Origin of the sequence: Streptomyces sp. NPDC090045, from assembly GCF_044747975.1 — a bacterium.
Lineage (GTDB): Bacteria > Actinomycetota > Actinomycetes > Streptomycetales > Streptomycetaceae > Streptomyces.
Map to the genome: position 1 here is coordinate 678,340 of NZ_JBIVFA010000002.1, position 57,671 is coordinate 736,010.

General features: G+C 70.7%; 48 protein-coding genes (2 of these 48 only partly in view). 32 read left to right on the forward strand and 16 right to left on the reverse strand.

All coding sequences use genetic code 11. The features are described 5' to 3' along the window. Both ACIPYQ_RS08140 and ACIPYQ_RS08145 read left to right on the forward strand, forming a co-directional pair. On the forward strand, positions 1 to 936 hold the 3' portion of the coding sequence (locus ACIPYQ_RS08140; protein WP_401247366.1) for an acyl-CoA dehydrogenase family protein. The gene continues 231 nt to the left of window position 1, outside the view; 936 of the gene's 1,167 nt are visible here — the last part of the coding sequence; its start codon lies beyond the left edge, outside the window; it ends in the stop codon at positions 934 to 936. Between the two features lie 71 nt (positions 937 to 1,007). Then, positions 1,008 to 2,462, forward strand: coding sequence for a cation:proton antiporter (locus ACIPYQ_RS08145; RefSeq protein ID WP_401247368.1), 1,455 nt, complete (start codon positions 1,008 to 1,010; stop codon positions 2,460 to 2,462). Between the two features lie 135 nt (positions 2,463 to 2,597). On the opposite strand, the gene ACIPYQ_RS08150 is transcribed toward ACIPYQ_RS08145, so the two are convergent. The 3 genes from ACIPYQ_RS08150 to ACIPYQ_RS08160 form a co-directional block, all read right to left on the reverse strand. Further along, complete coding sequence (locus tag ACIPYQ_RS08150; protein ID WP_401247371.1) at positions 2,598 to 5,351, reverse strand: AAA family ATPase; 2,754 nt, start codon at positions 5,349 to 5,351, stop codon at positions 2,598 to 2,600. An 88-nt stretch (positions 5,352 to 5,439) separates the two neighbouring features. Then, positions 5,440 to 5,700 (reverse strand): MbtH family protein, encoded by a 261-nt coding sequence (locus ACIPYQ_RS08155; protein ID WP_401247374.1) that lies wholly within the window; start codon positions 5,698 to 5,700, stop codon positions 5,440 to 5,442. 462 nt (positions 5,701 to 6,162) lie between these two features. After that, positions 6,163 to 7,158 (reverse strand): SMP-30/gluconolactonase/LRE family protein, encoded by a 996-nt coding sequence (locus ACIPYQ_RS08160; protein WP_401247377.1) that lies wholly within the window; start codon positions 7,156 to 7,158, stop codon positions 6,163 to 6,165. An 80-nt stretch (positions 7,159 to 7,238) separates the two neighbouring features. Here ACIPYQ_RS08160 and ACIPYQ_RS08165 point away from each other — a divergent pair, with 80 nt between their 5' ends. The 4 genes from ACIPYQ_RS08165 to ACIPYQ_RS08180 all read left to right on the forward strand — a co-directional run bounded on the left by ACIPYQ_RS08165 (position 7,239) and on the right by ACIPYQ_RS08180 (position 11,175). Beyond that, complete coding sequence (locus tag ACIPYQ_RS08165; protein WP_362233685.1) at positions 7,239 to 7,676, forward strand: MarR family transcriptional regulator; 438 nt, start codon at positions 7,239 to 7,241, stop codon at positions 7,674 to 7,676. Positions 7,677 to 7,811: 135 nt separating this feature from the next. Beyond that, positions 7,812 to 9,083, forward strand: coding sequence for an alpha/beta hydrolase (locus ACIPYQ_RS08170; protein WP_401247380.1), 1,272 nt, complete (start codon positions 7,812 to 7,814; stop codon positions 9,081 to 9,083). Positions 9,084 to 9,304: 221 nt separating this feature from the next. After that, complete coding sequence (locus tag ACIPYQ_RS08175; RefSeq protein ID WP_401247383.1) at positions 9,305 to 10,387, forward strand: alpha/beta hydrolase; 1,083 nt, start codon at positions 9,305 to 9,307, stop codon at positions 10,385 to 10,387. After that, entirely contained in the window at positions 10,384 to 11,175 is a 792-nt protein-coding gene (locus tag ACIPYQ_RS08180; RefSeq protein ID WP_401247386.1) for a trypsin-like serine peptidase, read from the forward strand. Before ACIPYQ_RS08175 ends, ACIPYQ_RS08180 begins: the two co-directional genes overlap by 4 nt. An 18-nt stretch (positions 11,176 to 11,193) precedes the next feature. On the opposite strand, the gene ACIPYQ_RS08185 is transcribed toward ACIPYQ_RS08180, so the two are convergent. The 3 genes from ACIPYQ_RS08185 to ACIPYQ_RS08195 form a co-directional block, all read right to left on the reverse strand. Beyond that, on the reverse strand, positions 11,194 to 12,129 hold the full coding sequence (locus ACIPYQ_RS08185) for an EamA family transporter (protein WP_361760366.1): 936 nt from the start codon (positions 12,127 to 12,129) through the stop codon (positions 11,194 to 11,196). A 44-nt stretch (positions 12,130 to 12,173) separates the two neighbouring features. Next, complete coding sequence (locus ACIPYQ_RS08190) at positions 12,174 to 12,995, reverse strand: isocitrate lyase/phosphoenolpyruvate mutase family protein (protein ID WP_401247389.1); 822 nt, start codon at positions 12,993 to 12,995, stop codon at positions 12,174 to 12,176. Between the two features lie 253 nt (positions 12,996 to 13,248). After that, positions 13,249 to 14,361, reverse strand: a complete 1,113-nt coding sequence (locus ACIPYQ_RS08195) for a threonine synthase (protein ID WP_401247392.1) — start codon at positions 14,359 to 14,361, stop codon at positions 13,249 to 13,251. A gap of 201 nt (positions 14,362 to 14,562) precedes the next feature. On the opposite strand from ACIPYQ_RS08195, the gene ACIPYQ_RS08200 reads away from it, so the two are divergent. From ACIPYQ_RS08200 to ACIPYQ_RS08235, 8 genes are all read left to right on the forward strand, one after another. After that, positions 14,563 to 16,134, forward strand: a complete 1,572-nt coding sequence (locus tag ACIPYQ_RS08200) for a S8 family peptidase (protein WP_401247394.1) — start codon at positions 14,563 to 14,565, stop codon at positions 16,132 to 16,134. Between the two features lie 194 nt (positions 16,135 to 16,328). Continuing rightward, positions 16,329 to 17,504: a DUF4190 domain-containing protein gene (locus tag ACIPYQ_RS08205; protein WP_401247397.1), complete on the forward strand. Its 1,176-nt coding sequence runs from the start codon at positions 16,329 to 16,331 to the stop codon at positions 17,502 to 17,504. Between the two features lie 137 nt (positions 17,505 to 17,641). Beyond that, the gene (locus ACIPYQ_RS08210) at positions 17,642 to 18,394 is read left to right on the forward strand and encodes a GntR family transcriptional regulator (RefSeq protein ID WP_362232802.1); all 753 of its coding nucleotides are present in this window, start codon (positions 17,642 to 17,644) and stop codon (positions 18,392 to 18,394) included. A gap of 347 nt (positions 18,395 to 18,741) precedes the next feature. Further along, positions 18,742 to 20,427, forward strand: coding sequence for a purine-cytosine permease family protein (locus ACIPYQ_RS08215; RefSeq protein ID WP_401247400.1), 1,686 nt, complete (start codon positions 18,742 to 18,744; stop codon positions 20,425 to 20,427). 160 nt (positions 20,428 to 20,587) lie between these two features. After that, on the forward strand, positions 20,588 to 20,773 hold the full coding sequence (locus tag ACIPYQ_RS08220; RefSeq protein ID WP_319723421.1) for an SPOR domain-containing protein: 186 nt from the start codon (positions 20,588 to 20,590) through the stop codon (positions 20,771 to 20,773). Positions 20,774 to 20,801: 28 nt separating this feature from the next. After that, positions 20,802 to 21,200 (forward strand): (deoxy)nucleoside triphosphate pyrophosphohydrolase, encoded by a 399-nt coding sequence (locus ACIPYQ_RS08225; protein WP_351297853.1) that lies wholly within the window; start codon positions 20,802 to 20,804, stop codon positions 21,198 to 21,200. Between the two features lie 153 nt (positions 21,201 to 21,353). After that, a complete protein-coding gene (locus ACIPYQ_RS08230; protein ID WP_361769179.1) occupies positions 21,354 to 21,782 on the forward strand; it encodes an ATP-binding protein in 429 nt (142 codons plus the stop codon). 209 nt (positions 21,783 to 21,991) lie between these two features. Beyond that, entirely contained in the window at positions 21,992 to 24,601 is a 2,610-nt protein-coding gene (locus ACIPYQ_RS08235) for a SpoIIE family protein phosphatase (protein WP_362232824.1), read from the forward strand. Between the two features lie 51 nt (positions 24,602 to 24,652). Here the strand turns inward: ACIPYQ_RS08235 and ACIPYQ_RS08240 are convergent, their stop codons facing one another. The 5 genes from ACIPYQ_RS08240 to ACIPYQ_RS08260 all read right to left on the reverse strand — a co-directional run bounded on the left by ACIPYQ_RS08240 (position 24,653) and on the right by ACIPYQ_RS08260 (position 30,507). After that, positions 24,653 to 25,117, reverse strand: a complete 465-nt coding sequence (locus tag ACIPYQ_RS08240) for a hypothetical protein (RefSeq protein WP_319723426.1) — start codon at positions 25,115 to 25,117, stop codon at positions 24,653 to 24,655. Between the two features lie 77 nt (positions 25,118 to 25,194). Continuing rightward, complete coding sequence (locus ACIPYQ_RS08245; protein ID WP_319723428.1) at positions 25,195 to 27,078, reverse strand: alpha/beta hydrolase; 1,884 nt, start codon at positions 27,076 to 27,078, stop codon at positions 25,195 to 25,197. 8 nt (positions 27,079 to 27,086) lie between these two features. Beyond that, the gene (locus tag ACIPYQ_RS08250) at positions 27,087 to 27,536 is read right to left on the reverse strand and encodes a hypothetical protein (RefSeq protein WP_401247405.1); all 450 of its coding nucleotides are present in this window, start codon (positions 27,534 to 27,536) and stop codon (positions 27,087 to 27,089) included. Positions 27,537 to 27,702: 166 nt separating this feature from the next. Beyond that, on the reverse strand, positions 27,703 to 28,422 hold the full coding sequence (locus ACIPYQ_RS08255) for a PspA/IM30 family protein (RefSeq protein ID WP_401247408.1): 720 nt from the start codon (positions 28,420 to 28,422) through the stop codon (positions 27,703 to 27,705). 42 nt (positions 28,423 to 28,464) lie between these two features. Next, positions 28,465 to 30,507: a TPM domain-containing protein gene (locus ACIPYQ_RS08260; RefSeq protein ID WP_401247720.1), complete on the reverse strand. Its 2,043-nt coding sequence runs from the start codon at positions 30,505 to 30,507 to the stop codon at positions 28,465 to 28,467. Between the two features lie 165 nt (positions 30,508 to 30,672). On the opposite strand from ACIPYQ_RS08260, the gene ACIPYQ_RS08265 reads away from it, so the two are divergent. After that, positions 30,673 to 30,912, forward strand: a complete 240-nt coding sequence (locus ACIPYQ_RS08265) for a hypothetical protein (RefSeq protein WP_361769170.1) — start codon at positions 30,673 to 30,675, stop codon at positions 30,910 to 30,912. A 48-nt stretch (positions 30,913 to 30,960) separates the two neighbouring features. Here the strand turns inward: ACIPYQ_RS08265 and ACIPYQ_RS08270 are convergent, their stop codons facing one another. The 4 genes from ACIPYQ_RS08270 to ACIPYQ_RS08285 all read right to left on the reverse strand — a co-directional run bounded on the left by ACIPYQ_RS08270 (position 30,961) and on the right by ACIPYQ_RS08285 (position 34,791). Beyond that, the gene (locus ACIPYQ_RS08270) at positions 30,961 to 31,731 is read right to left on the reverse strand and encodes a succinate dehydrogenase/fumarate reductase iron-sulfur subunit (RefSeq protein ID WP_361769168.1); all 771 of its coding nucleotides are present in this window, start codon (positions 31,729 to 31,731) and stop codon (positions 30,961 to 30,963) included. Further along, positions 31,728 to 33,629 (reverse strand): fumarate reductase/succinate dehydrogenase flavoprotein subunit, encoded by a 1,902-nt coding sequence (locus tag ACIPYQ_RS08275; RefSeq protein ID WP_401247412.1) that lies wholly within the window; start codon positions 33,627 to 33,629, stop codon positions 31,728 to 31,730. The genes ACIPYQ_RS08270 and ACIPYQ_RS08275 overlap by 4 nt, the downstream gene beginning before the upstream one ends. 1 nt (position 33,630) lies before the next feature. Then, entirely contained in the window at positions 33,631 to 34,455 is an 825-nt protein-coding gene (locus ACIPYQ_RS08280; RefSeq protein WP_401247415.1) for a hypothetical protein, read from the reverse strand. 105 nt (positions 34,456 to 34,560) lie between these two features. Then, the gene (locus tag ACIPYQ_RS08285) at positions 34,561 to 34,791 is read right to left on the reverse strand and encodes a hypothetical protein (RefSeq protein ID WP_361769162.1); all 231 of its coding nucleotides are present in this window, start codon (positions 34,789 to 34,791) and stop codon (positions 34,561 to 34,563) included. A gap of 348 nt (positions 34,792 to 35,139) precedes the next feature. On the opposite strand from ACIPYQ_RS08285, the gene ACIPYQ_RS08290 reads away from it, so the two are divergent. The 17 genes from ACIPYQ_RS08290 to ACIPYQ_RS08370 all read left to right on the forward strand — a co-directional run bounded on the left by ACIPYQ_RS08290 (position 35,140) and on the right by ACIPYQ_RS08370 (position 56,956). Then, positions 35,140 to 37,479: an ABC transporter family substrate-binding protein gene (locus ACIPYQ_RS08290; RefSeq protein WP_401247418.1), complete on the forward strand. Its 2,340-nt coding sequence runs from the start codon at positions 35,140 to 35,142 to the stop codon at positions 37,477 to 37,479. A gap of 347 nt (positions 37,480 to 37,826) precedes the next feature. Continuing rightward, complete coding sequence (gene typA, locus ACIPYQ_RS08295) at positions 37,827 to 39,731, forward strand: translational GTPase TypA (protein ID WP_361769158.1); 1,905 nt, start codon at positions 37,827 to 37,829, stop codon at positions 39,729 to 39,731. A 476-nt stretch (positions 39,732 to 40,207) separates the two neighbouring features. Then, positions 40,208 to 41,860 carry an ABC transporter substrate-binding protein gene (locus tag ACIPYQ_RS08300; protein WP_401247421.1) on the forward strand — a complete coding sequence of 551 codons (1,653 nt, stop codon included), beginning with the start codon at positions 40,208 to 40,210 and terminating at the stop codon, positions 41,858 to 41,860. Between the two features lie 197 nt (positions 41,861 to 42,057). After that, on the forward strand, positions 42,058 to 42,984 hold the full coding sequence (locus ACIPYQ_RS08305; RefSeq protein ID WP_362232814.1) for an ABC transporter permease: 927 nt from the start codon (positions 42,058 to 42,060) through the stop codon (positions 42,982 to 42,984). 23 nt (positions 42,985 to 43,007) lie between these two features. Beyond that, entirely contained in the window at positions 43,008 to 43,931 is a 924-nt protein-coding gene (locus tag ACIPYQ_RS08310; RefSeq protein WP_401247424.1) for an ABC transporter permease, read from the forward strand. 9 nt (positions 43,932 to 43,940) lie between these two features. Further along, positions 43,941 to 45,032, forward strand: coding sequence for an ABC transporter ATP-binding protein (locus ACIPYQ_RS08315; RefSeq protein ID WP_401247427.1), 1,092 nt, complete (start codon positions 43,941 to 43,943; stop codon positions 45,030 to 45,032). Then, positions 45,025 to 46,077, forward strand: coding sequence for an ABC transporter ATP-binding protein (locus ACIPYQ_RS08320; protein ID WP_401247430.1), 1,053 nt, complete (start codon positions 45,025 to 45,027; stop codon positions 46,075 to 46,077). Before ACIPYQ_RS08315 ends, ACIPYQ_RS08320 begins: the two co-directional genes overlap by 8 nt. 123 nt (positions 46,078 to 46,200) lie before the next feature. Further along, entirely contained in the window at positions 46,201 to 47,127 is a 927-nt protein-coding gene (locus ACIPYQ_RS08325) for a GNAT family N-acetyltransferase (protein ID WP_401247433.1), read from the forward strand. A 106-nt stretch (positions 47,128 to 47,233) separates the two neighbouring features. Beyond that, positions 47,234 to 48,865, forward strand: a complete 1,632-nt coding sequence (locus tag ACIPYQ_RS08330; RefSeq protein WP_401247435.1) for an ABC transporter substrate-binding protein — start codon at positions 47,234 to 47,236, stop codon at positions 48,863 to 48,865. Positions 48,866 to 48,896: 31 nt separating this feature from the next. Continuing rightward, on the forward strand, positions 48,897 to 49,820 hold the full coding sequence (locus tag ACIPYQ_RS08335) for an ABC transporter permease (protein ID WP_361770363.1): 924 nt from the start codon (positions 48,897 to 48,899) through the stop codon (positions 49,818 to 49,820). Beyond that, positions 49,813 to 50,844 carry an ABC transporter permease gene (locus ACIPYQ_RS08340; protein WP_401247438.1) on the forward strand — a complete coding sequence of 344 codons (1,032 nt, stop codon included), beginning with the start codon at positions 49,813 to 49,815 and terminating at the stop codon, positions 50,842 to 50,844. Before ACIPYQ_RS08335 ends, ACIPYQ_RS08340 begins: the two co-directional genes overlap by 8 nt. Before the next feature lie 12 nt (positions 50,845 to 50,856). Then, complete coding sequence (locus ACIPYQ_RS08345) at positions 50,857 to 51,831, forward strand: ABC transporter ATP-binding protein (protein ID WP_361770366.1); 975 nt, start codon at positions 50,857 to 50,859, stop codon at positions 51,829 to 51,831. Next, positions 51,824 to 52,867 (forward strand): dipeptide ABC transporter ATP-binding protein, encoded by a 1,044-nt coding sequence (locus ACIPYQ_RS08350; RefSeq protein WP_361770369.1) that lies wholly within the window; start codon positions 51,824 to 51,826, stop codon positions 52,865 to 52,867. The genes ACIPYQ_RS08345 and ACIPYQ_RS08350 overlap by 8 nt, the downstream gene beginning before the upstream one ends. Positions 52,868 to 53,261: 394 nt before the next feature. Next, a complete protein-coding gene (locus ACIPYQ_RS08355) occupies positions 53,262 to 53,456 on the forward strand; it encodes a hypothetical protein (protein WP_361770372.1) in 195 nt (64 codons plus the stop codon). Positions 53,457 to 53,479: 23 nt separating this feature from the next. Further along, complete coding sequence (gene mshB, locus ACIPYQ_RS08360; RefSeq protein ID WP_361770375.1) at positions 53,480 to 54,376, forward strand: N-acetyl-1-D-myo-inositol-2-amino-2-deoxy-alpha-D-glucopyranoside deacetylase; 897 nt, start codon at positions 53,480 to 53,482, stop codon at positions 54,374 to 54,376. Next, positions 54,373 to 54,756, forward strand: a complete 384-nt coding sequence (locus tag ACIPYQ_RS08365) for a DUF6113 family protein (RefSeq protein ID WP_401247443.1) — start codon at positions 54,373 to 54,375, stop codon at positions 54,754 to 54,756. Before mshB ends, ACIPYQ_RS08365 begins: the two co-directional genes overlap by 4 nt. Positions 54,757 to 55,114: 358 nt before the next feature. Then, on the forward strand, positions 55,115 to 56,956 hold the full coding sequence (locus tag ACIPYQ_RS08370; RefSeq protein WP_401247445.1) for a hypothetical protein: 1,842 nt from the start codon (positions 55,115 to 55,117) through the stop codon (positions 56,954 to 56,956). A gap of 205 nt (positions 56,957 to 57,161) precedes the next feature. On the opposite strand, the gene ACIPYQ_RS08375 is transcribed toward ACIPYQ_RS08370, so the two are convergent. Further along, on the reverse strand, positions 57,162 to 57,671 hold the 3' portion of the coding sequence (locus ACIPYQ_RS08375; RefSeq protein WP_401247448.1) for a transglutaminase-like domain-containing protein. The gene runs 285 nt beyond the window's last position; the window shows 510 of its 795 coding nt (coding positions 286-795); its start codon lies beyond the right edge, outside the window; the stop codon is at positions 57,162 to 57,164.

Sequence of the window (57,671 nt, forward strand, 5' to 3'; positions counted from 1 at the left end):
GAGCTGGGCCGCACCGGATACGCCGGTGTCCGGGCGGCCGTCGGGGTGCACGCCTACATGGCCGCGTCCTATCTGGAGCTGTTCGGCACCGCCGAGCAGAAGGCCGGGTACCTGCCGCAGATCCGCAGCGGGGAGCTCGTCGTCGCGCTGGCGATCAGCGAGGACAAGGCGGGCTCGGATCTGAGCAGACTCGCCACGGAGGCCCTGACGGCCGACGAGTCGGGCCGCTACGTCAACGGCTGCAAGCGGCCGGTGGCGAACGGCTCCCAGGCCGACTTGATCGTCACGCTGGTCAGGACCCGTCAGGCCACTTCGGAAAGAGGCCTGACGGGGGCCAGCCTGGTCCTCGTCGACGCCCACAGCCCCGGGGTGACCCGCCGGCCCGAGCCGATGCTCGGCATGCGCAGCGCGGATGTGTGCCGCATCGACTTCGACCAGGTCAAAGTGGGCCACGATCAGTTGCTGGGCCGCCAGGACCGCGCGCTGATGCACCTGATGAAGGCCTTGGACTTCGAGCGGCTGGTCGCCGGAATCCTCGCTGTGGGCGGCGTCCACTCCTGCCTCGCGCTGCTCGGCGCGTTCGTCCGCGAGCACCGGGTGGGAGGCGCGCCGCTCGCCGCCAAGCAGGCGGTCAAGCACCGGCTGGCGGATCTGGTGGCGGAGTTCGAGCTGGTACGGCACTTCGCCTACCGGGCGGCGTGGCGTCACAGCCAAGGCGACCTGGACAGCCAGACCGCCTCGATCCTCAAACTCAAGGCGACGGAACTGGCGGTCGAGACGGCCCAGGTCTGTGTCCAGTACCACGGTGCTCGGGGCTATGCCGAGGGTTCGGCGGCGGCCCGCCACTACCGCGACGCGATGGCGGGGACGATCGCCGCGGGCGCCAGCGAGCTGATGCGCGACATGATCTTCGAGGGCATGTCGTACGAACTCTGAGACGCCATCCGACCCTCGGCTTGGCGATCTACACAGGAAGGTCGACAGTGGGTAGGGGAGTCATGGCGTGGTTGCCTCGTTCGGATGACGAGAAGAAGCAGCGCCCCTGGGGGGCGTTACTGGTGGGGGGTGTCCTGCCCCTCGCGGTGATCGGAGTGATCGCCGCGGTGGTCTGGGGTGACGAGGCCGAAGGCGCCTCGGGCAAGACGAGCAGCCATGGTCTGGATATATCCGGACACTTCCTGCTCGCCACGGCGGTGATTCTGGCCGTGGCCCGCCTGGGCGGTCTCCTGGCCGAGTGGCTGCGTCAGCCCCGGGTCATCGGTGAGATCTGCGCGGGTCTGGCCCTGGGCCCCTCGCTGTTCGGCAGGTTCGCTCCGGATGCGGCCGAATGGCTGTTCCCGCACTCGGCGCAGCAACTGCTGAACGGGCTGGCCCAACTGGGCCTCGTACTCTTCATGTTCGGCGTGGGCCGGGAACTGTCGGGGATGCGTCTTCGCGGAGCGGCGGCGCAGCCCCTCCTGATCAGCCAGGCATCGATGCTCGTGCCCTTCGCCATGGGTACGGCGGCAGCGGTCCTGCTCCTCGGCTACGCCAAGGAAGGCGTGCACCCCCTCGCGTTCGTGCTCTTCGTGGGCTGCGCCCTGAGCATCACGGCCTTCCCCGTACTGGCGCGCATCCTCACCGACCTGGGGATCATGCGCACCCCGGTGGGGCGGCTCAGTCTCTTCGCGTCGGCGGTGGGCGACGGCGGAAGCTGGCTGTTCCTCGCGGCGATCCTGGCCGGCGCCCACGGTTCGAGCCCGGCCGGCCTGCTGCTCAACGGCCTCGCCGCGGTCGTCATCACCGTGCTCTACCTCGGCCCGCTGCGCCGGCTCCTCGTCAAGTGGCCGACGATGGAGAAGGACCGGGACGGCAGCAACACGATGGTGCTCCTGGTCGTACTGATCGCCGGAACGGCCGCGCTGACCGCGAGCATCGGACTGCACCAGCTGATCGGCGCGCTCCTCGTCGGCGTGGCCTGGCCCAAGGGCAACCGTACGGCCGTGGTGGCCGCCGAACGTCTGGTGAGTACGGCCGCGTCCGTGCTGCTGCCGTTCTTCTTCTTCGGCTTCGGGCTCACCCTCGACCTCGGCGCTCTGGAGTGGGGTGCCTCGTCGCTGCTCACCCTGGCGGGTCTCCTCGCCCTGGCCATCATCGGCAAGGTGCTCGGGCCCGGTCTGGTGGCGCGGATGACGGGAATGGCCTGGCGGCCCGCCTTCACTCTCGGGGTGCTGCTCAACGCCCGCGGTCTGACCGAACTCGTGGTCATCCAGATCGGCTACCAGGCGGGGATCATCGACCAGCGGCTCCTGGCGATCCTCACGCTCGTCGCCCTGATCACCACCGCCATGACGAGTCCGTTGCTCAGCCTGTTCGGCCTCAAGCCGGATCCGGTCCCCTCGGACGCGAAGGACGGTCCCGAGGCGTCGGAGCGCGCCGCGGAGCTGGAGCCGGCGGGTTCCGGTTCCACCGAGCGGAGCTGACTGCCGGGGCGCCGGCTCCGTCGGTGACGGTCTCGGCGCTGTGGCGGGCCAGGTCCCGCCCGCCCGGATCCTCCCGCCCCCAGGGTGGGAGGATCCGGGCTCGGCGCGTACTCCGGCACCGGTGCGGGCGAGCCGCTACGCGGTCCGGTCCGGGCCGCCGCTCACCGCCGGCCGGTCGGAGAACTGCGAGTCCGTGATCCTGGTCGACCGGCCGATCGAGGTGGCGACCTGGGCCCGCGAAACGACTTTGAGCTTCTTGAAGATCCGGCCGAGATGCGTCTCCACCGTTTTGTGACTGAGCTGGAGCGCGCGGGCGATCTGCTGATTGGTGTAGCCGTCGCTGACCAGCACTGAGATCTCCCGTTCCCGGCCACTCAGCCGGGTCAGCCGGTCGTCGACCGACTGACGGGGCCCGCTCGGGGCCAGGCCGGCCGTGCGTTCCAGATAGCCGTGTGCCCCGCATCCGTCCAGCAAGAGCCGTGCTTCGTTGAGCTGGCTGTGTGCCACCGCAGGGTCGACTACGGTCCAGGCCGCCGCAGCGGCCAGGTGTGCGCGGGCCACGTCGAGCAGCCGCCCCGCCCTGGTCAGCGTGACCACCGCACTGGACGCGAAGGCGGCGGCCGTGAGCGGATCAGCGCTCCGCTGGTGGTGCGCGCGGGCCAGCAGCGCCAGTCCGGTCGCACCCGGCAGTTGCAGTCGGCCGGCAGCCTCTTCGGCCACCGTCGCCCAGCGCCCCGCCTCTGCGTCCGAGCCACTCCACTGTGACTCCAGCCGGGCGAGGACCTCACCGACGGCCGGGACCAGCGTGATGATCGGGAACGTGGCGGCGCGCCGCACGGTCCCGAAGGACACGAGCCCCTTGCACAGTTCCTGGTCACCCGTGTCGAACGACATCTCGAGCAGCGACAGGCGCACTCGGTCCGCCCACGGCTCCCGCCACGCCTCCGCCTGCTCCGCGGCCCTGCGCGCCGTGGATCGGGCGGTCGCCTGGTCGCCGCTGATCCACAAGGCCCGGGCGAGCCCGGCACCGGCCTCGGCCATGAGGCAGTCACCCCCGATCCGGTCCGCAGCGCGTATCGCCTGGCGTCCCGACTCGATCGCGAGGTCGACTCGCCCGAGACGCAGGCAGACCTCGGCGAGCCCGGTGGCGAACTGGGGGATCAGGTACTCGAGTTCATACGCCGCTGCGATGCCGAGCCCCCGCTCGAAGTGGCGTACGGCCTCGGTGTTCCGCTCCAGTCGCGCCTCGGCCCTGGCCAGCCAGTACAGCGCGTCGAGCCGTCCGACGAGGGTGATGTCCTCCAGACCGTCGAGCAGGTCGGCCACCTCGAGGAGCCGGCCGGCAGCCTGGCCGGTGCGGCCCGAGTCCGCCTCCTGGGCGCCGAGCAGTGCCCAGGTGTACGCACGGGCCAGCGGGTCGCGCTGTCCGTCGGCCCACCGCAGCGCCGGTGGTTCACTGTCGGGCAGGTTCCCCCGTTCCAGCACGACCGCGAGCCGCGCCAGCTCCACCAGCGCCAGTGCCTCGGGTTCGTCGGCCACCTCTGCCCGCACCGTCTCGAGCAGCGACTCGGCGAGGGCGTGCCTGCCCAGCAGACGCTGGGCCCAGGCCCGCCACTCGGCCGCCTCCGCGCGAACGATGAGCGGAACATCGGTGCCGGGCCGCGAGGTCCGATCGAGTATGTCGAGAGCCTCCCTCGGCCGTCCTGCGACGACCAGGGCCTTACCCGTGCGGACACGCTGCCCGTAATGCCGGGTCTCGTCGGCAAGAAAATGGCCGGATTCTCTCGGCAGAAGTCTTGAACGGACCTGGTCGGCCACAGATGTCCGGGACGGCATTGGTTCGAGCGCCGGATAGGTGGACGGGGCAGGCAGCCGCATGAGCTGGGTGGCCGCGGAATGAGCGGCCAGCCGCCATTCGTCACCGGTGGTGTGGTAAACCGTCTCCCGCAGTATGGGATGGCGGAAGCGGTAGGCGTCCACGTCCGCTTTCCCACAAATCCGGATAATGTCCTCGCGCAGAAGCTCTGTTATGGCACTCACAAGACGTTCGGTGGGCAGCGCGGCCACGGACCGCATCTCCTGCAGAGTGAACTTGTCGCCCAGGATGGCGGCGGACTGTGCGGCGAGCCAGCCGTCGTCGGACACGGCGCGGAACTCGTCCAGGAGGCGGGTGAAGGGCGCGGGTCCCGAACCGTCCGGTGCGGTTCCCTCATAGGAGCCGGGGGAATCCGACAGGGCCAGTAGCAGTCCCGGATTGCCGCCCGCACGGGCGAGGAGGGTCTTGCGCAGAGGTCGGGCCATCCCCTTCGGTAAAAGCGCGGCGAGTTCGTGCTCGGGCAAGGGGCCGAGTCCGACCCTGTGTGATCCGGGTACGGATGCCAGTAGTCCGCGTAGGCGGAGCGACGACTGCCGGTTCCGATGGGCGACCAGGATGAGCAGGCGGACATTGGGCGGCCTGCGCACGAGGCTCTCCAGCAGGTCCAGTGAGGCCGGGTCCGCCCAGTGGATGTCGTCCAGCGCCAGCACCAGGCCGTTCGGCCCGGCCAGTTCGCGTAACGCCTGACGCAGCGCCGATCCCACGGCTCCCGCGGGTACGGTCGGCGGGGAAGGCGCGGTGCCGGGCTGGGACTTCCGCTCCAGGGCGGGGAACACCAGGCCGAGGACACGCTGGTGGGCGACCGGTACGGCCTCGAGCACGGCTTCGGCCCGTTCGGACAGGATCTCCTCGAAGGCGTCGGAGAAGAGCTGGTAGGGCGAAGAGCTCGCCGTGGGGCCCGCCGCGGCGTGGGCGACGGCCCAGCCTTGCAGTCTCGCCGTCTCGAGGACCTGCTGCAGCAGCCGGGTCTTGCCGATCCAGGGCTCGCCGTGAATCTCCACGGTTGCGGGCACGGCGCGCTTCGGATCAAGTAGGCGTATCACGTCCTCTGCTGTCAGCACGGTGCGTTCGGCTGCTGCGTTCTGCGGAGGTGAGTCGCGATCAATCATGAACGGCGGGCTCGCCCTGAATCGAGCTCTCGGCCATAACCGGAATGGTTTCTTCGGCAACCATCGCGCGGCGCAGACTCAAAGGCCGCATGTCGGTCCAGTGCGTTTCTATGTATTCCAAGCACTGCTCTTTGGGCGCCGGTTCCTGCACGGCTCGCCAGCCGGTCGGGAGTTCCCTTCCCTCGGGCCAGATTGAGTACTGCTCCTCCTCGTTGACGACAACGAGATGGCGCTCGGATCTGTCGGCGGACATACTTCCTCCTCCAATGAGCTGCAACTACGGGTAAGGGGTTGTCGGTCATCTGTACGGCGACTCAATCTAACTGAGCTCGTTCCAACTTGAAAGGGCCTTTTTGCCGGTCAGAGCCTTACTTGCTGTGCGATGGCCATCTGTCCCGTGCGACTTCCCTCCGGTTCGGTACGGGCAGCGCCGGGCTTTATGAGGGTGCGTCAGTTATTGAGGTCGGCGAAGCCTTGATCGTCCGCCACTCGCTTGCGGCTGACCACTCGGTTCGCTCCGTCCGGGCGGGTGCGGGCGGATGGCCGCGGGTCGTCCGCTTACCGGTCACGGCTGTTTTAAGAAGGCAAATGGGCCGGATTTCGACCGTCACGCAAATCCGCGGAAAGCGCACGGTGTCGAACGCGCGGGTGCGCGCGGCCGGCCGCAGCAACCGGGTGCTGCGCAGCGCCGGCCGCGCCGTCGTCGCCGCCGGGCTCAGAGGCCGCGGACCGCGGCGATCGTGAACGTGGTCGGGGTGCCCGAGCCGGGGGACATCGGACCGCCCTTGTCGAACTGGGAACGGACCACCAGCGTGCGGCCCGGGGTGTGGGCCAGGGTGGTGGGGATCTGCAGCGACGGGTCCGTGATCGTACGGGTCAGCCGGGCGCGGGTGCCGTTCGCGGAGAGCTGCCAGCGGGTCAGCGTATTGGTGGTGTTGTGCGCCACGCGCAGGGTGCCGTCGGGGGAGAGGTCGAGACCGTCGGCGGCCTTCAGGTCCCCGCCGGTGAGGGCGACCCGGCGGACGGCGCCCGTGCGCAGGTCGATCCGGAAGAGCTCGCCCTCCACCATGTCGACGGTGAGGAGGTAGCGGCCGGTCCGGTCGGAGACGATGCCGTTGAGGCTGAACCCGCCCGCCGGCCGGGGGCGCAGGACCGGGGCGAGGTCGTAGGCCTCGGTCAGGACGCCGCTGCCGGCGGCCAGCTGCTGCGGGGTCACGCGGTAGACCACGCCGCGGATGCTGTCGGTCAGGTACGCGGTGCCGTCCGGGGTGACGGCCAGGTCGTTGACGAAGCGGGCGGAGCTCCCCGCGGCCACCTCGAAGTGGGCGATCCGCGCCCCGGTGGCGGTGTCGTAGACCGCCACGCCCGCGGTGGAGTCCGTCACCCACAGGCGGCCGCGGGCGTCGACCCGCAGGCCGTTCGCCGTGTGCCGGCCGTCGGTGCCGGCGGGCAGGAACACCTCCGCCTCGGCCCGGCCGGGGCGGGCCCGGTAGACGGTGCCGTCCGCGTACGAGCCGACGTAGACGGTGCGGGTGCGGGGGTCCGTGGCGATGCCCTCGGGGTAGACCTTCGCGCCGGGCAGGGCGAAGGCCGTGGATATCCGGCCGTCGGTCGCCTGCGCGGGTGCCGCGCCCACGGTGAGGGCCGCGGCCAGAGCGGTGGTGAGCGCCAGGACCGTGGTGGGCAGGAACTTCTTCTGCGGTGCACGCATGAACAGGTGTCCTCTTCTCGATGTGTGAGATCGAAGATAAGTTAGAGCTCTAATGCATGCAAGGGCCGTAGGATGCGGGCATGACCTCCATGCCCCCCGAGGAGCGCATCGGTGCGCACATCAAGCGCGCCGAGCAGGCACTCCTCGCGGCGAAGAACGTTGCGTGCAAGCCGGCCGCAGTAACGGTTCCGCAGTACGGCGCGCTGCTCTGGCTGGCCGAGAAGCCCGGCATCTCAGCGGCCGCGCTCGCCCGGCTGTGCGGGGTGACGCCGCCGACCATGAACACCGTCCTGAAGAACCTCCAGGAGCGCGGGCTCATCGAGCGGACCCCGCACGAATGGCACCGCAACGTGCTGGAGACCCGGCTCACCGACGAAGGGCGCGCGGTGATGGAGCTGGCGGACTCCGGCGCCGTACGGGTGGAGCGGGCGCTCGCGGCCGCATTCAGTCCGCAGGAGCGGGAGTTGCTCGTCGAGCTGCTCGGGCGGTGCGCGGACGTGCTCGACGCCCAGCGCTGACGGCCCGCGGTCCACCGAGATCCCCGTCATTTTTTGCTCGGATTTGGAACTGTGCGGAGGTTCCGCGCATCAGCACTAGGGGATGCCCAGCCGTTCTGCCCCCGGGGGCAGTCAAGACCGTTCGGAGCGAAGTTCGTGCACCAGTACCCGCAACGCCCGCGGCCTGATGACCAGCCGTCGTACGAGGAGTACCCGCCCCGGGGACAGGGACAGGGACGCTACGAGCAGCCGCAGCACCAGGGGTACCAGGAGCAGCAGCCGCACACGCAGCACCACCACCCGCACCCGCACCCGCACCCGCACCCGCAGTACGGCGAGCAGCCCCCCGCCGAAGGGCCCCCGCGGCCCGGGCGCTCCCGGCGCCGAATATGGATCGGCGCGGTGGTCGCCCTCGCGCTCCTGCTCGGCGGCGGCGGTTTCGCCGCGTGGAAGCTCGACTGGTTCTCGGGCAACGGCGAGGCGGTGAGCTTCGGCAAGACCCCGCCCCCGGCCCCGGAGAAGAGCGAGCCAGGATCCCCGGCCACCCCGGCCAAGCCCTCCGGCGACCCGGACGTGCTCATGCCGACCGGCCCGAAGTCCGACTTCAAGCAGACGACCAAGCTCGACGACGGCACGATCATCGCCAAGACCCGCCTCGCGGGCGCGAAGTCCGGCTTCGAGGGCGACGTATGGGTGTGGGCGCCCAAGGAGTACGACGACCCGAAGTACGCCAAGAGCGGCTTCCCGGTGCTCATCGCGCTCCCCGGGGGCAACGGCTTCCCGGCCAACTACTGGTCCGACCGCAGCCTCGGCCTCCAGAAGGCCATCAGCGACGGCGTCCAGGCCGGCACCAGCCTGCCGTTCATCGTGATCATGCCGGTGCTCAACCCGGACGCCAAGTACTACTACGACGGCTCCGACATCCCCGGCCAGGCCAAGATGGGCACCTGGATGGCCGAGGACGTCCCGGACTTCGCCAAGGCCAACTTCCGTACGTACAAGTCCCGTGACGGCTGGGCCTTCATGGGCTCCTCCTCCGGCGCCTTCGTCGGCATGAAGACGGTCCTGCAGCACCCGGACAAGTTCAAGGCCGTGATCGCCAGCGGCGGCGAGATCGTCCCGGACTCCCCGCTGTGGAAGGGCCACCAGGCGGAGATGGACGCGAACAACCCCGAGAAGCTCGCGAAGAAGCTGATCGACACCAACGGCCCCGAGGTCTACATCAACTTCCAGATCGGCACCAAGGAGACCGGGAAGGAGCGGATGACGAAATTCGTGCAGCAGTACGGCAAGGGCCCCGTCAAGACCACCATCCGCGACATCCAGAACGGCGAGCACAACGGCTGGCACTACGTCCGGGGCATGAAGGAAGGCTCCCTGGAGTGGGTCAGCAAGGTGCTGAAGGGCCCGAAGCCCGAAGCCGGCTGAACCCCGCGCCGGCCCCGCGCCGGCCCCAGTGTCGGACCCTGCGCCGACCCCCGCGCGGGCACCGCGTGGCCGCCGTCCGGCCGCCACGTGGTGCTCACCACGTCCCGCCCGTCCCAGGCAACCCATCCGGTCGTTCATACCTCTGTAAAGGGTGTAAGGGGGACCGATCGGTCCGGCCCGCGCTCCGAGGTGAGCGCCGGAGAAGGAACGGGACAAAAACCGTGCAGCATGACCAGCAAGGCGACGGCAGCCCCATGACCAAGGGCAGCCGTCGCCCCCACCGCCTGCGCCTGATTCTGATCAGCGGCGGCCTCGCCCTCACCCTCGCCGGGGGCGGAGCGGCCGCCTACAAGTTCGGCCTCTTCTCCGACATAGGGGATCCGGTCTCCTTCGGGAAGGTCCAGGAGAAGGCCGCCGTCGCGGCCGACGTTCCGCCCGAGGTGCTCATGCCCACCGGGCCGGCGGCCCGGTTCGTCCGCACCAACCGGCTGCCGGACGGCACGCAGATCGGCCGGACCACCCTCACCGGCAAGAAGTCCGGCTTCACGGGCGACGTGTGGGTGTGGGTGCCCAAGGAGTACGACGACCCGAAGTACGCCAAGAGCGGCTTCCCGGTCCTGATCTCCCTGCCCGGCGGCCGGGGCTACCCCACGAACTACTGGGGGACCGGCCCCGGCCTCGGCCTGCAGAAGGCCGTGAGCGACGGGGCCAAGGCCGGCACCAGCCTGCCCTTCATCCTCGTCATGCCGGTGCACAACGCCGACACCAAGCACCACTTCGACGCCTCGGACATCCCCGGAGAGCCCAGGATGGGCACCTGGATGGTCGAAGACGTCCCGGATTTCGCGAAGGCCAATTTCCGGACCTTCACCTCCCGCGACGGCTGGGCCTACATGGGCTCCTCCGCCGGCGGGTTCGGCGCCTTCAAGCACGTCCTGAAGTACCCCGACCGGTTCAAGGCCGCCATCGCGAGCGGGGTCGACATCGTCCCCGATTCCCCGCTGTGGAAGGGGAACACGCAGGCCATGGACGAGAACAACCCCGAGAAGCTCGCCGAGAAGCTGATCAAGGCGGGCGGGCCGGACGTCTACATCAACTTCCAGATCGGCACCGCGGAGAGCGGCCGCGACAAGGCCGAGAAGTTCATGAGCGACTACGGGAGGGGCCCCGTGCACACCTCGCTGCAGGTGATCCAGGATGGTGAGCACAACGGAAAGTCGTACGTGCGCGGTATGAGGGAGGGCTCCCTGGAGTGGATCAGCAAGGTGATGAAGGGACCGACACCCGATCCCGCCGTGCGATGAGCACGGTGGTGAAGGGGGCCTCCGCGGCTGCCGCCGCGGGGATCGCCGCGGTGTGCGCCGTCGCGTTCCTGGAGGCGCCCGGCGACCACCCCGTGCTGCCCTTCCCCAGCGTCGGCGTCCTCATGGCGGGCGGCGAGCACTGGTGCACGGCGAGTGTCGTCGACAGCCCGAAGGGCAACGTCGTCGCCACCGCCGCGCACTGCGTGGCCCCCGCCGGCGAGGACGGCCGGCCGGGCGAGGTGGCCCACGACGGCCTCGCCATCGGCGAGCTCTCCTTCGCCCCCGCCTTCTCCGGCGAGGGCGCCGGCACCCAGCCGCTGGGGGTGTGGAAGGTCCGCTCGATCCACGTGGACGACCGCTGGACGAAGTGGGGCGAGGACACCGCCGACTTCGCCTTCCTCACCATCGCTCCGGACGAGGACGGGCGCAGCGTCCAGGACGCCGTCGGCGGCCGCGCCGAGGCCCCGAAGCCCGAATGGACCTCCGGGTACGACCGGGACGTGACCGTCGTCGGCTATCCGGAGTCCGAGCACAATCCGCAGAACAAGCCCGTCTCCTGCACGACGCAGACCCGCCACGACGACGAGGACCCCGACATGCTCTACATGAGCTGCGCCGGGTTCTGGACGGGCACCAGCGGCAGCCCCTGGATCGCCGACCGGGGCGGGGCCGACCACGCGGGACGGCTGATCGGGGTGCTGAGCGGCGGGGACACGGACGTGGACTCCACGGCCGCGCTGTTCGACGAGCACGCGAAGGCCCTCTACGAGAAGGCCGCGCGGGGCTGAGCCCGCGCCCCGTACCCGCTACTTCTTGCGCTCCGTACTGACGATCACGCCCACCGCCGCCACGACGATCGCACCGCCGACCACGATCGGCCAGGTCAGGGCCTCGCCGAGGATCAGCGCGCCGAGCGCGACGGCCACGACCGGATTGACGTACGCGTACGTGGCCACCAGCGACAGCGGCGCGGCCTGGAGCAGCCACACGTACGCGGTGAAGGCGACGAGCGAGCCGAAGAGCACCAGGTAGCCCAGGGCCAGCCAGGAGGCGGTGGAGAAGGCCGCCGGGTCCAGGCCGCGGTGCTCACCGCGCAGCAGGCCGACGACCACCCCGCCCACTCCGCCGGCGAGCATCTGGTACGCGCTGCCCGCGAACGGATTGCCCGGCAGCGGCAGCTTCGACGCCGAGAACGAGCCCAGCGACCACAGGACGGACGCCACCAGGACCAGCAGCACCCCCGACAGCCGCACCGTCCCGCTGAGGCCCGGACTGGTCAGCACCGTGAGCCCGGCCAGGCCGACGAGCACCCCGCCCAGGGTGCGCAGCGGAGGCCGGTCGCCGGTGCTCGCCCGCAGCACCACCAGCCACATCGGCACCGCCGCGACCAGCAGCGCGGCCAGGCCGGACGGGATGGAGGTCTCGGCGAGCACCACCAGGCCGTTGCCGCCGAGGATCAGCAGCAGACCCACCAGCACCGCCGAGCCCAGCTGCGCACGGGTGGCCTTGAGCGCGGCCGGACCGTACCGCCAGGCGACGGCCGCGACGAGCAGCAGGCCGGCGGTGATGAAGCGGGCTCCGGCGGAGAGGAAGGGCGGCATGGTCTCGACGACGACCCGGATGCCGAGGTAGGTCGAGCCCCAGACGACGTAGACCAGGGCGAGGGCGATCCAGACCGCGCCGGTGATCCTGCCGCGCGACGCGGACGCCGCCTTGTCCTCCACCGGAGCTGATGTGCGCATGACCGGATCCTATGGTCGTTGCCCCATGCAGGCTTCTTGATATCTCAGCCCTTGAGAAGGGCGTTCAGATCGCCGTAGGGGAGGGAGTGGGCGAGGGCTCCGTACGTGCCGTCGGAGAGCAGCTCCTCGGTGGCGCGGCGGACCACGGCGTACGCGGCTTCGGCCACCCAGGAGCCGAGGCTGACGCGGGACACGCCGAGGGCGCCGAGGGCGGCGACGGTCGGGGCGTCGGGGCCGAGGAGGATGTTGAGGGGGGCGTCGATGCCCTTGGCGAGCTCGGCGACGGTGGCCGGGTCGAGCACGCCGGGCACGAAGACGCCGGTGGCTCCGGCGCGGAGGTAGGCGGCGGCGCGGGCCAGGGTCTCGTCGAGGCGGGTGGCCGGGTCGCCGAGGCCCCTGAGGTACGTGTCGACGCGGGCGTTGATGTAGAGCGGGACCCCGGCGGCGTCGGCCGCGGCCCGGGCGGCGGCCAGGCGCTCGGCCATCTCCGCGGGGGCGCGGTGGGGGCCGTCCTCGATGTTGATGCCGACCGCGCCGGCGGCGAGCACCCCGGCGACGGTCTCGCCCACGGCGGCGGGGTCGGCGCCGAAGCCGCCCTCGATGTCGGCGGTGACGGGGACGGAGACGGCGGAGACCACGCGGGCGACGAGGTCGAGGGCCCGGTCCCGGGCGAGCGCGTCGCCGTCGGGCGAGCCGAGGGACCACGCGACGCCGGCGCTGGTCGTGGCGACGGCGGGGGCGCCGGTGGCCTCGACGACGCGGGCGCTGGCGACGTCCCAGGCGTTCGCGAGGGCGAGGGGGTGCGCGGGGGTGTGCAGGGCCGCGAACGCGGTGGCCTTGGCGGCGAGGTCAGAATTCGTGGTCATGACCCCACTCCACCAGACCGGACGCGCCCGGACTCGCGGTTTTCCGACATCAAGGCCGGGCCCAAGGGAACGGGGCTCCGCCCCGGACCCCGCGCCTCAAACGCCGGCGAGGCTGGAAAATCCAGCCTCGCCGGCGTTTGAGGCGCGGGTCTGGGCGGAGCCCAGGAGGGCGGCCCGCAGGGGCTTACGGTGCTGGGCTGCCCATTCAGCCTCGCCGGCGTTTGAGGCGCCGGTTCGGGCGGAGGCCGGCGGGCTACGGGGCCAGGCCCGATTTGGTGCCGGCGCCGCAGAGGGGGATTACCGCGGTGCGGCCCTGCAAGGGGTCGGCGGGGGCGCCCGGCCCCACCGCCGCCCAGCACGCCGCCGCCGTCGGTTCGACGAAGAGCCCGCGCCGGGCCAGGTCCCGCTGGGCCTCGCGCAGCCGGGAGTCCGGGACCGTCAGGAAGGTGCCGCCGGACTTGCGGACCGCCGCCAGGATCTGCCGGGCGCGCGGCGGCGCGGGGATCGCGATCCCCTCGGCCAGGGTCGGCAGCTGCGGAACCGGATCCGCGTCCTCGGCGCCGGCCGCGAAGGCCGTGGCCAGCGGAGCCACCGCCTCCGACTGCACCGCGATCAGCGCCGGCGGCCGCACCCCGCGCCGCGCCAGCTCCTCCACGGCCAGCGCGGCCCCCAGCAGCAGGGTCCCGTTGCCCACCGGCACGACCAGCACCTCCGGCAGCCGACCGCCCAGTTCCTCCCACACCTCGTACACGTACGTCTTGGTCCCGTGCAGGAAGTACGGGTTGAAGACGTGGCTCGCGTAGAAGACCCCGGGCGCGTCCGCCTCCGTACGGGCGGCCTGCGCCGCGGCCTCGCGCCCGCCCGGGACCACCCGCACGAGCGCCCCGTGCGCCCGCATCTGTTCCGTTTTCTTCTCCGATGTGCCCTCGGGCACATAGATTTCACAATCGAGCCCGGCCCGGGCGCAGTACGCCGCGATCGAGGTCCCCGCGTTGCCGCTGCTGTCCGCCACGACCCGTTCCGGAGCCAGCCGCCGGGCCAGCTCCACGAGCATCACCGCGCCCCGGTCCTTGAACGACAGCGTCGGCATCAGGAAGTCGAGCTTGGCGTGAACCCGCTCCGCCAGCGGAACCAGCGGAGTGTGACCCTCCGCCAGTGACAGCGAGAACGCCCCCGGCAGCGGCAGCGCCGACCCGTACCGCCACAGCGAATTCGGCCCGGCGGCCGGCTCCAGCGGCGCGGCCGGATCCGGCGTGAAATCGAGGTCCCAGGGCCCGCCGCAGACCGGGCACCCCCAAGGCGCAGTCCGGACGTCCGCGCGTGTACCGTCCTCTGAGCAGACGTAACCGGGGGTTGCGTGCGTCATGTGCGGATCGCCTTCGCTCGATCATGGCCGCTGTATGGCACGGATGTTACGCGTCCGCTGTCCTCGCGTGGGTCGCGCCGGGGCTGGGCCAACCTTTCGAAGGCGGCAGCCCGTTGGGCCATCTGCTTTGTCATGGCCACGCTTGCGCGGTACCGCTCCACCCCCCCCCGCAGTGCACCACCTATGAGGAGGACCCGTCACATGCCCGTGATGCGTCACAGGAGCCGGAAAATCGCCGGCATCAGCGCGACCGCGGTCGTGGCCCTCGCGCTCGGCTCGGCCGCCGCGCTGCCCGCCTCGGCAGCAGACATCGGCGTACGGGGCGTGATCCAGAACGCCGGAGCCCCCGGCTCGGTGCCCGGCAGCTACATCGTGACCCTGAACGACACCGCCGCCCGCTCGACCGCCCCGAGCGGCAAGGCCGTCGCCAAGCGCTACGGCGCGAAGATCGACAAGACCTACAGCGCGGCCCTCAACGGCTACTCCGTCGAGGTCTCCGAGGCGCAGGCCAAGAAGCTCGCCGCCGACCCGGCGGTCAAGTCGGTCGTGCAGAACCGGACCTTCACGGTCAGCGCCACCCAGCCCAACCCGCCGTCCTGGGGCCTGGACCGCGTCGACCAGCGCGCGCTCCCGCTCAACCAGAGCTACACGTACCCGGACCAGGCGGGCGAGGGCGTCACCGCGTACGTCATCGACACCGGTGTCCGCATCACGCACCAGGACTTCGGCGGCCGCGCCTCCTACGGCTACGACGCCATCGACAACGACAACACCGCCCAGGACGGCAACGGCCACGGCACGCACGTCGCCGGCACCGTCGCGGGCGGCGCGTACGGCGTGGCCAAGAAGGCCAAGATCGTCGGCGTGCGCGTGCTCGACAACAGCGGCTCCGGTACGACGGCCCAGGTCGTCGCGGGCATCGACTGGGTGACCCAGCACGCCGTCAAGCCGGCCGTGGCCAACATGTCGCTCGGCGGCGGCGCGGACTCCGCGCTCGACGCGGCCGTCCGCAACTCCATAGCCTCCGGCATCACCTACGCCGTGGCCGCGGGCAACGAGTCGAGCAACGCCTCCACCAAGTCCCCGGCGCGCGTCACCGAGGCCATCACGGTCGGCGCCACCACCAGCGCGGACGCCAAGGCGAGCTACTCCAACTACGGCACCGTCCTCGACATCTTCGCGCCGGGCTCCTCCATCACCTCCGCGTGGGGTACGGGCGACACCGCCGCCAACACGATCAACGGCACGTCGATGGCCACCCCGCACGTCGCGGGCGCCGCCGCCGTCTACCTCTCGCAGAACCCGGCCAGCACCCCGGCCCAGGTGGCCACGGCCCTGGTCAACTCGGCCACCCCGGACGTCGTGACCGGCCCGGGCACCGGTTCCCCGAACCGCCTGCTCCACGTCGGCGCCCAGGGCCCCGTCCCGCCGGGCAAGCGCTTCGAGAACACCGCGGACTACGCGATCAACGACCACGCGACCGTCGAGTCCCCGATCACCGTCAGCGGTGTCACCGGCAACGCCCCGTCGACGCTGAAGGTTCCGCTCGACATCAAGCACACGTACATCGGTGACCTCAAGGTGGACCTGGTGGCGCCCGACGGCACCGTCTACGTCCTGCACAACCGTGCCAACGGCGGTGCCGACAACATCGTCAGGACCTTCACCGTGAACGCCTCGGCGGAGACGGCGAACGGCGTCTGGAAGCTCCGCGTGAACGACAACGCGAGCGCCGACACCGGGAAGATCGACTCCTGGGCGCTCCAGTTCTGAGCAGCCGGGACGCCGGGCGCGTGACCCGGCCGTGAGCAACAGCGGGGGCGACCGACTTGTCGGTCGCCCCCGCTGCGTACTATTTCGCGCATTCGTTCGCGCATGCGTTCGCACCCTCCGGGGGTGGCGCCCGTGACGTCCCGCGACGCGCCTGCGATGTCCCTGCGACGCCCGATGCGATGGAGTCCGACCCCGTGAGCACCCCGCCGAGTCCTCCTTCCGGACCGGGCCACTCCTGGCCCCCGCCGTCCCCGCCGCCGGCCTGGGGACCGCCGCCCGGATACGGGCTGCAACAGCCGCCGCCGCTCAACGGTTTCGCCCTCGCCTCGTTCCTGTCCGGGCTGCTGTGCTTCGCGCCGCTCGGCATCGCCTTCGGCATCGCGGCCCTCGTGCAGATCTCGAAGAACCGAGAGCGGGGGAAGGTCCTGGCGATCGCCGGCCTGGTGCTGTCCGTGGTGATGACCGGAGGACTCTTCTTCGCCGCCGACCGGATCTCCTCGGCGGTCGGCGACCGCTTCGACGGGCTGAGCGAGTACACCGAGGTCGAGGGCGTGCTCACGGACGTCGACGAACTGCGGGCCGGCGACTGCTTCAACGTCGAGGACGGTGAACTGCTCGACGAGCACCCCCTCATGTACAAGATCGACTGCGGGGAGAAGCACCACGGCGAGGTCACCGCGGCGAAGCGGCTCGACGGGGTGGTGGACACCCCCGACTCGGACGCGGCCCGCCGCGCGTCCGAGGACGCGTGCTGGCAGGCCCAGGACGAGTACGCGATGGACACGTGGGCGCTGCCCGAGCACGCGGAGATGTTCTACTACGCGCCCTCCCGCCAGTCCTGGGGCCAGGGGGACCGGCTGCTGCTCTGCGTGATCGGCACGACCTCGACGGAGCTGCGGGGCAGCCTGCGCCAGGACACCGCAATGCTCAAGCCCGAGCAGGTGGCCTTCCTGCGGGCCGCCAACGCCGTCGAGTTCGTCATGAGCCGGCCGCCCGAGGAGGAGGTCGACGAGGCGCTGGGGAAGCACCAGGCGTGGGCGCGCCGGGTGCACGGGGCGCTGGGCGAGGAGATGAAGGTGCTCCAGGGGCACGCGGGCCGGCCGGGGCTGGAGAAGAAGGTCCCGGCGCAGCTCAAGGCGATCGATGCGGCCCGCGCGGAGTGGCTGCGCGCCTCCCAGGCGAAGACCCCGGGGGAGTTCGACAAGCAGTGGGACCGGGCCCTGGCCGCGATGTCCGTGGAGACGGAGCAGGCGCTGCGCGGTGCGTACGGGCTTTCGATGGCGATCCCGGAGTGGCTGGAGGAAGGCCAGGAGGACTCGGAGGACGCGGACGGCGGACCCGGCCGGGGGCCCTCGCGGGAGGCGGTCTGACGTCGACGGGGTAACGCGCGGTAACGGGTTTGAGTGACCTGGCTTCATCACTTCGGGTGAAACTCTGGCCCTTGCTTGCGGTCTTCAACCGTCGGTTGCCAGGGTGTGGCTGTCTGTCAACCTGATGGGAGTGGCCAGTGACTTTCGGTGAGCAGCCGGCCTATCTGCGCGTGGCCGGGGATCTTCGACGGAAGATCGTCGACGGTTCTCTGCCCCCGCACGCCCGGCTCCCCTCCCAGGCCCGCATCCGCGAGGAGTACGGGGTCTCCGACACCGTGGCCCTGGAGGCGCGCAAGGTCCTCATGGCGGAGGGGCTGGTCGAAGGCCGGTCCGGGTCCGGTACGTACGTACGGGAGCAGCCGGTCCCGCGGCGCGTGGCCCGCTCCGGCTACCGCACGGGCGGCGCGTCGACGCCGTTCCGGCAGGAGCAGGCGGACGCGGGGGCGCGCGGCACGTGGGAGTCGAACAGCGAGCAGGCGGCCGCGCCCGCCGACATCGCGAAGCGGCTCGGCATCGAGCCGGGCGAACGGGTGATGCGGACGCGGTACGTATTCCGCGACGCGGGGGAGGCGATGATGCTGTCGACCTCCTGGGAGCCGCTCGCCGTGACCGGCCGGACCCCGGTGATGCTGCCGGAGGAGGGGCCGCTGGGCGGCTCCGGGGTGGTGGACCGGATGGCCGCGATCGACGTCGTCGTGGACAACGTGGTGGAGGAGGTCGGCGCGCGGCCGGGCCTGGCGGAGGAGCTCGTGCAGCTGGGCGGGGTGCCGGGGCACGTGGTGCTGGTGATCGGCCGTACGTACTTCGCCTCCGGGCGCGCGGTGGAAACGGCCGACGTGGTGGTCCCGGCCGACCGCTACCGCCTCTCCTACCACCTCCCGGTCCGCTAACCGCCACCCCCGGGGCTCCGCCCCGAACCCCCTACGGCGCTCCGCGCCCGCGCCTCAAACGCCGGCGAGGCTGAAAGACCGGGGCTCCGCCCCGAACCCCGCGCCTCAAACGCCGGCGAGGCTGGATTTGGCCCGGCCTGTGTCCGCCGGCGAGGCTGGATCTTTCAGCCCCTCCGGCGTTTGAGGAGCGGGGGCTCGGGGGCTGGCCCCCGCAGCGGTGGCGCGCCGGAAAGCGGACAGTGGGGCACAGGGTGTAACCCTGTCGTGACGAGGGGGCCGGGGGTGTAACCGCCGGGCAACGGCCAAGAGTGACGGGGCGTCACATGGGGGATCTACCGTCCGGCGGTATGACCGATACCGCCACCACCCCCGCAACGGCGGCGCCGCCGACCCGTACCTACGCGAAGCTCGCCGCGGACGAGAGCCGCGAGGACTACTCGCTCAGATACGCGCCCCACTCCTTCCGCCGCTGGGGCCCCGGCACCGTAGCCGGCACCGCCCTCGGCGGCATCGCCTACCTCGCCGACTTCGCCATCGGCGCCTCCATCGTCTTCGCCTACGGATTCACCAGCGGCGCCGCCGCGATCCTGGCCGCCGCCGTCGTCATCTTCCTGACCGGCATCCCGATCGCGCGCGCGTGCGCCACGTACGGCCTGGACATGGACCTGGTGACGCGGGGCGCGGGCTTCGGGTACTTCGGCTCCACCCTGACCTCGCTCATCTACGCCTCCTTCACCTTCATCTTCTTCGCGCTCGAAGGCTCGATCATGGCCCAGGCCATGCACCAGGCCTTCGGCCTGCCGGTCGAGGCCGGCTACCTCGTCACCACCCTCATCGTGATCCCCATCGTCTTCCGCGGCATGGGCGCCCTCGCCAAGGTGCAGGCCTGGACCCAGCCCGTCTGGCTGATCGGACTGGTGCTGCCCTTCGTGGTGCTCGCCTTCCACGCCCCCGGCGCATGGGGCGCCTTCGCCGGCTTCGGCGGGACCGAGGGCGCCGGGTCCGGGTTCTCGTGGATCGGCTTCGGGTTCGGGACCGGCATCGCGCTCTCGCTGATCGCGCAGATCGGGGAGCAGGCCGACTACCTGCGGTTCATGCCCGCCAAGACCCCGGCCAACAGCCGCAGGTGGAACCTCGCGGTGCTCGCCGCCGGCCCCGGCTGGGTGCTCATCGGCGCGGCCAAGCAGCTCGGCGGCGCCTTCCTGGCCTTCGTCGCCCTGGAGGCGGTGGGCCGCACGCACGCCCTGGAGCCGATCGCCCCGCAGGTCGAGGCCCTGCGCCCGTGGCTCGGCGGCTTCGCGCTGCCCGCCGCGGCGCTCTTCGTGATCGTGTCCCAGATCAAGATCAACGTCACCAACGCGTACAGCGGATCGCTGTCCTGGTCGAACTTCTTCTCCCGGGTCACCCACCGCCACCCCGGCCGGGTCTGGTACATCTTCCTCAACCTCGCCATCGCGCTGACGCTGATGGAGCTGAACATGTTCGCCATGCTCGGCAAGCTGCTGGGCTTCTACTCCAACGTCGGCATCGCCTGGATCGCCGCGGTCGCCGCCGACCTCGTGATCAACAAGCGGCTCGGACTCAGCCCGCCCTACATCGAGTTCAAGCGCGCCTACCTCTACGCCGTCAATCCGGCGGGTTTCGGCTCGATGGTGATCGCCTCGACCGTTTCGATCCTCGCCTTCTTCGGGCTGTTCGGCACCTACGCGGAGGCCTTCTCCACCTTCATCGCCGCCGGACTCGCCCTCCTGCTGTGCCCGTTGATCGCCTGGATGACCAGGGGGAAGTACTACCTGGCCCGGCCCAATACGGTGACCGGCCCGGGCGTCGCCGTCGAGGACGTCACCGCCACCCACGTGTGCGCGGTCTGCGAGGCCGCGTACGAACTCCCCGACATCGCCGACTGCCCTGTCCGATCGGGGCCGATCTGTTCCCTGTGCTGCTCACTCGACGCGACCTGCGGGGACGTCTGCCGCAAGGGGGCGCAGGGGGGCGCGGTGATCCTGCCGATGCCGTCCGTGCGCCCCGTCTGAACCGGCGCGCACGGCCCACTCGTACGCGTGGCCGGATGCGTACGCCTGCGAGGTACCTCTTCGTGAAAAACCGTATCCGCTGCGTAAAGGTCGGGCGTAAGGTCGGGCATATGCGCAATGCGGTTTCCCGGGCAGGTACGTCGGCGGAGGGTGAAACGCGATGAACGACAGCGGTGCCCTGCTCCCGTGGCTGGTCATACGTCAGGACGACAACGGCAACCGCTACCGGGTGGGCCGGTACTCCACCCGGGCCGAGGCCCAGAAGGTCGTCGACAGCCTCGACGACCGAGGACACAAGCAGCTCTACTGGGTCGAGCGGATCGGTCAGACCGCCACGATGAACTGAGCATCCAGTGTTGACATAGGCTCCGCCCATGACTGTACGAGTGGTCGTGGGCGGAGCCCTTTGTCATGAGGGGCGCCTGCTGGCCGCCCGCCGCAGCGCACCGCCGGAGCTCGCCGGACGCTGGGAGCTGCCGGGCGGGAAGGCCGAACCGGGTGAGTCCGTCCCCGAGGCTCTGGTGCGCGAACTGCGCGAGGAGCTCGGCGTGGAGACCGAGCCGCTGGAGCGGATCCCGGGGGAGTGGCCGCTCAAGCCCGGTCTCGTCCTGCACGTGTGGACCGCCCGGCTGCTGTCGGGGGTGCCCGCGCCGCTGGAGGACCACGACGAGTTGCGCTGGCTCGGGCCGGAGGAGCTGGAGTCGGTGGACTGGCTCGACCAGGACCGGCCCGCGGTCGCCGAGGCCGGGCGCCGGCTGCGAGGGGGCGCGTGACGCTCGCGCGGTAGGCCGTCTGTGCCACAGTGCGCCGGTGGGCGGGGGATCGGGTGGTACGCGCCTCGAATATCGGGTATGTCGCTATTAATCCCTATCTCGTCCCTCTTTCGTACCAGACGAACCGGACTGGGGTCGCTGCTGGCCCGGGAAGTGATCGGCGTGATCGACACAGACGGTGAATGCGCCGAGTGGGCCTTTCCCGCCGAGCCCGGTGCCGTCCGCACCGCCCGCCACGCCGTGCGCGGAGCCCTGCACGCCTGGGGCCTGGAGGCCGTCGGCGATGTGACCGTCCTGCTGGTCAGCGAGCTGGTCACCAACTCCCTGAGGTACGCCTCCGGCCCCATCGGCGTCCGTCTGGAACGGCGCAATCCAGCCGCCGGCAGCCCCGCGAGCGGCTCCGCGCTGCTCGTGGAGGTTTCGGATCCGCTTCCGGATCCGCCCCGCGAACGGGTCGCCGAGCCGGACGACGAAGGGGGCCGTGGCCTGCACCTCGTCGCCGTCTCCTCGCAGCGCTGGGGGACCCGCCACGGGAAGTCGGGCAAGACAGTGTGGTTCGAATTGGCTCTTCCTGGTGAGTAACAAGGTGAACGGTGGCGGGGGATCCCCCGGCGGAACCTCCCGGTGACCACGGGGAGGAGGAGCCCGGGGGAGATCGCGCGAGATGGCTCGAAATCATCGAGACCGTGCTGTGATCGTGAACGCCGTGCCGTCCGGGGCCGTGGTGCTGAATACTGCGGTCATGGCCGGTCCGGTTGCGGTGAGCTGGAGGGGACGGTCGCGTGAGCGAAATACCTGCGCAGGCACATCAGGCCAATGTGCCTCGGGAGACATGGCACGACGCCCTGTGGCACAGCAGTCCGCCTGGCTCGATATATGACTACATAAAGGTCGCATCGTTCTCGATCGGACCCGACGGGTACATCGACCAGTGGAGTCTGCGCGCCGAGGAACTCTTCGGCCTGACCGCCGCCCAGACCGTCGGCCGCGACCCGGTCGACGCCTTCATGCCGCCCGAGCTGCGCCCCGACGCACACCGCAAGGTCGCGGAGATCCTCGACGGCAAGGAGTGGACCGGCCTGATCCCCTTCCGGATCCCGGGCGGGGACGGCGCGCACGGAGTGGCCGAGATCTATGTGATGCCCACACAGACCGAGACCGCCGAGCGGGCCGCGCTGTGCGTCGTCGTCGACGTCCGCGCGCTGCGGCGCATCGAGTCCGACCTGGCGGCCTCACAGGCCATATTCGGCCAATCTCCCTTCGGCTTCCTGCTCTTCGGCACGGACCTCACCGTGCAGCGGGCCAACCGCCGCTTCGCCACCGTCTTCGGAGGCAGCGCCGAGGAGCACCGCGGCCGCACCGTGCACGACTACCTGCCGGCGCACGAGGCCGACCGGATGGCCGAGGCCCTGCGCAGAGTGCTGGACACCGGGGACTCGGTCACCGACCTGCGGATCACCGGCGCCGCCCCCGGCAGCCGGGACAACCGCCACTGGTCCATCAACCTCTACCGCGTGCACGGCGGCACCGGCCGGCCCATCGGCGTCGCCGGCATCGGCACCGACGTCACCCGCCGCCACCTCGCCGCCCGCGAGGCCGCCGGGGTCCGGCGCAACCTCGCCCTGCTCAACGAGGCCGGGCACCGCATAGGGAACTCCCTCGACCTGGAGACCACCGCCCGGGAACTCCTCGACGTCACCGTGCCGGGCTTCTGCGACCTGGCCGCCGTCGACCTCTACCAGGGGCTGCTGCTCGGCGACGACGACCGGCCCGCCCGGCCGCAGGGCCCGGGCGTGCCCAGCCTGCCCGGCCAGGGTCCGGCCCGGACCCCGTCCGCCGCGCTGCGCCGGGTGGCCTTCGCCTCCGCCGTCTCGGACGCGCCGCTGTCCGGTCCGGGCGCGCTGGTCTCCGTAGGCGACGTCCACCGCTACCCGGCGGCGTCGCCGGGCGCGCTCGCCCTGCGCACGGCGCGGCCGCGGCTGATCGAGGGCGGCGGACCGGAGGACCTCGTGCAGTCCACACTGGTCGTGCCGATGGTCGCCCACGACACCGTGGTCGGGCTCGCGCAGTTCTCCCGTACGAAGGGCAGCGAACCCTTCGGGGAACGCGACCGGGCGGTGGCCGTGGAACTCGCCGCCCGGGCCGCCGTGTGCATCGACAACGCGCGGCTCTACCGGCGCGAGCACGAGCGGGCGTTGATACTGCAGCGGAGCCTGCTGCCCCCCGGCGACCCGGAGGCCGCGGGCCTGGACATCGCCTGCCGGTACCTGCCGGGCAACGCGGCGACGGAGGTCGGCGGCGACTGGTTCGACGTGATCGAACTGCCCGGGCACCGCACGGCGCTGGTCGTCGGCGACGTCATGGGCCGGGGGCTGCGGGCCGCCGTCGCGATGGGCGAACTGCGCACCGCCGTACGGACCCTCGCCCTGCTGGACCTCGAACCGGCGGAGGTGCTGACCGCGCTCGACGAGATCGCCCGGGGCCTCGGCGCGCCCGGCGGCTCACAGCAGGCCTCGCGGGCGGCCCTGCACTCGCGGGACGCCGACCGCTCCGAGGTCTACCTCGCCACCTGCGTCTACGCCGTCTACGACCCGGTGACGCGGCGCTGCACGATCGCCAACGCGGGCCACATGCCGCCCGTGCTGGTGGAACCGCCGGACGAGCGCGGGAAGCCGAGGCCCGCACTGCTCCTGGAGGTGCCGCCCGGGATGCCGCTGGGCGTGGGCGGCGAGCCGTTCGAGGAGGTCGAGGTCGAACTCCCCGAGGGCGCCCTGCTGGCCCTCTACACCGACGGGCTCGTGGAGTCCCGCGACCATCCGCTGGAGGAGGGCCTGCGCGGCCTGCGGGCGGCCCTCGCGGACCCGGTCCGCCCGCTGGAGGACGTCTGCGACCACGTGCTGAACACGCTGGACACCCGGCACGGAGAGGACGACATCGCCCTGCTGATGGCACGCGTGCAGGGGCTGCCGGTGGACGCGGTGGGCGACTGGCAGCTGCCGCGCGAGGCCCGGTCCGTGGGACGGGCGCGGGAACTGGCCCGGGCCAAGCTCCCGGCGTGGGGCCTGGAGGGCCTGCTGGACACCACCGAACTGCTGGTCAGCGAACTCGTCACCAACGCGCTGCGCTACGGGGAGGGCGAGATCAGGCTGCGGCTGCTGCTGGACCGGACCCTGGTCTGCGAGGTGTGGGACGCCAACCTGGTGCAGCCGCGCCGGCGGCGGGCCCGCGACACCGACGAGGGCGGCCGGGGCCTCCAGCTCGTGGGCCTGCTGTCCGCCGGCTGGGGCACCCGCCGGACCCACCGCGGCAAGACGGTCTGGTTCGAGCTCCCGCTGCCGGGAGCGGCGGCCGAGGCCGTCGCCGAGCTGTCGGCGGAGCAGCTGCTGAGCATGTACGGCTGAGTGGGGCGGCGGGCTCCTGCCCCCGGACCCGCCAGGTCCGGGGGCCTGAGCTCATTTCGGGTCGGTGTCCTTGAAGCACCGGGAGTACACGGCGAAGGAGATCAGCGGCTCGCTTCCGCTGGCGCCTTTGAGCCACGTGGCCTCAAGCTGGGTGTGCGTCGTCTCGTGTGCGGCGAAGACCTCGATCCGCTTGCTCTCAGTATTGGTGTTCGGGCCGTTCTTCACGACCTTCCAGCCGTTCTCCGGCAGCTGCGCGCCCAGACTCTGTATGCCCTTGTCGAGGGTGTCGTTGTCCACGCCGTAAACGGACCAGACATGCCGTACATAGCGGAGACCCTTTTTCTTCTCCTCGCTCGTGCCGCAGGGATAGGTCACCGGTCCCATGTCCGTCACCTTCCCCTTGACCTGGGTCAGGTCAAGGGCCCTGCTCGACAGAGCGCCGACCTCCGCCTCCACCTCCTGGTGACTGCGGGTCTGGGGGGTGTACTTGCGCTGTGTGGAGGTCTCGTCGTCCATAAAAGAGCATCCTGCTGTGAGGGTCAGGGCGCTCAGGAGCGCCAGTGCGGTGACGTTACACCTGTTCCTTCGATCCACTAGCGGGCCTTCCTCTCCAGGTCGACTTCCTCGTACTGCCCGGCTATGACGAGTGCCTGGTTCAGCAGGCTTTGAGACGGCTCGCCGCCCTCCTCGTCCCAGAAGTTTCCGTGGCCCGGGGAATCGCTCTGCATCTTGTTGGCACCGAATTCCTCGTCCGTGGGAATGACGCGGTTGTCACCGAGCCCCGTATTTCGACCACCCCAAGTGACGAAGTTGTCGTCGCCCCCGCCTTCCATGGCCCACGTGTGCTTCGGCTTGAACCCCAGGTCCGCCGCATGGTCCGCCTGCATGCCGGGGCTGCCGACCGCGATCACATCGTCGACCGGCAGGGGGTTGGACCACCAGGTGTCGGCGTAAGGACTGCGGTACTTCGCCGTGTCGCCGATCAGCGTGGTTCCGTAACTGTGGCCGATGAGCGTCGTGTGCGAGCTGTCGCCACTGGCCGACTGATGGGCCGCCTCGCTGCCGTCGAGGAACCGCCGCAGGGTCGGTGCCCCCTGCTCGGCCCACTTGTCGTGGGGGGCCTCGGTGAGGATGGTGTTCGGGGCGTCGTAGTCGAACCAGGTGATGGTCGACACCGACTGTCCGGGCGTCCGCAGTGAGGTCTCGCGCCACAGGGCGTCGCTCTTCGCGGCCTCGTCCGAGATGCTCCCGAGCGTCGTCTTCGTACCCGGCACGAAGATGGCGGTGTGGTCCGCCGTGTCCGGATTCCCGTTGGCCAGGATCACGCGTCCGTCGTTGTTCGCCTCGGCGTCGAATCCGAGCAGGTACGCCTCGGGCAGTCCCCGCTCGCCGGTGGCGTCGAAGCGCTTCTGGATGGTCTCCATGCCGAACAGGCGGTCCTTCAGGTGGTCCCTCCGGTCCCCGTGCTTGTCGTTCCAGGCCTTCCACTCGTCGGTCTCTTCGCGCATCCAGGCGCGTCCGCGCTGGACGTGGTGGTACTTAGGCTCCGGTTCCTTGGGGATTGCGTTCAGCTCCACCTGGTACGCGCCGTGCTTCTCCGCGAGGACCGTTCGGTTGGCGCTGTCGCGGATGTCCGCAGGAAGCCCGTCCAGTGCTCCGACACTCGCCGGCTGGAGGGTGATGTAGGCCTCCCGCTCCTCCTCCGACAGCCCCTTCCACCACTCGGCGTTCAACCGGGGGTCGCTGCCCTGCGGCGGCGGGGGCTTGATGTGGCTGAGGTAGTCCTTCGCGCCGCTGTTGACATCGGCGGTGTCGCTCTGGACGTCGGCCCAGTCGGACTCGGAGACCTTGAGGTCGTCGTCCGCCTTGAGCTTGCGCAGGCGGGGGGCCCACTGGGTGTCGGCCTCGGTGGCCTCGGCGACCGCCTGGGCGATCCGGTTGGCTATCTCCACCGCCTTCCCGAAGTTCGGGTTGGGGTGGATGTTCGCGGCCTGGCGTTCCAGGGCGGCGGAGAGGTCGTTGGCGTCCTTGGTGGGATCGATGACGTTCCCGGACGGCTTGCCCTTGGCGCTGCCGCTGACCGTGCCGCCCTCGGGCAGCTTGCCGTCCTTCTCCGTCCCGCCCGGCGGGAAACTCACCGAACCGTCGGCGCCGACCGAGAACTTCTGGGCCTCGGCGTCACTCACCGCCGCGTCCAGCTTCCGCTTCGCCTCGGTGAAGGAGGCGGCGAGCGCGTTGAGGGAGGTCGCGGCGAGTCCGCATTCGACCTGTGTGTAGTGGAAGTTCTGCGCGAGGCCCCGCAACTGCACCAGGGCCTCGTCCACGGCCTTCCCGCTGAGGCCGGCGCGCAGCCGGGCGGTGATCTGGCCTTCGGCGCTGCCGTAGGCGTGGTCGGCCATGGCGCTGACCGACTGGTAGCCGTCGGCGGCCTCTGTGAACTCCGACGGCTTGAGCGCCTTCAAAGTTGCGTAGTCCATGCCCGCCCTCACCGGCCCCCGTCGTTGCCGCCGGTGGCGGGCGTGTCCTTGTACGTATCGGTCATGCGGGCGAAGTCACCGCGCAGGGTCTCGTCGTTGGAGACCTGGCCCTTGCCCGCCGAGATCATCGGACCCTGCAGCGTCGTGCACTTGCCCACCAGACCGTCGAGGTACGTCTTCCACGACTGGTACAGCTCGCCCTGCGCGGCGGCGCTCTCCACGCCGGTGACGGCGGCGCCCTTCTGGCTGGTCTCGAACCCGGTGAGGGCCTTCCTGATCGCCGTCACCAGCTCGCCGACGTCCTGGCTGCCCTTCTTCCAGACCGCCATGTCGGACTTGAGGTCCTCACCGCCGGACCCGCCGCCACCGCCGTCGGGCGCGGCGCTCGCCAGCCGCATCTGCGCGTCGGATGCGGATCCTTGTTTGAGGCCCGCCCACTCAGCGTCGAAGGACGTCATGCTCACCCGGGACCCCCGTAACACTCTGCTATTGCAATGATCGGGTGATCCTAATACCTCGACAGTAGTGCTCGTCCCGAGCTGTGTTGCCGCGGCGTGCCGCCCCGACCCCCATAATGGACCGTAGCGTTCCGTAACATCACGTCCGGTTTCCCCGCGGTGGCGGTCAGGCGGCGCGCCCCTGTTTGAGCGCGGCGAGCCTGGCCTCGATCTCCGAGGACTTCCCGAGGTCCTCCAGGTACTCGAACTGGGCGTCCAGCGAGGAGGCCGCCAGCTCCTGCCTGCCCATCGCCATGGCCTCCTCCCGCCGGACCTTCTCCTCGAACCGGTTCAGGTCGCTCGTCGGGTCCATGACGTCGATGTTCTTCACCGCGTCCGTCATCGTGTTCTGCGCCTGAGCGGTCCTGGCCCGGGCCACCAGCTCATCCCGCTTGGACTGCAGCTCGGCCACCTTGCTCTTCATCGAGTCCAGACCCGACTTGAGCTTGTCTACGACCTCCGTCTGGGCGGCGATCGTCGGCTCCGCCGTCCCCGCCTCCTTCTCCGACTGCATCTGCCGGCCCAGCGCCACCTTCGCGAGGTTGTCGAACTTGTCGGCGTCCGCCGTCGCCCCCGATGCCCGCAGCTCGTCCGCCTTCCGGCTCGCCGCGAGGGCCTTGACGCCCCACTCGGAGGCCGCCTCCACGTCCTCCTTGTGGTCCGCCTCCAGCATCCGGAGGTTGCCGATCGTCGTCGCTACGGCCTGCTCCGCCTCCGAGATGTTGTTCGTGTAGTCGCGGATCAGCTGGTCCAGCATCTTCTGCGGGTCCTCCGCCTGGTCCAGCAGCGCGTTGAGGTTGGCCTTCGCGAGCTGGGTGACGCGGCCGAGGATGGTCTGCTTGCTCATGACTCGTCTCTCCTGGTGAGGGATGGGCTGTCCGTTGCGCGTTCAGAAGCGGCCGCCGCCGCCCATGCGGCCGCGGGTTCCGCCGCCGCCGAAGGAGCCGGGGCCGCTGCCGCCACCGCCCCCACCACCGAAACCGCCGCCGAAGCCCCCTCCTCCTCCGCCGAAGCCCCCGCCGCCCCGCAGGATCTCGCCGAGGATGATCCCGCCGAGCACGGCGCCGCCCTGGCCGCCGCGCCGGCCGGCGTACGGGTCCTGGTACCCCCGTACGTCCTGCTCCGCCAGCTGCTGCGCCTCCCGTGCCAGCGCGTCCGCCCGCTGGGCCTCCGCCAGCGCGCCCGACGGGTCGGCCGCCGCCAGGGATCCCGCCCGCTCCAGGTGCCGGCCGGCCTCCGCCAGCCGGGTGCGGGCCCGGCTGCCCACCGCGCCCCGGCTGGTGGTGACGTAGTCGGTCGCCGCGCCGATCGCACTGCGCGCGGAGAGCATGGCCTGGTCCAGCAGGGCCACCGCCCGCGTCCGGCCCGACTCCCGCTCCCGCGCCCCGGCCAGGGCCTCGTCGAGGGCCGCGTCGGCCTCCTCGATCCGGCGCAGGGCGTCGATCGGGTCGTACCGGCCGGACGCCTCCTCCTGCCGTACGTCGGCCAGTACGGCCTCCGCCCGGCCGATCCGCCCGCGCAGGTCCGCCGTCGAGGTGCCCTCCGCGGTGCCCGTCAGCAGCCCGCGGGCGTCCGCGAGGTCGGTCTCCGTCTCGTTCAGCGCGCCCGTCAGCTTCCCGGCCGCCTCCGCGAGCTCCTGCGCCCGCCGTTCGACCGCGTCCACCAGGGTCGCCGCCTGGTCCACCGCTCCCTCGACGGCCCGTACGTGCACGGCCGCCGGACCGTTCTGGCCGGCGTCGAGGGCCGCGTGGGCCAGGCCCAGGTGGGTCGCAGCGAACAGCAGCCGGTCCTTGGCCTGTTCGGGACCGGCGGCGACGGGCGCGGACGCGGAGTCCGCGTACCGCCGGGTCAGCGCGGTCAGGGTCGCCTCGGCGGTGGTGGCGCGCCCGGTCAGCTCCAGGTAGCGCTCCTCCACGGCCGCCAGCGCCTGCGGGGCGTTCTTCTCCAGGTCCCGCAGCCGGTCGAAGTCCGCCGACTCGGCGTCGAGCCGCCGGTTCGCCTCGGTGCAGCGGGCGACGATCTCGTCCAGCATCCGGCGCCGGGTCGCGTCGTCCTCCGGGTAGGCGTCGTCCAGCTGCTGGCGCAGCCGGAACGCGTGGGTCAGCTCGCCCTTGGCGTACTCCACGGCCCCGGTGAAGGGGACGACCGCCTCCTCGCCGAACTGCGCCGAGGCGAAGCCGAGTTCCTCCGTGCTGGTGCGGACGGCGTCATCGGTCTCCACCAGCAGGGTCCTGGCCCTGCCGTCCAGTTCCGGCAGCGGGAGCCGGTCCGGCGCGCCTTCGGGCCAGCCGGGCCCGGTGGTCGTGCCGCGACCGCCGCCGGCGGCCGTCTTCCGCTTGCGGCGGGTGTACGCGTACGCCGCGAGCGCCCCGGCCGCGCCGACCGCGACCACCGGCAGCACGAAGTCCCCGGCCCCGTTCTCGCCGCTCGCCCCGCCACCGGGATCGGCCGGGCCGGGGGTGATGGTGGGCACGGGCACGGGCTGCCCGCCGAGCACCGCGTTGTACCCGTTCGCCGCGCCGATCGCGGCGCCCGCCCAGTCGTTCTGCCTCAGGGCCGGCTCGATGGCGTCCCGGGCCACGGCCGCGAGCTTGTCTTCGGTGAAACCGGAGTCGACGGCGGCCGAATAGGCGTACTGGCGGGCCCCCGTCGCCACCGCCAGCAGGATGTCGTTCTGGCCGAGCCCGTTCTTCTCGGCGGTGGCGTCGGCCCAGCTCTGGGCGGAGCGCCCGGAGAAATCGTCCACGTACGCCACGAAGAGTTGGACCCGCCGGTCGGCGTAGAGCTCGTCGAGCGCGTCCTTGACAGCGGCCTGCCGGCCCTCCAGCGCCCCGACCCGGTCGGTGATCTGCCCCTGCCGGGACAGCGTGACGGGGTCCTCGGCCCGTGCGGGCGGGGCCTCGGCCACAGCCCAGCCACCGAGCGCCAGCAGTCCGGCGGCCAGGACGAGCCCGGCCCGTGCGCGGACCTGGCTCTTCGGCTCGCTTCTCGTCTCGCTTCTCGGCGGGATCACATTTGGGAGGGTATGAGCGGTTTCCTGGGCCCGCATCCGGAGCAATGCGCAGTGACGCGCCCCGGCCCCGGTCGTTGGCAGACCATGAAGAAGATCATGACTGCGTCCGCCCTCACCGTGGCCGTCCTCAGCCTCGCGGCCCCCGCCCACGCCGACAACGACAGCAACTTCGGCGGCGGGGTGAACGCGGCCAACAACTGGAACTTCACCGCGGCCGCCGTCTGCCTCCAGGAGGTCGCCGTGGTCCCCACGCTCGGCGACTGGGTGGGCGACCACGCCAACAACTGCTCCAACGGCAACGTCATCGACCACTCCGGGCGCTGACCGGCACGGGGCCGGGATCCCTCCGGAGAGGGGCCCGGCCCCGCCCCCTCAGCCCCGCCTGCGCCCGATCCTGTTCCCCAGCCACACCAGCGGGTCGTACTTGCGGTCCACCGCCCGCTCCTTCAGCGGGATCAGCGCGTTGTCGGTGATCTTGATGCCCTCGGGGCAGACCTCCGTGCAGCACTTGGTGATGTTGCAGTAGCCCAGCCCGTGCTCCTCCTGCGCGGTGCGCTTGCGGTCCAGGCCCGCCTCCGCCGCCGCGTCCAGGGGGTGCATGTCCAGCTCCGCGACCCGCATCAGGAAGCGCGGACCGGCGAAGACGCCCTTGTTCTCCTCGTGGTCGCGCACCACGTGGCAGGTGTCCTGGCACAGGAAGCACTCGATGCACTTGCGGAACTCCTGCGAGCGCTCCACGTCGATCTGCTGCATCCGGTACGCGCCCGGCGCCACCCCCTCCGGCGGCACGAAGGCCGGGACCTCCCGCGCCTTCTGGTAGTTGAAGGACACGTCGGTCACCAGGTCGCGGACGACCGGGAAGGCCCGCAGCGGGGTGACCGTGATCGTCTCGGACCGCTCGAAGGTGGACATCCGCGTCATGCACATCAGCCGCGGCCGGCCGTTGACCTCCGCGCTGCACGAGCCGCACTTGCCCGCCTTGCAGTTCCAGCGCACCGCGAGGTCCGAGGCCTGGGTGGCCTGCAGCCGGTGGACGATGTCCAGGACCACCTCCCCGTCGTGCACCTCGACGGTGAAGTCCTTGAGCGATCCGCCCTCCGCGTCGCCCCGCCAGATCCGGAAGCTCGCGTCGTACGTACTCATTCGTACAGCTCCTCTTCGGCGAGGTACTTGACCAGCTCTTCCTTCTCGAAGAGCGCGAGCAGGTCGGGACGGATGGGCTCGGTGCGCGTGCGTACGAGGGCGATCCGGTCGGCCGCCGGGTCCGCCGGGGGCGGGTCGACGGGGCGGCACAGCAGGTTCACCGGGCGCCAGCCGCGGTCCATCGACGGGCAGTCCTCACGGGTGTGCCCGCCCCGGCTCTCGGTGCGCTCCAGGGCCGCGCGCGCCACGCACTCGCTGACCAGCAGCATGTTCCGCAGGTCCAGGGCCAGGTGCCAGCCCGGGTTGAACTGCCGGTGCCCCTCGACCCCGGCCCGGGCGGCCCGTACGCGCAGGACCGCGAGCCTCTCCAGGGCCTCGGCCATCTCGCCCTCGCGCCGGATGATGCCGACGAGGTCGTTCATGGTCGTCTGGAGCTCCTGGTGGAGGGTGTACGGGTTCTCCGCGCCCTCGGCGGCGTGGAAGGGGGCCAGCGCCTCCGCGGCCGCCGCGTCGATCTCCGCCTGGGAGACCGCCGGGCGCTCCCCGGTGGCCGCGGCGTGCTCCGCCGCGTGCAGTCCGGCCCGCCGCCCGAAGACCAGCAGGTCGGACAGGGAGTTCCCGCCGAGCCGGTTCGAGCCGTGCATCCCGCCCGCGACCTCGCCCGCGGCGAACAGCCCCGGCACCCCGACCGTGGCCGCGGTCTCGGAGTCCACCGCGATCCCGCCCATCACGTAGTGGCAGGTCGGCCCCACCTCCATCGGCTCCGCGGTGATGTCCACGTCCGCCAGCTCCTTGAACTGGTGGTACATGGAGGGCAGCCGCCGCTTGATCCGCTCGGCCGGCATCCGCGTCGACACGTCGAGGAAGACCCCGCCGTGCGGGGAGCCGCGGCCGGCCTTCACCTCGGAGTTGATGGCCCGCGCCACCTCGTCGCGCGGCAGCAGCTCGGGCGGGCGCCGGTTGTGGTCCGGGTCCTCGTACCAGCGGTCTCCCTCCGCCTCCGACTCGGCGTACTTCTCCTTGAAGACGTCGGGGACGTAGTCGAACATGAACCGCTTGCCCTCGGAATTGCGCAGCACCCCGCCGTCGCCGCGCACCGACTCGGTGACGAGGATGCCCTTCACCGACGGGGGCCAGACCATGCCGGTCGGGTGGAACTGCACGAACTCCATGTTGAGCAGGGGCGCGCCCGCGAGCAGGGCCAGCGCGTGGCCGTCGCCGGTGTACTCCCAGGAGTTGGAGGTGGTCTTGAAGGACTTGCCGATCCCGCCCGTGGCCAGCACCACCGCCGGGGCCTCCAGGACGAAGAACCGGCCGGACTCGCGTTCGTAGCAGAAGGTCCCCGAGACCCTCTCCCCGTCCTTGAGGACCCTGGTGACCGTGCACTCCTGGAAGACCTTGAGCCGGGCCTCGTAGTCCCCGTACTCCTTGAAGTCCTCCTGCTGGAGCGCGACGATCTTCTGCTGGAGGGTGCGGATCAGCTCCAGGCCGGTGCGGTCGCCGACGTGCGCGAGGCGGGGGTACTCGTGGCCGCCGAAGTTGCGCTGGGAGATCTTCCCGTCGGGCGTCCGGTCGAAGAGCGCGCCCCAGGTCTCCAGCTCCCAGACGCGGTCCGGGGCCTCCTTCGCGTGCAGTTCAGCCATCCGCCACTGGTTGAGGAACTTGCCCCCGCGCATGGTGTCGCGGAAGTGCACCTGCCAGTTGTCGCCCTCGTTGACGTTGCCCATGGAGGCGGCGATCCCGCCCTCCGCCATCACCGTGTGGGCCTTGCCGAAGAGGGACTTGCAGATCACGGCCGTGCGCGCGCCGCGCTCGCGGGCCTCGATCGCGGCCCGCAGCCCGGCGCCCCCGGCGCCGACCACGACCACGTCCCACTGCTGCCGTTCCACTTGAGCCATGTCAGAAGAACCTCGGGTCGGTGAAGGCGCCGGTGGCGAGCAGGTACACGTAGAAGTCGCACAGGGCCACGCTGATCAGGGAGGCCCACGCCAGCTGCATGTGACGGGTGTTGAGCCGGCTGACCCAGCCCCAGAGCCGGTAGCGGACCGGGTGCTTCGAGAAGTGCTTGAGCCGGCCGCCCATGATGTGGCGGCAGGAGTGGCAGGACAGCGTGTACGCCCAGATCAGCGTGATGTTGACCAGGAACAGCAGGGTCCCGAGGCCCATGTGGCCCCACGCGTAGTGCTCGTCGCGGAAGGTCAGCACCGTGTCGTACGTGAGGATGCCCGCGACCGGGACCGCCGCGTAGAAGAAGTACCGGTGGATGTTCTGGAGGATCAGCGGGAAGCGGGTCTCGCCGGTGTACTTCGTGTGCGGCTCGGCGACGGCGCAGGCGGGCGGCGAGGCCCAGAAGCCCCGGTAGTAGGCCTTGCGGTAGTAGTAGCAGGTCAGCCGGAACCCGAGCGGGAAGATCAGGATCAGCAGGGCGGGGGAGAGGACCCACCAGCTGCCGAAGATCTCCCAGTTGGGCCCGCCCTTCATCGGGACGCAGTTCTCCGCGAGGCACGGGGAGTAGAAGGGCGAGACGTACGGGGCCGCGTAGTAGTCGGCGTTCGCGAAGGCCCGCCAGGTCGAGTAGACGATGAAGGCGAGCAGCCCGGCCGCGGTGACGGCGGGCGAGAGCCACCACCGGTCGGTCCGCAGGTGCCGGGCAGCGATCGCGGCCCGGGAGGCGTCGTGGACGCCGCCGGGCCGCTGCTGGGGTGGTTGTGTTCCTGTGGCCAAAGAGGACTCCGGGAGGAGTGATGAGGGGTGGCCCCAGGGGGCCCGGCCGCGAGCGGCCGGGCCGGATGGGGTGTACGGGGAGGTCTGTGGGGTCGCGCGCGCCGGTCAGGGCGCGCGACGGTCGCGGGCGCCGAGGCCCTCGTCGTCCGAGTCGGTCCACAGCGAGCTGTCGTACGGGGTGTCCGGGACCGTCACCATCCGGGACGGCTCCGGCGGGGACGCCGGCGTCGAGCTCCCGGGCTTCTGCCGCCCGGCCCGCTGCTCCAGCTGCTCGACCTTGCGCGTGAGCTCGTCGAGGTTCCGCCGTACGGCACTCAGATCGTCTTGCAGGGACATGATTTGCCCTCACTTCCGCCATGGTGCGGTGGCAACGCTCATGTGCGCCTGCGAGTGTCGCGCTTCCCGTCCCCCGTTGTGAAGGGACGTGCAGCGATTGCGGGCGCGCAGGCGTGAACTGTGCGCCCCTCCCTGCCCCCCATTCTCATCCCTCTCCCGGGGGAACGCTCCTTCGGCGCGCAAGCCGGATTGGTCCGCACGGGTGGGGTTCGCGGCGTGGCGAGAGGCGGCTGCGAAGGGTGCGGCGGACCGTCGATTTCAGTGGGATCCGGCAACCGGTGTGATCAGCTCCATATACCGCCGAACGTGATCATGCTTCCCCCACGCCCCGCCCCGGAGGTACCACCCATGTCCCAGCGCAGGCGCAGGTCCTTGGCGCTCCTGACCTCGGGAGTCCTCGCACTGCCGCTCCTCACGGGCTGCGGCGCGGGTGAAGACGAGGGCGGCCCCGTCGCCGCAGGACAGGACATCGCCACGACCGCCCGCGAGAAGGTCGCGGACGGGGGTGTGCTGCGCTGGGCCGTGGACACCCTGCCGGACACCCTGAACACCTTCCAGGCCGACGCGGACGCCACCACCAGCCGTATCGCCGGGGCCGTGCTGCCGCAGCTGTTCGTGCTGGACGCCAAGGGCCGGCCCGTGGCCAATCCCGACTACCTGGAGAAGGCCGAGGTCGTCGAGCGGGAGCCCAAGCAGGTCGTCGTTTACAAGCTGAACCAGAAGGCGGTCTGGAGCGACGGACGCGAGATCGGCGCCGCCGATTTCGTGGCCCAGTGGCGGGCCCTGAACGGCAAGGACTCGGCGTACTGGACGGCGCGCAACGCCGGCTACGAGCGGATCGAGAAGATCGAGAAGGGCAAGACCGACCTGGAGGTCCGGGTCACCTTCGCCAAGCCGTACGCCGACTGGCGCTCCCTGTTCAGCCCGCTCTACCCGAAGCAGGTCACCGGCACCCCCGACGCCTTCAACGAGGGCGCCCGCGGCGCCTTGAAGGTCACCGCCGGACCCTTCACCCTCGGCGCGATCGACAAGAAGACCGGCACCGCGGCCCTCAGCCGCAATCCGCGCTGGTGGGGCCGGCAGGCCAAGCTGGACACGCTGGTCCTGACGGCGGTGCCGCGGGCCGAGCGCCCGGCGGCGCTGGCCGCCGGGAAGCTCGACCTGGCCGAGATCGACCGCACCGGGGCCGACCGGATCGCCCTGGCCCGCCGGGACGCCGCCAAGGGCGCCGCCGGCAAGGGCGGCGCGGGCTCGGGCGGCGCCCCGGCGCACGGCCCGGGAGCCGCGCTGACCCCGGCGCAGGCCACGCTGTCGTGGGCGGTCGCCCATGGGACGGACGAGGACAAGGCCACGGCGGAGAAGGAGAGCCGGGACAAGCACGTCGCGGCGGTGAAACGGTACGCCGACGAACAGACGGCCCTGCGGAACTTCACCGTCCGCAAGTCCCTGGAGCCCGCCTACACCCAGCTCGCGATGAACGGGGCCGCGGGCCCGCTGGCCGACGAGCGGGTGCGCCGGGCGATCGCCCGGGCGCTGGACCGCAAGGCGCTGGCCGAGCTCGTGCTCAAGCCGCTCGGCCTGCCCGCGAAGCCGGTCGGCAGCCACGTGGCGCTCGCCGGGCAGCGGGCGTACGCCGACAACAGCGACGCCCTCGGCGGCCGGGACACCCAGGCGGCCCAGGCCCTCCTCGCGGACGCGGGCTGGCGCCGGGGCGGCAAGATCACCGAGCCGGTGGGGGCCAAGGCCGGTCCGGAGAGCGAGCCGCAGGACGACGGGAAGACCCCGTCGGGCCCGGGCACCGGAAACGACGGGCTCTACATCGTGGGCCAGGACGACGAGGCCAACGGCGACCTGCGCTCGGCCGCGGGCCGGCAGCCGCAGGCCCGTCCGGCCGCCCCCGGCGAGCGCCCCCTCGCCGCGGCCCCGGAGGGTGCGCAGGGCCGGACCTCCCCGGTGCTGGCCCCCGCCCCCTTCGGTGCCCAGCAGGAGGTGTCCCTCCTCGCCCAGGCCGCCCGGGTGGCGCCCGCCGACGACGGCAAGCGCAGCGCGGCCCGCGACGGCGACGCGGCGGATCCCGCCCAGGCCACCCCGGCCCCGGCCAAGCAGGCCAACCGCACCTCCGGCGCCATGCTCGCCAAGGACGGCAAGGCGCTCACCCTGCGCTTCGTCCTCCCGGCCGGCCCCGGCTCGGAGTCCCTGCGCACGGTCGGCGAGCGGATCGCCCAGATGCTGCGGAAGCTCGGCGTGGCCACCGAGACGACCAAGGTCACCGACGAGAGCTTCTTCAAGGACCACATCGCCTCGGGCCAGTACGACCTGGCCCTCTACTCCTGGCCCGCGACCGCCTACCCCGCCACCGACGCCCGGCCCATCTTCGCCAAGCCGGAGCCGGCCGCGGACGGCTCGCTCCTCGTCGAACAGAACTACACACGGGTCGGCACCGACCACATCGACCAGCTCTTCGACCAGGCGGTCGGCGAGCTGGACGAGGACCAGTCCCGCGAGCTGATCCGCAAGGCGGACGCCCGGATCTGGGCCGCCGCCGGCTCCATCCCGCTCTACCAGCGCCCGGAGCTGGTGGCCGTCAAGCCGGGCCTGGCCAACGCCGGCGCCTTCGGCCTCGGCACCCCCCGCTACCAGGACATCGGCTGGAAGAAGCCGCCGACCGCCAAGGACAAGAAGAAGTAGCGTGGGCGAAGAAGTGATGACAAAGGGGTGCCTGTCAGGTTGACCCGCAGGTAGCAAGCTCAGATGTGACTCAAGTCCCTTGCCCGCCGGATCTCCGGCGGGCAAGGTCGTGCCATACCCATTGACCCGGCCGTTGACCCGCATGATTACCGGCAGCATGGGCGACCGGGGCACCCCACGCAGCACTCGGCAGCGCTCATTCATCCGGCCTCTTGACAGACCCCCCGGCAGGCGGTTCCCGCCACGCGACGTACCATGGGGTAAGGCCGTGGCAGGTTTTCGCCCGGCCGAGGCGCGCGTGCCAGGCCGTACGCGACGCCATCCACGATCCCGGGAGAAGCGCCGAAGTGCCCACGCGCCACGACATCCGTAACGTCGCCATCGTCGCCCACGTCGACCATGGCAAGACGACCATCGTCGATGCCATGCTCAAGCAGGCCGGTGCCTTCGCCGCCCACCAGCACCTCGACGACCGCATGATGGACTCGAACGACCTGGAGCGTGAGAAGGGCATCACGATCCTCGCCAAGAACACGGCGGTGAAGTATCACCCCAAGGACGGCGGGGCCCCGATCACGATCAACATCATCGACACCCCCGGCCACGCCGACTTCGGTGGTGAGGTCGAGCGCGGTCTGTCGATGGTGGACGCCGTCGTTCTGCTGGTGGACGCCTCGGAGGGTCCGCTGCCCCAGACCCGCTTCGTCCTGCGCAAGGCTCTGCAGGCGAAGATGCCGGTCATCCTCTGCATCAACAAGACCGACCGTCCGGACTCCCGGATCGACGAGGTCGTCAACGAGACGTACGACCTCTTCCTCGACCTGGACGCGGACGAGGACCAGATCGAGTTCCCGATCGTCTACGCCTGCGGCCGTGACGGCGTCGCCTCGCTGACCAAGCCGGAGGACGGCACCGTCCCCGCGGACAGCGACAACCTGGAGCCGTTCTTCTCCACCATCCTGGAGCACGTCCCGGCCCCGGTGTACGACGAGGAGGCCCCCCTCCAGGCGCACGTCACCAACCTGGACGCCGACAACTTCCTCGGCCGCATCGCGCTCCTCCGCGTTGAGCAGGGCGAGCTGCGCAAGGGCCAGACCGTCACCTGGATCAAGCGTGACGGCACCCAGTCGAACGTCCGCATCACCGAGCTGATGATGACCGAGGCGCTCACCCGCAAGCCGGCCGAGGTGGCGGGCCCGGGTGACATCTGCGCGGTCGCCGGTATCCCCGACATCATGATCGGCGAGACCCTGGCCGACCCGGAGAACCCGATCGCGCTCCCGCTGATCTCGGTCGACGAGCCGGCGATCTCCATGACCATCGGCACGAACACCTCCCCGATGGTCGGCCGCGGCGGCAGCGGCAAGGGCGCGGACGCCAAGTCCGCGGTCAAGGACCGCAAGGTCACCGCCCGCCAGGTCAAGGACCGTCTGGACCGCGAGCTGGTCGGTAACGTCTCGCTCCGCGTCCTCGACACCGAGCGCCCCGACGCCTGGGAGGTCCAGGGCCGCGGTGAGCTCGCGCTCGCCATCCTGGTCGAGCAGATGCGCCGCGAGGGCTTCGAGCTGACCATCGGCAAGCCGCAGGTCGTCACGCAGGAGATCGACGGCAAGGTCCACGAGCCGGTCGAGCGCATGACGATCGACGTCCCCGAGGAGCACATGGGTGCGGTCACGCAGCTCATGGGCGTCCGCAAGGGCCGCATGGACAACATGTCGAACCACGGCTCCGGCTGGGTCCGCATGGAGTTCGTCGTCCCGTCGCGCGGTCTCATCGGCTTCCGCACCGAGTTCCTGACCGGTACGCGCGGCACCGGCATCGCCCACTCGATCCACGAGGGCCACGAGCCGTGGTTCGGCCCGCTGGTGACCCGTAACAACGGTTCGCTGGTCGCCGACCGCGCCGGCTCGGTCACGCCGTTCGCGATGATCAACCTGCAGGAGCGCGGCGTCCTGTTCACCGACCCCGGCACCGAGGTGTACGAGGGCATGATCGTCGGCGAGAACTCGCGCTCCGACGACATGGACGTGAACATCACCAAGGAGAAGAAGCTCACCAACATGCGTGCGGCTTCCGCGGACAACACGGAGAACGTGATCCCGCCCCGCAAGCTCTCCCTGGAGCAGTCCCTGGAGTTCTGCCGCGACGACGAGTGCGTCGAGGTGACCCCGGAGGCCGTCCGCATCCGCAAGGTCGTGCTGGACCAGAAGGACCGCTCGCGCACCGCTTCGCGCGCCAAGTCCGCCAAGTAGTACGGGCTTTGCGGTCGCCCATCCCGGGTTCGCCCGGGCCGGGCGACCGCGGTGGCCGCAGTTGGTCGCATTGCCGTAGAAAACGCCGCAGCCCCTCCCGTCACGGACTCCGTGACGGGAGGGGCTGTTCGCTTCTGTCAAGCGGATTTTTGTGTTCTGGTGTCCGAATACCGACCGTGACACTCCGGAAGATGAGCTAACCGTCCGTTTCGCACGTGTCTGTCTCCTATCCGTTTGTCCGGATTTCGGGTTTCTGACGCGGATCGATGTTGTGAAAACGAGACCACTTAAGTGTGGTTTACGGCCTGACCGTCCCTGAGGATGGCTCCATTGAGCTCGGGTCAATGGGTCACGCGATGTGGGGATCGCGCCGACTCACGAGCACACTATTGGGCAGGAAACCGTTCGTCGTCAGGGGTGTCGGCGAGGTTTTCATGCCCCTCAAGTCGATCAGTGGACTCATGAGGAGGAAACCCATGCGCGGTGCCAAGAGCGCCAAGTGGGTCGTGGGCGCGGTTGTCGTCGCCCTGGCCGCTACTGCCTGTGGCGGCGGTGACGGTGACAGCAAGGACAAGGGAAGTGCCGGCGGCGGCACGTTCCGGCTGGGCTCCACCGAGCCGGACACCATCGACCCGGGGCGTGCCCACGAGGCGACCGGCGTCCTGCTGGCCAACGCCCTGTTCACCGGCCTGTACGCGAACACGCCGGACGGCCTGGCCGAGCCGGCGCTCGCCGAGTCGGCGTCCTCGGACGAGGGTTGCACCTCCTGGACCTTCAAGGTCAAGCCGGACACCAAGTTCTCCAACGGCGAGGTCGTGGACGCCGAGGCGTTCGCCCGTGGTTGGGCCCGTGCCGCGCACAAGGCCGCCGCGTCCGACGTCGCGTACCACTTCGCCGGCATCAAGGGTTACGCGGAGCTGCAGGACGGCTCGGCCAAGACCTTCGCCGGTGTCACCACCCCGGACCCGAACACCATCAAGGTGGACCTGTCCAAGGCGGACTGCGAGTTCGTCCTGAAGACGGCGCACAACGCCTACAGCCCGGTCCCGAAGGCCGCCAAGGTCGGCGAAGAGGACAAGGCGTTCGGCGAGGCCCCCATCGGCAACGGTCCGTTCAAGATGGACGGCACGTGGGAGCACAACAAGGCGATCAACCTCGTCCGCAACGACGACTACTCGCTGGCCAAGGCCTCCCTCCAGAAGGTCCAGGTCACGCTGCTCAACGACAAGACCGCGCACCAGCTCGAGTACGACGGCTTCCAGGCCGGCACCTTCGACTACGCGCACATCCCGGTGCCGATGCTCAAGGTCGCCGAGGCCAAGTACAAGCCGCAGAACAAGTGGTTCGCCAAGGACACCAACGGCATGGACTTCGTCCTGCCGATCGGTGACAACGGTCCGACCAACTCCAAGGACGCCCGTCTGGCGATCTCCTACGCGATCGACCGTCAGGCCATCGCCAAGGGTGTCTTCCAGGGCTACAAGACGCCGTCGACCACCATCGTGCCGCCGGCGTTCCCGAAGGCGTACCAGAAGGACCTGTGCGTCTCCTGCATCAAGCAGGACCCCGCCAAGGCCAAGGAGCACGCCGAGAAGGCGGGCCTGAAGCCGGGCTCCGAGATCAAGTTCAGCTTCAACACCGGTGCGGGCCACGAAGAGTGGGTCCAGGCCGCCGCGAAGCAGATCGAGGACGTCCTCGGCGTCAAGGTCAAGCTGGACGGCAAGGACTTCCCGGGCATGCTCAAGGAGCAGCAGGGCACCCAGGCCTCCGGTCTGTACCGCTTCGCGTGGGGCGCGGACTACCCGACCCCGGAGAACTTCCTCTTCCCGCTCCTGCACTCGTCGGCCATGGCGAAGGACGCCGAGGGCAACGTGACCGGTGACAACCGTGCGCGTTACAACAACCCGGAGTTCGACAAGCTGATCGACACCGCCCGTGCCACCAAGGACGAGGCCACTCGCGTCGGCATGTACAAGCAGGCCGAGAAGATGGCCATGGAGGACATGGCCCTCATCCCGACCTTCAACCGTTCCCAGTTCCGCCTGATGGCGACCGACAAGTTCAACGGTCTGGACGACATCAACTTCAACGAGGACCCGATCCTCGAGAAGATCTCGCTCAAGAAGTAATCGGTTCGGACGGTATATCCGTCAGGAGCGAACGTGCCGCGGCCCCCGGGTGACCGGTGGGCCGCGGCCCCGCTCGGCAGGCCGTTTTCACTTCGGCACCCCTCACATCCGCGGGCAACCCCCGCAGGCCGAGAGCCGGCCCGTTCCTTGGGCCGGAGGCCGCTGCTCCCAGAAGCGGCCAGGTAGAGAGGCAAAACATGGGAAGGTACGTCGCCCGTCGCCTCGGGCAGATGGTCATAGTCCTCATCGGCGCGACCATGGTTCTGTTCGCGTGTCTGTTCGTACTCCCCGGCGATCCCGTGGGTTCGATCGCGGGCAGCGACAAGGCACGCGACCCCGCAGTGGTCGCGGAACTCAAGGCGCGTTACGGGCTCGACAAGTCGCTGCCCGAGCAGTACGTGAACTACGTCGCGAAGGTTGCCACCGGCGACCTCGGCGAGGACTTCGTCCAGCGCCGTGAGGTCTCCGACATCCTCGCCCCCAAGCTTCAGAACACGGCGAAGCTGGCCGTCCTGGCCATCGCGCTCGTCACCGTGTTCGGTATGGGCGTGGGCATCATCGCCGCGCTCTACAGATACAGCATTCTCGACATGGCCACGACGTTTTTTACGACGATGGCGGTCGGCTTCCCCACCTTCGTGATCGGCATGCTGCTCATGAAGTACTTCGCGGTGGAGCTCCAGTGGTTCCCGCAGTTGGGTGGCGACAAGCTCATCGGCATGGTCCTTCCCGCGATCACCCTCGCGATCACCGACATCGCCTTCGTCGCCCGCCTCACCCGCGGCACGATGCTCGAGGTGCTGCGGGCGGACTACGTGAAGACGGCCGTGGCCAAGGGGCTTCCGCGACGCCGCGTGCTGTTCAAGCACGTGCTGCGCAACTCGTCCATTCCCGTGGTCACTTACCTGGGCATTTCATTCGGCGGACTCCTCGGTGGTGCGCTCATCACTGAGGCGATCTTCAACTGGGACGGTGTCGGTCTGGCACTGGTTCAGGCGATTCAGCAGCAGAACAACCCGATCGTGATCGGTGTCGTGACCTACAGCGTCGCGATCTTCGTCGTCCTCAGCCTCATCGTGGACCTGCTGTACGCGGCCCTCGACCCGCGTATCCGCCTCAGCTGACCGCCCCCAAGGAGGATTTCCTCATGTCTGAGCTCGCAACGAGCCCGGCGATCGGGGACGAGAACCCCGTGTCGTCCGCTTCGGCCCCGGCCGAACCCGCACCCAAGCAACTCACCCAGTGGGGCGAGATCCGTCACCGCTACGTCCAGAACAAGCTGGCCGTCGTCGGTCTCGTGATCATCTCCGTGCTGTTCCTGACGGCGATCTTCGGCGACATGTTCGCCCCGTTCGACCCGACCGCCCAGGACCTCGAGAACACCCTCGCCTCACCCAACGGCACGCACTGGATGGGCACCGACGCCCTGGGCCGCGACATGTTCTCGCGCCTCATAGCCGGCACCCGCGTCGCCATGTTCGTCGGCCTCGCCTCGATCTTCTTCGCGGTGCTGATCGGTGTCGCCCTCGGCGCCATCGCCGGTTACTTCGCCGGCTTCGCCGACACCCTGGTCATGCGCGTCGCGGACGTGTTCCTCGCGTTCCCGCTCATGATCGGTGCCGTCGTCATCATCCTGGTCACCGGCCGTGGCATCACCCCGGTGGTCATCTCGCTGGCCATCTTCTCCTGGGCCACCGTCTCCAGGCTCCTGCGCAGCTCGATCCTGTCGGTGCGCGAGATGGACTACGTCCACGCGGCCAAGGCGCTCGGCGCCGGCGGCTGGCGCGTCGTCCGCACGCACATCCTGCCGAACTCGCTGACCGCCGTTCTGGTCTACGCGACCTTCAACGTCGGCACCACGATCGTCGGCGTCGCGGCGCTCTCCTTCCTCGGCGCCGGCGTCCCCGTCGACGTCCCGGAGTGGGGCAACATGCTGGCGGCCGGTCAGGCCTTCATCGGCGTCAACGACTACCTCTGGGTGTTCCCCAGCCTGTTCGTCGTCGTCACCGTGCTCGGCTTCGCCTTCGTCGGCGACGGCCTGCGTGACGCGCTCGACCCGAAGCTCCGGTAGGGCCGCGCGATGCCCCGAGACAACATCAGCAAGCAGGACGAAGGTGGCGGCGTGACGACGTCGGAGATTCTCAGCGTTGCGGAGACGGGTGGCGGGTCCGCCGTGCCGCTGCTGGAGGTGGACAACCTCCAGGTCGAGTTCAAGACCCGTGACGGGGTCGCCAAGGCCGTCAACGGCGTGAGCTACAGCGTCAACGCCGGCGAGACCCTCGCCGTGCTCGGCGAGTCCGGCTCCGGCAAGTCCGTCACCGCACAGGCGATCATGGGCATTCTCGACAGCCCGCCCGGACGGATCGCCGGCGGCGAGGTGCGCTTCCACGGCAAGGACATCCTCAAGATGTCCGACGAGGAGCGCCGCAAGCTCCGCGGCAACAAGATGGCGATGATCTTCCAGGACGCGCTGTCCTCCCTGAACCCGGTCTACTCGGTGGGCGACCAGCTCGGCGAGATGTTCCGGGTCCACCGCGGCATGTCCAAGAAGGACTCGAAGGTCAAGGCCGTCGAGCTCATGGACCGCGTGAAGATCCCCGCCGCCAAGGCGCGCGTGGGCGACTACCCGCACCAGTTCTCCGGCGGTATGCGCCAGCGCATCATGATCGCCATGGCGCTGGCCCTGGAGCCGGACCTGATCATCGCCGACGAGCCCACCACGGCCCTCGACGTGACGGTCCAGGCGCAGGTCATGGACCTGCTCGCGGAGCTCCAGCGCGAGATGAACATGGGCCTGATCCTGATCACCCACGACCTCGGCGTCGTCGCCGACGTCGCGGACAAGATCGCGGTCATGTACGCGGGCCGGATCGTCGAGACCGCTCCGGTCCACGAGATCTACAAGCGCCCGTCCCACCCGTACACCCGCGGCCTGCTCGACTCGATCCCGCGCCTGGACCAGAAGGGCCAGGAGCTCTACGCGATCAAGGGCCTGCCGCCCAACCTGCTCCGCATTCCCGCGGGCTGCGCCTTCAGCCCCCGCTGTCCCAAGGTGCAGGACATCTGCCGTACGGAGATCCCCGTACTGCACCCCGTCACCGAGCAGGACGGCACCGAGCTGCCCGGCCGCGGCAGCGCGTGCCACTTCTGGAAGGAGCAGATCCATGGCTGAGCTCACCAAGAACGCCACCGAGCGCGAGCCGATCCTCCAGGTCCGCAACCTGGTCAAGCACTTCCCGCTGACCCAGGGCATCCTGTTCAAGAAGCAGGTCGGTGCGGTCAAGGCGGTCGACGGGATCTCCTTCGACCTCTACAAGGGCGAGACCCTCGGCATCGTCGGCGAGTCCGGCTGTGGCAAGTCCACGGTCGCCAAGCTCCTGATGAACCTGGAGCGGGCCACCGCCGGCGAGGTGCTCTACAAGGGCGAGGACATCAGCCGGCTGTCCGGCAAGGCCCTCAAGGCCGTCCGCCGCAACATCCAGATGGTGTTCCAGGACCCGTACACCTCGCTGAACCCGCGCATGACGGTCGGCGACATCATCGGGGAGCCCTTCGAGATCCACCCCGAGGTGGCTCCCAAGGGCGACCGGCGCCGCAAGGTCCAGGAGCTCCTGGACGTCGTGGGCCTGAACCCGGAGTACATCAACCGGTACCCGCACCAGTTCTCCGGCGGTCAGCGCCAGCGCATCGGCATCGCCCGAGGCCTGGCCCTGCAGCCCGAGATCATCATCTGCGACGAGCCGGTCTCCGCGCTCGACGTGTCGGTGCAGGCGCAGGTCATCAACCTGATGGAGAAGCTCCAGGACGAGTTCAACCTCTCCTACCTCTTCATCGCGCACGACCTGTCGATCGTCCGGCACATCTCGGACCGCGTCGGCGTCATGTACCTGGGCAAGATGGCCGAGATCGGCTCCGACGCCCAGATCTACGAGCACCCGACGCACCCGTACACCCAGGCGCTGCTCTCCGCCGTCCCGGTCCCCGACCCGGAGGCCCGCGAGGGCCGCGAGCGCATCATCCTCACCGGTGACGTCCCGTCGCCGGCCAACCCGCCGTCGGGCTGCCGCTTCCGCACCCGCTGCTGGAAGGCCGAGGACAAGTGCTCCACCGAGGAGCCGCTCCTCGCCATCCCGGAGCGCTTCAAGGGCCAGACCGGCCCGGCCGCGCACGAGTCGGCGTGCCACTTCGCGGAGGAGAAGGCCATCCTGGCCGTCTGACCTCCGACGGACCCGTACGGTCACGGCCGGTCCCCGGTGCTTCGCGCACCGGGGACCGGCCGTTTCCGCAGGGGTCCCGGAAACCGGTTGCGGCCCCGCGAGCGCGGGACGGAGAGTGAGGCAATGACCCTCACCGTACGGCCCGCCGGGCCCGGGGACGCGGCCGACATCTGCGCCCTCCTCAACGCCGTCGACATGATCGAGATCGGCCGCCCGGAGACCGACCTGGGCACCGTCGAATCCGACTTGAACGCCCCCGACGTCGACCTGGCCACCGACTCCTGGCTCGCCTTCGAGGGCGGCCGGCTCGTGGCCTACGCCCTGGTCTGGGCGGACTCCGGCCCGGGCCGTGTCGACGGGGACCACTACGTGCTCCCCGGCCACGACGAGGCGGCCGTCCTGCTGCTGGAGCGCATGGAGGCCAGGGCCCGGGAGCTGACCGCCGGTTCCGGCGTCCTGCGGCTCCAGCTCAACGTGGCACCCACCCTCGACCTCTCCCACCTCACCGCGCGCGGCTACCGCACCATCCGCCGCTACCAGGTCATGACCCGCTCCCTGTCGCCGGCCGCCGACCTGCCGCCGGCCGTCCCGGCCGGGCTCACCCTGCGCCACTGCGCCGACGACGAGGCCGACCGCCACCGGGCCCACGCCCTGATCGAGGAGACCTTCGCGGCTCACTTCGGCCATGTGGACCGCCCGTACGAGTCCTGGCTGGACCACATCGACGGCCGCCGGCTCGACTGGTCCCTGGTCTGGATCGCGAGCCTGCCCGGCCAGGGCGACGCGGCCGTCCTGCTCAGCCGGGACGACCGGACCAGCATGGGCTGGGTGGGCCACATCGGCGTACGCAAGGAACTGCGCGGCCGCGGCCTCGGCGGCTTCCTGCTGCGCCACTGCTTCGCGGTGTACGCGGCGCGCGGCCGGGACACCGTGGGCCTCGGCGTGGACATCCACAACGAAACGGGCGCACTCGGGCTCTACGAGGCGCACGGCATGGGCCTGCACTACGCGGTCGACTCCTGGGAGCTGCCGTTGCACTCGCAGGGGTGACAGGCGCGTGACGCGCGGGTGCAATCGGTCCAACGAGGAGTGTGCGGGCCCCCACATAGGGTGACATTGGCCCCTAAGCGAGTCAGGGACCCCTAGGAGGCACTCCATGCGCGGAGCCACCCACGCCAAGTGGGCCGCATGTGCGGTGGCCGTCGCCCTCGCGGCGACGGCCTGCGGCGGCGGAAGCGACAGTGGCGGGGGCGGCGGCGAGGCCGGGATCGTCAGTTCGTCCTGGGGTGACCCGCAGAACCCGCTGGAGCCCGCCAACACCAACGAGGTGCAGGGCGGCAAGGTCCTCGACATGCTCTTCCGGGGTCTCAAGCGCTACGACCCGAAGACCGGCGAGGCGGACAACATGCTCGCCGAGAAGATCGAGACGACGGACAGTCAGAACTTCACGATCACGCTGAAGGACGGCTGGAAGTTCAGCAACGACGAGCCGGTCACCGCCCAGTCCTTCGTGGACGCCTGGAACTACGGCGCGGACGTGCGCAACAAGCAGAACAACTCGCCGTTCTTCTCCGACATCGTCGGCTACCAGGACGTGCACCCGGCCTCCGGGGAACCGACGGCGAAGACGATGTCCGGCCTGGTGGTGAAGGACCCCAAGACCTTCACCGTGGCCCTCAAGAACAAGTTCTCCACCTGGCCCGAGACCCTCGGCTACCAGGCGTTCTCCCCGCTGCCCCAGGCCTTCTTCACCGACCACACCGCCTGGCTGAACAAGCCCGTCGGCAACGGCCCGTACACGGTGGACTCGTACACCAAGGGCACCGGCATGAAGCTGCGCAAGTGGGACGCGTACCCCGGTGCGGACAAGGCGCAGAACGGCGGAGTGGACCTGAAGGTCTACACCGACAACAACACCGCCTACACCGACCTGATCTCCGGCAACCTCGACCTCGTCGACGACATCCCGGCGCAACAGCTGAAGAACGTCAAGAACGACCTCGGCGACCGGTACATCAACCAGCCGGCCCTCATCATCCAGACCCTCACCTTCCCGCTGTACGACGCGCAGTGGAGCAAGCCCGGCATGGAGAAGGTCCGCCAGGGCATCTCCCGGGCGATCAACCGCGACGAGATCACCAAGCAGATCTTCCGCGAGACCCGCACCCCCGCCAAGGACTGGACCTCGCCGGCGCTCGGCGAGAAGGGCGGCTTCTCCTCCACGGTCTGCGGCGACGCCTGCGTCTACGACCCGGTCGAGGCCAAGAAGCTCATCCAGGAGGGCGGGGGGCTCCCCGGCGGCAAGGTCACGCTGACCTCCAACGTGGACACCGGCTCGCACCGCGACTGGATGGACGCCGTCTGCAACAGCATCAACAACGCGCTGGGCGAGGGCCCGGTCTGCACGGTCAACCCGATTGGCACCTTCGCGGACTTCCGCAACCAGCAGAGCAGCTTCAAGCTGACGGGCCCCTTCCGTTCCGGCTGGCAGGCCGACTACCCGCTGATCCAGAACTTCCTCCAGCCGCTCTACTACACCGGCGCCTCCTCCAACTACGGGAAGTTCAGCAACCCGGACTTCGACAAGCTCGTCGACGAGGCGAACCAGGAGAGCGACCAGACCAAGGCCGTCGCCAAGTTCCAGGACTCCGAGAAGATCCTCGCCGAGCAGATGCCGGCCATCCCGCTCTGGTACCAGAACGGCAGCGCGGGCTACGCCGAGCGGCTCTCGGACGTGGCGCTCAACCAGTTCAGCGTCCCCGTGTACGACCAGATCAAGGTCAGCTGACCCACGTTTCGGATCGATCCTGGAGCAGTCCATGGGACGTTATGTGATCCGGCGGCTGCTCCAGATGATCCCGGTGTTCATCGGCAGCACGTTCCTGATCTTCTTCATGGTGTACGCGCTCGGCGACCCCGTCGCGGCCCTCTTCGGCGACAAGGCGCCCGACCCCGCCACCGCCGCGCGCATCCGCAAGGACCTCTACCTCGACCAGCCCCTGTGGAAGCAGTACCTCCACTACATGGGCCAGATCTTCCAGGGCGACTTCGGCACGGCCTTCAACGGCCAGCCCGTCACCGAGCTGATGGCCAGCGCCTTCCCCGTGACCCTGCGCCTGACCATGGTCGCGATCTTCTTCGAGGTCGTCATCGGCATCACCCTCGGCGTGATCAGCGGCCTGCGCCGCGGCAAGACCGTCGACACCTCCGTGCTCGTGGCCACCCTCGTGGTCATCTCGGTGCCCACCTTCGTGACCGGCTACCTGCTCCAGTACCTCTTCGGCGTCAAATGGGGCTGGGTGCGGCCCACGGTCTCCCCGGACGCCCCCCTCAACGAGCTGATCCTGCCCGGCATCGTGCTCGCGCTGGTCTCCCTCGCCTACGTCACCCGCCTGTCGCGCACCTCCATCGCCGAGAACGTCAAGGCCGACTACGTCCGCACCGCCGTCGCCAAAGGACTTCCGCGCCGCCGGGTCGTCACCCGCCACCTGCTGCGCAACTCGCTCATCCCCGTCGTCACCTTCATCGGCACCGACATCGGCGCGCTGATGGGCGGCGCCATCGTCACCGAGCGGATCTTCAACATCCACGGCGTCGGCTACCAGCTCTACCAGGGCATCCTGCGCAACAACTCCCCGACGGTGGTCGGCTTCGTGACGATCCTCGTCATCGTCTTCCTGCTGGCGAACCTGCTCGTCGACCTGCTCTACGCGGTCCTGGACCCGAGGATCCGTTATGCCTGAGCCCGAGCCCCCCGAGCGCGCCGAAGGCCCCGGCGGATACGACCCCGTCGGCCCCCGCCGGCACGAGGCGGTCTCCCCCACCGGCCAGGGAGGACCCATGGATCTCGCGCTGGAGGAGGCCGAGAGCGTCGAGGGCATCGAGAAGAGCGCCGGGCCGACCGGCCCCGGGCCGCGGGAGAAGGCCCGCTCCCTGTGGTCCGACGCCTGGCACCAGCTGCGCCGCAACCCCGTCTTCATCGTCTCCTCGCTGATGATCCTCTTCCTCGTGATCATCTCGATCTGGCCGCAGCTCATCGCGAGCGGCGACCCGCTCCAGTGCGACCTGTCCAAATCGCAGCAGGGCTCCTCCCCGGGCCACCCCTTCGGCTACGACACCCAGGGCTGCGACGTCTACACCCGCACGGTGTACGGGGCGCGCGCCTCCATCACCGTGGGCGTCTGCGCCACCCTCGGCGCCGCCCTGCTCGGCTCCGCGCTCGGCGGGCTCGCCGGCTTCTTCGGCGGCTGGGGCGACGCGCTGCTCTCCCGGGTCGCCGACATCTTCTTCGGCATCCCGGTGGTCCTCGGCGGCCTGGTGTTCCTGTCCGTCGTCACCAGCACCACCGTGTGGCCCGTGGTCGGCTTCATCGTGCTCCTCGGCTGGCCGCAGATCGCCCGCATCGCCCGCGGCTCGGTGATCACCGCAAAACAGAACGACTACGTCCAGGCCGCCCGGGCCCTCGGCGCCGGCAACGGCCGGATGATGCTGCGGCACGTGGCGCCCAACGCCGTCGCCCCGGTCATCGTCGTGGCCACGATCGCGCTCGGCACGTACATCGCCCTGGAGGCCACCCTGTCCTTCCTCGGCGTCGGCCTGCGCCCGCCCACCGTCTCCTGGGGCATCGACATCTCCAACGCGGCCTCGCAGATCCGCAACGCCCCGCACATGCTGCTCTGGCCGGCGGGCGCGCTGAGCCTGACCGTGCTCGCCTTCATCATGCTCGGCGACGCGGTGCGCGACGCCCTCGACCCCAAGCTGCGCTGAGGAGCCCCGCACATGCTGCTCGAAGTCCGCGACCTGCACGTGGAATTCAAGACGCGCGACGGAGTCGCGAAGGCGGTCAACGGTGTCGACTACTCGGTGGACGAGGGCGAGACGCTCGCCGTGCTCGGTGAGTCGGGCTCCGGTAAATCGGTGACCGCCCAGGCCGTGATGGGGATCCTCGACATGCCGCCGGGCCGGATCGCCGGCGGCGAGATCCTCTTCAAGGGCAAGGACCTCCTCACGATGAAGGAGGAGGAGCGGCGCAGGATCCGCGGCGCCGACATGGCGATGATCTTCCAGGACGCGCTCTCCTCCCTGAACCCGGTCCTGAGCGTGGGCAAGCAGCTCGGCGAGATGTACGAGGTCCACCGCGGGATGTCCCGCAAGGACGCCAGGACCAAGGCCGTCGAGCTGATGGACCGGGTGAAGATCCCGGCGGCGAAACAGCGGGTGGGGGACTTCCCGCACCAGTTCTCGGGCGGCATGCGCCAGCGCATCATGATCGCCATGGCGCTGGCCCTGGAGCCCTCGCTGATCATCGCGGACGAGCCGACGACGGCCCTGGACGTGACCGTCCAGGCCCAGGTGATGGACCTGCTGGCGGAGCTGCAGCGCGAGCTGAACATGGGCCTCATCCTGATCACCCACGACCTGGGCGTGGTCGCCGACGTGGCCGACAAGATCGCCGTCATGTACGCGGGCCGGATCGTCGAGGCGGCCCCCGTCCACGAGATCTACAAGGCGCCCGCCCACCCGTACACGCGCGGACTGCTGGATTCCATTCCGCGCCTGGACCAGAAGGGCCAGGAGCTGTACGCCATCAAGGGCCTGCCGCCGAACCTGTTGGCCATTCCGCCGGGCTGCGCCTTCAACCCGCGCTGTCCGATGGCCCAGGCCCGCTGCCGCGCCGAGGTCCCGCCGCTCGCGCAGGTGGCCGGGGAACGGACCAGCGCGTGCTTCTTCTGGAAGGAGTGCCTCCGTGGCTGAGTCCCTTCTGGAGGTGAAGGACCTGGTCAAGCACTACCCGCTGACCCAGGGCATCGTCTTCCGCAAGCAGGTCGGCGCGGTCAAGGCCGTGGACGGGGTCTCCTTCGACCTGCGCGCCGGGGAGACGCTGGGCATCGTCGGCGAGTCCGGCTGCGGGAAGTCGACCGTGGCCAAGATGCTGGTCAACCTGGAGCGGCCGACGGCGGGTTCGATCCTCTACAAGGGCGAGGACCTCACCAGGCTGTCCGGCCGCGCCCTGAAGGCCGTGCGCCGCAACATCCAGATGGTGTTCCAGGACCCGTACACCTCGCTGAACCCGCGGATGACGGTCGGCGACATCATCGGCGAGCCCTACGAGATCCACCCGGAGGTGGCTCCCAAGGGCTCGCGCCGGCAGAAGGTCCAGGACCTCCTCGACGTGGTCGGTCTCAACCCGGAGTACATCAACCGCTACCCGCACCAGTTCTCCGGCGGCCAGCGCCAGCGCATCGGCATCGCCCGCGGCCTCGCGCTCCAGCCCGAGATCATCGTGGCCGACGAGCCGGTCTCCGCGCTCGACGTCTCCGTGCAGGCGCAGGTCATCAACCTCCTGGACCGCCTCCAGAACGACTTCAGCCTGTCCTACGTCTTCATCGCGCACGACCTGTCGATCGTGCGGCACATCTCCGACCGGGTCGGCGTCATGTACCTGGGCCGGATCGTGGAGATCGGCACCGACAGCCAGATCTACGACCACCCCACCCACCCGTACACCCAGGCCCTGCTTTCGGCCGTTCCGGTGCCCGACCCGGAGGCCCGCGCCCACCGCGAGCGGATCATCCTCTCCGGCGACGTGCCGTCCCCGGCCGACCCGCCGTCGGGCTGCCCCTTCCGCACCCGGTGCTGGAAGGCCCAGCCCCGCTGCACGGCCGAGGTCCCGCTGCTGGCGGTCCCGCAGGCCTTCCCCCAGGGTCCGGCGGCCCACCCCTCGGCGTGCCATTTCGCGGCGGAGAGACAAGTGGTGCCGCCGGCGCCGCCGAAGGGCGCGCAGGACTAGCCCCCGCCCCGTCCGTCCTGTCCTGTCCGTGGGACGGCCGCCCCGCCCATCGATGATTTCCGGCCACCCGCGGGGTGTGAGGTGAGGGTGTGGCCGCCGCCCCCGCAACACGGTTTACACGGGGGCAACTTGACCGTTTCTGCCCCGAGATCTGGGGCATGCAGCCTGGGTGGCGTGCGGCCGTGCGGGTGCCGACAGCCGGCCGGGGAGGCGTACGGCCGCCCCGGCCGGCCTCCCCGTGACCCCACCCGTGCGCGCCATGCGCCCCTCGTGCTGCCGGATTTCGATCGATGCGCTGGCACGGATAGTTATGATCCGTAGCGCACGGTGGGTATGACTCTCGCCGAGCGCGAATGCGCGTACCGATGTCCGCTCGACGTGGAGGTGAAACGCCGTGGCACTCTCGATCTCCGCCGTGGTGCTGCTGGCGATCATCGTCTTCCTGCTGGTCCGGAGGGCCGGCCTGAAGGCGGGACACGCGGTCGTCTGCGTCCTGCTCGGCTTCTACCTGGCGAGCTCCACCGTCGCGCCGACCCTCAGCCAGCTCACCTCGAACGTGGCGACCATGATCAGTGGCCTCAAGTTCTAGCCCTGGCCTCGTAGGCTAGGTCCATGAACGGTCTTCCCGCCCGTCGTCTGCTCCTCGTGCACGCGCACCCGGACGACGAGTCGATCAACAACGGCGTCACCATGGCCAAGTACGCGGCCGAGGGCGCCCACGTCGCGTTGGTGACCTGCACCCTCGGCGAGGAGGGCGAGGTCATCCCGCCCGGCCTCGCCCACCTGGCGGCCGACCGCGACGACACCCTCGGCGCCCACCGCGTCGGCGAGCTCGCCGCCGCCATGGCCGAACTGGGCGTCCACGACCACCGGTTCCTCGGCGGCCCCGGCCGCTTCCGGGACTCCGGGATGATGGGCGCCCCGCAGAACCACCGCCAGGGAGCCTTCTGGTCGGCCGACGTGGACGAGGCGGCCGCGTACCTCGTGGAGGTGATCCGGGAGCTGCGCCCGCAGGTGCTCGTCACGTACGACCCGCACGGCGGCTACGGGCACCCGGACCACATCCAGGCCCACCGGGTCGCCATGCGCGCCGCCGAACTGGCCGCGGAGACCGCGTACCGGCGCGACCTCGGCGCCCCGCACGCGGTCGGGAAGATCTACTGGAACCGCGTCCCGCTCTCCGTGGTCGAGGAGGGCTTCGCCCGGCTGCGCGCCGCCGGGGACGGGAACCCGTTCCCGGGCCTGGGCTCGCCCGAGGACGTGCCGGGGGTCGTCGCCGACGAGCGGATCACCGCCGAGATCGGGGCCGAGGAGCCCATCGTGGCGGCGAAGGCGGCCGCCATGCGGGCCCACGCCACCCAGATCGCCGTGGACGGGCCCTTCTTCGCCCTCTCCAACGACCTGGCGCAGCCGCTGTTCACGCGCGAGTACTACGAACTGGTCGAGGGCCGGCCCGGCGCCCCGGAGGGGACGCGCGAGCACGACCTCTTCGCGGGGGTGCAGGCGTGACCGGCTTGCTGACGGCGGGCCGGATCGCCGGCTGCCTGGGCCTGGTGGTCGCGGGCGCGCTGACCGGCGCGGCCGGCTGGCTGGTGGTGGACCTGTGGTTCCCCGGCGGCCTGCTGCTCGGCCTGCTGGCCCTCTTCGGGCTCTTCCTCGGGGGCCGGATCGCCCTCGGGACCGCCCTCGGGGTGGGCGGGGCCGCGGCCGGCTGGTTCCTCGCGTACGTGATGCTCAGCGTCCCGCGACCCGAGGGGGACTTCCTCCTCAGTTCGTCCGGAATCGGCATGTACGTCTACCTTTTGGGTGGAACGGTGCTCGCTGTGATGTGTGCCACGATGCGCGGCCCGCTGGACCGGCCGGTTTCGGCCGCTCGGTCTGCCAAGTGACGTGGTGTCGGACCTCGTAGGGAGATCGGCGCGGGGGGGCGCGAAGGGGCTCTGGGGGCGGTTCAGGGGGGTTTGGCGGGCCTGAGGGGGAACCCCTGATTCCCGGCCGTCAGTTGCGCGCGGGCGGCGGCCAGTATGGTGGACGGGCCGCCGAGCTGCCCGCGCACGGTATGACGGGCGGCGGAGCCAACCGGGAGAACCTGCCTTGAGTCGTGAAACCGACAGTTCGTCCTCCGGGCCCAAGGGGCACGGCGGAGCCGCATACCCCTCGGGGACGCCGCCGTATGGAACCGGCCAGCACCCGTCCACGACTGTGCCGTCCGGACCTGGCGCGCCGACCGCTCCGGAGGAGAACCCTGTGACCTCGAAGCCGTCCACGCCCGAATCCGACGGGCCCAAGACCGAGACCACCCTGACGACCCGGATCCGGATCAACATCCCCGGTTCCCGGCCGATCCCGCCGGTGGTCGTGCGCAAGTCGATGGGCACCAACTCCGGCCCGGCCGCCGCCGCGCCGGAGCAGGAGCCGCAGTCCACGCCCGAGCCGCCGCTCGCCCAGCGCCCCAAGCCCCAGCCGACGCGGATCGAGGCCGAGCGGGAGCCGGAGCCGGCCCGCGCCCAGGGCCCGGCCGAAGCCGAGGAGCCGGCCGCCAGCAACTGGTTCGCCCCCCGCAAGCCGGCGGGCACCGCGCCCGCGGCCCCGGCGCCCGCCGCGCAGATGCCGCAGGCCGCGTCCGCCCCGCCGCCCCCGCTCGCGCAGCGGCCCGTACCCGGCGCCGCGCCCCGCCCGACGCCGCCCCCGCCCGTGCAGGGCGGCGGCTACGCGCCCCCGCCGCGCACCCAGGCCCCGCCGGCGGCGCCGGACAGCGCCTACGCGCCGCCGCGCACCCCGCCGCCGCCCGTGGCGGACTACGGCACCGGCTACGCCCAGCCTCCGGCGCCCGCCGCCCCCATGCCCGGCGGCCCCGGCGTCGGGTCCACCCAGGGCTTCCCCGTGTACGGGAGCGACCAGGGCGACGGCGGCCCCGTCACCGAGGCCTTCCCGGTCTACGGCGACGGGCCCGGCGGCCCCGCCGGACCCACCGGCGGTCCCGGCTTCGGCACCGGCCCGCTCGGCGGCCCCGGCGGCGGACCCCGCGCCGAGGCGCCGAGCTGGCCCGGCCCCGAGCTGGACGCTCCGGTGCCCACCCCCGTACCGGTACCGCGCCCCGTGCCCGTGCCGCCGAAGGCCGAGGCCGCCGAGCCGGCCAAGCCCGCCAAGAAGGGCCGCTCCAAGCTGGTCCTGCTCGGCGGCGGGATCGTGGCCCTGATCGGCGTGGCCTACGGCGCCGGGCTGCTCCTGAACCACTCCGACGTCCCCAAGGGCACCACCGTCCTCGACGTCGACATCAGCGGCAGCCGCGACGAGGCCGTGGGCAAGCTCCAGACGGCCTTCGGCACCCGCGCCGCCACCCCGATCCAGCTCAGCGTCGGCGGCAAGCAGGTCGAGCTGAAGCCCGACAAGGCCGGGCTGACCCTGGACAGCCAGACCACCGTCCGCAACGCGGCCGGCAGCGACTACAACCCCGTCACCGTCATCGGCTCCCTGCTCGGCAACCAGCGCGTCGCCGACCCCGTGATGCCGGTCGACGAGGAGAAGCTCCAGGTCGCGCTCCAGGAGCTCGCCGGCACGGCCGGCTCGGTCACCGAGGGCACGATCACCTTCGACACCGGCAAGGCCGTCGCCGTCCCCGGCAAGCCCGGCACCACCCTGGACGTGGACGCCTCCGTCGACCTGGTCACCAAGGCCTTCCGCGACCAGGTCGCCACCGGCAAGGCGGCCGTGCCCGAACTGCCGACCACCACCAAGGAACCGGCCGTCAACCAGGCCGAACTGGACCGGGCGATGAAGGAGTTCGCGGAGCCCGCGATGTCCGCCATCGCCACGGTCAAGGCGGGGGGCAAGTCCCTCCCCTTCGGCTCGAAGTCCCTGCCGAAGTTCCTCAGCATGCAGGCAGTGGACGGCCGCCTCACCGAGAAGTTCGACCTGGAGGCGCTCAAGGCGGTCTACGGGAACAGCTTCGACGGCGTCCTGATCACCCGCGGCACCGGCGCCAAGACGGCGGTCACCCCGCAGGACGTCGCCGGCGCCCTCGGCAAGGCCCTGCGCGGCAAGACCCCCGCCGAGCGGACCGTCGTCATCGAGACCAACGCGAGCTGACCTCCGCCGCGCCACGACGGACCAGTGCCCCCGCCCGGACCCCGGGCGGGGGCACTGCCACGTCCGCCGCATGACATCTGCGGGGCTCCTCAAACGCCGGAGGGGCTGACATTGCCCTGCGGGCAACCCGGCCCCGCTGAGCGGACGGCCTCGGCAGATCAAGCCTCGCCGGCGATTGAGGCGCGGGGTGCGGGGCAGAGCCCCGTCAGTTCAGCAGGGCGCGGGCGGAGACGGCCTCGGCGTGGATGCGGGCCGCCGCGTCGGTGTCGATCGCGGCGACGACGTCCGCGTACGCGTCCAGCGCCGCCGCCCCCTCCTGGAAGGAGCCCCGTTCCACCAGCAGCCGCGCCCGCTCGTACCGCAGCGCCGCAGGATGCGACGGCAGCAGCAGTGACAGTTCGAGCGCCCACAGGGCCACCCCGGACTGCTCCGGGCGGGTCGACGCCCACGCCCGGATGTTGGCCAGGATCCGCAGCACGATGTCCAGGGTGCCGGCCGGCGTGCGCGGCCCCGACGCCAGTTCCGCGGGCCCGGCGCCCAAGGACGCGCCGCCCGCGAAGGGGTCCACGACCACGCCCTCCTCCGGGTCCCCGAAGCCCACCACGAAGTGCCCCGGCAGCCCCAGCCCGTACACCGGCGCCCCGGCCCGCCGGGCGACCTCCAGCCACACCACCGACAGCAGGATCGGCAGGCCGCGCCGCCGCCGCAGGACCTC

Coding starts and splice junctions, on each gene's coding strand:
- ACIPYQ_RS08155 (WP_401247374.1), bottom strand. CDS start 5,700: ATGTCCGCCGACAGATCCGAGCGCCATCTCGTTGTCGTCAACGAGGAG.
- ACIPYQ_RS08160 (WP_401247377.1), bottom strand. CDS start 7,158: ATGCGTGCACCGCAGAAGAAGTTCCTGCCCACCACGGTCCTGGCGCTC.
- ACIPYQ_RS08165 (WP_362233685.1), top strand. CDS start 7,239: ATGACCTCCATGCCCCCCGAGGAGCGCATCGGTGCGCACATCAAGCGC.
- ACIPYQ_RS08180 (WP_401247386.1), top strand. CDS start 10,384: ATGAGCACGGTGGTGAAGGGGGCCTCCGCGGCTGCCGCCGCGGGGATC.
- ACIPYQ_RS08185 (WP_361760366.1), bottom strand. CDS start 12,129: ATGCGCACATCAGCTCCGGTGGAGGACAAGGCGGCGTCCGCGTCGCGC.
- ACIPYQ_RS08190 (WP_401247389.1), bottom strand. CDS start 12,995: ATGACCACGAATTCTGACCTCGCCGCCAAGGCCACCGCGTTCGCGGCC.
- ACIPYQ_RS08195 (WP_401247392.1), bottom strand. CDS start 14,361: ATGACGCACGCAACCCCCGGTTACGTCTGCTCAGAGGACGGTACACGC.
- ACIPYQ_RS08200 (WP_401247394.1), top strand. CDS start 14,563: ATGCCCGTGATGCGTCACAGGAGCCGGAAAATCGCCGGCATCAGCGCG.
- ACIPYQ_RS08215 (WP_401247400.1), top strand. CDS start 18,742: ATGACCGATACCGCCACCACCCCCGCAACGGCGGCGCCGCCGACCCGT.
- ACIPYQ_RS08220 (WP_319723421.1), top strand. CDS start 20,588: ATGAACGACAGCGGTGCCCTGCTCCCGTGGCTGGTCATACGTCAGGAC.
- ACIPYQ_RS08225 (WP_351297853.1), top strand. CDS start 20,802: ATGACTGTACGAGTGGTCGTGGGCGGAGCCCTTTGTCATGAGGGGCGC.
- ACIPYQ_RS08240 (WP_319723426.1), bottom strand. CDS start 25,117: ATGGACGACGAGACCTCCACACAGCGCAAGTACACCCCCCAGACCCGC.
- ACIPYQ_RS08245 (WP_319723428.1), bottom strand. CDS start 27,078: ATGGACTACGCAACTTTGAAGGCGCTCAAGCCGTCGGAGTTCACAGAG.
- ACIPYQ_RS08250 (WP_401247405.1), bottom strand. CDS start 27,536: ATGACGTCCTTCGACGCTGAGTGGGCGGGCCTCAAACAAGGATCCGCA.
- ACIPYQ_RS08255 (WP_401247408.1), bottom strand. CDS start 28,422: ATGAGCAAGCAGACCATCCTCGGCCGCGTCACCCAGCTCGCGAAGGCC.
- ACIPYQ_RS08265 (WP_361769170.1), top strand. CDS start 30,673: ATGAAGAAGATCATGACTGCGTCCGCCCTCACCGTGGCCGTCCTCAGC.
- ACIPYQ_RS08270 (WP_361769168.1), bottom strand. CDS start 31,731: ATGAGTACGTACGACGCGAGCTTCCGGATCTGGCGGGGCGACGCGGAG.
- ACIPYQ_RS08275 (WP_401247412.1), bottom strand. CDS start 33,629: ATGGCTCAAGTGGAACGGCAGCAGTGGGACGTGGTCGTGGTCGGCGCC.
- ACIPYQ_RS08285 (WP_361769162.1), bottom strand. CDS start 34,791: ATGTCCCTGCAAGACGATCTGAGTGCCGTACGGCGGAACCTCGACGAG.
- ACIPYQ_RS08290 (WP_401247418.1), top strand. CDS start 35,140: ATGTCCCAGCGCAGGCGCAGGTCCTTGGCGCTCCTGACCTCGGGAGTC.
- ACIPYQ_RS08300 (WP_401247421.1), top strand. CDS start 40,208: ATGCGCGGTGCCAAGAGCGCCAAGTGGGTCGTGGGCGCGGTTGTCGTC.
- ACIPYQ_RS08305 (WP_362232814.1), top strand. CDS start 42,058: ATGGGAAGGTACGTCGCCCGTCGCCTCGGGCAGATGGTCATAGTCCTC.
- ACIPYQ_RS08310 (WP_401247424.1), top strand. CDS start 43,008: ATGTCTGAGCTCGCAACGAGCCCGGCGATCGGGGACGAGAACCCCGTG.
- ACIPYQ_RS08315 (WP_401247427.1), top strand. CDS start 43,941: ATGCCCCGAGACAACATCAGCAAGCAGGACGAAGGTGGCGGCGTGACG.
- ACIPYQ_RS08320 (WP_401247430.1), top strand. CDS start 45,025: ATGGCTGAGCTCACCAAGAACGCCACCGAGCGCGAGCCGATCCTCCAG.
- ACIPYQ_RS08325 (WP_401247433.1), top strand. CDS start 46,201: ATGACCCTCACCGTACGGCCCGCCGGGCCCGGGGACGCGGCCGACATC.
- ACIPYQ_RS08330 (WP_401247435.1), top strand. CDS start 47,234: ATGCGCGGAGCCACCCACGCCAAGTGGGCCGCATGTGCGGTGGCCGTC.
- ACIPYQ_RS08335 (WP_361770363.1), top strand. CDS start 48,897: ATGGGACGTTATGTGATCCGGCGGCTGCTCCAGATGATCCCGGTGTTC.
- ACIPYQ_RS08340 (WP_401247438.1), top strand. CDS start 49,813: ATGCCTGAGCCCGAGCCCCCCGAGCGCGCCGAAGGCCCCGGCGGATAC.
- ACIPYQ_RS08345 (WP_361770366.1), top strand. CDS start 50,857: ATGCTGCTCGAAGTCCGCGACCTGCACGTGGAATTCAAGACGCGCGAC.
- mshB (WP_361770375.1), top strand. CDS start 53,480: ATGAACGGTCTTCCCGCCCGTCGTCTGCTCCTCGTGCACGCGCACCCG.